General features: G+C 65.5%; 41 protein-coding genes and 1 pseudogene. 12 read left to right on the top strand and 30 right to left on the bottom strand.

The annotated features are described in order from the left end of the window. Positions 1-108: 108 nt before the first annotated feature. The 16 genes and pseudogenes from J7367_RS11125 to J7367_RS11055 form a co-directional block, all read right to left on the bottom strand. Positions 109-1,545, bottom strand: a complete 1,437-nt coding sequence (locus J7367_RS11125) for an aldehyde dehydrogenase family protein (protein ID WP_057662045.1) — start codon at positions 1,543-1,545, stop codon at positions 109-111. Positions 1,546-1,647: 102 nt separating this feature from the next. Continuing rightward, entirely contained in the window at positions 1,648-2,790 is a 1,143-nt protein-coding gene (locus J7367_RS11120) for an MFS transporter (protein WP_057662087.1), read from the bottom strand. Between the two features lie 78 nt (positions 2,791-2,868). Continuing rightward, on the bottom strand, positions 2,869-3,510 hold the full coding sequence (locus J7367_RS11115; protein ID WP_057662048.1) for a hypothetical protein: 642 nt from the start codon (positions 3,508-3,510) through the stop codon (positions 2,869-2,871). Between the two features lie 4 nt (positions 3,511-3,514). Then, the gene (locus tag J7367_RS11110) at positions 3,515-4,963 is read right to left on the bottom strand and encodes an aminotransferase class III-fold pyridoxal phosphate-dependent enzyme (RefSeq protein WP_057662051.1); all 1,449 of its coding nucleotides are present in this window, start codon (positions 4,961-4,963) and stop codon (positions 3,515-3,517) included. A gap of 11 nt (positions 4,964-4,974) precedes the next feature. Beyond that, positions 4,975-5,643 carry a class II aldolase/adducin family protein gene (locus J7367_RS11105; protein ID WP_057662055.1) on the bottom strand — a complete coding sequence of 223 codons (669 nt, stop codon included), beginning with the start codon at positions 5,641-5,643 and terminating at the stop codon, positions 4,975-4,977. Continuing rightward, entirely contained in the window at positions 5,630-7,276 is a 1,647-nt protein-coding gene (locus J7367_RS11100) for an FGGY-family carbohydrate kinase (RefSeq protein ID WP_057662058.1), read from the bottom strand. The genes J7367_RS11105 and J7367_RS11100 overlap by 14 nt, the downstream gene beginning before the upstream one ends. Then, a complete protein-coding gene (locus tag J7367_RS11095) occupies positions 7,276-8,193 on the bottom strand; it encodes a TorF family putative porin (RefSeq protein ID WP_022560398.1) in 918 nt (305 codons plus the stop codon). The genes J7367_RS11100 and J7367_RS11095 overlap by 1 nt, the downstream gene beginning before the upstream one ends. 82 nt (positions 8,194-8,275) lie before the next feature. Continuing rightward, positions 8,276-8,722 carry a DUF2147 domain-containing protein gene (locus tag J7367_RS11090; protein ID WP_057662060.1) on the bottom strand — a complete coding sequence of 149 codons (447 nt, stop codon included), beginning with the start codon at positions 8,720-8,722 and terminating at the stop codon, positions 8,276-8,278. 528 nt (positions 8,723-9,250) lie between these two features. After that, entirely contained in the window at positions 9,251-10,288 is a 1,038-nt protein-coding gene (locus tag J7367_RS11085) for an SMP-30/gluconolactonase/LRE family protein (RefSeq protein WP_057662064.1), read from the bottom strand. Positions 10,289-10,497: 209 nt separating this feature from the next. Continuing rightward, entirely contained in the window at positions 10,498-11,682 is a 1,185-nt protein-coding gene (locus J7367_RS11080; protein ID WP_057662067.1) for an endo-1,4-beta-xylanase, read from the bottom strand. 47 nt (positions 11,683-11,729) lie between these two features. Then, on the bottom strand, positions 11,730-14,501 hold the full coding sequence (galB, locus tag J7367_RS11075) for a beta-galactosidase GalB (RefSeq protein ID WP_057662090.1): 2,772 nt from the start codon (positions 14,499-14,501) through the stop codon (positions 11,730-11,732). A gap of 84 nt (positions 14,502-14,585) precedes the next feature. Then, positions 14,586-16,004: a glucuronate isomerase gene (gene uxaC / locus J7367_RS11070; protein ID WP_057662069.1), complete on the bottom strand. Its 1,419-nt coding sequence runs from the start codon at positions 16,002-16,004 to the stop codon at positions 14,586-14,588. 40 nt (positions 16,005-16,044) lie between these two features. Beyond that, on the bottom strand, positions 16,045-17,025 hold the full coding sequence (locus J7367_RS11065; protein WP_081027876.1) for an endo-1,4-beta-xylanase: 981 nt from the start codon (positions 17,023-17,025) through the stop codon (positions 16,045-16,047). Between the two features lie 133 nt (positions 17,026-17,158). Further along, positions 17,159-17,432: pseudogene (locus tag J7367_RS22280) on the bottom strand (hypothetical protein); the annotation flags it as partial. Positions 17,433-17,527: 95 nt separating this feature from the next. Beyond that, the gene (locus tag J7367_RS11060) at positions 17,528-18,520 is read right to left on the bottom strand and encodes an endo-1,4-beta-xylanase (RefSeq protein WP_057662075.1); all 993 of its coding nucleotides are present in this window, start codon (positions 18,518-18,520) and stop codon (positions 17,528-17,530) included. Positions 18,521-18,529: 9 nt separating this feature from the next. Then, entirely contained in the window at positions 18,530-19,843 is a 1,314-nt protein-coding gene (locus J7367_RS11055; RefSeq protein WP_057662093.1) for an MFS transporter, read from the bottom strand. Positions 19,844-20,291: 448 nt separating this feature from the next. Between J7367_RS11055 and J7367_RS11050 the strand changes: the two genes are divergently transcribed. The 4 genes from J7367_RS11050 (at position 20,292) to J7367_RS11035 (ending at position 26,756) form a co-directional block, all read left to right on the top strand. Continuing rightward, positions 20,292-23,225, top strand: a complete 2,934-nt coding sequence (locus tag J7367_RS11050; RefSeq protein WP_042675522.1) for a TonB-dependent receptor — start codon at positions 20,292-20,294, stop codon at positions 23,223-23,225. 98 nt (positions 23,226-23,323) lie between these two features. Further along, complete coding sequence (locus J7367_RS11045) at positions 23,324-24,811, top strand: MFS transporter (protein ID WP_057662078.1); 1,488 nt, start codon at positions 23,324-23,326, stop codon at positions 24,809-24,811. Between the two features lie 32 nt (positions 24,812-24,843). Further along, positions 24,844-25,878 (top strand): glycoside hydrolase family 43 protein, encoded by a 1,035-nt coding sequence (locus J7367_RS11040; protein ID WP_022560408.1) that lies wholly within the window; start codon positions 24,844-24,846, stop codon positions 25,876-25,878. 344 nt (positions 25,879-26,222) lie between these two features. After that, the gene (locus J7367_RS11035; protein ID WP_007965462.1) at positions 26,223-26,756 is read left to right on the top strand and encodes a lipocalin family protein; all 534 of its coding nucleotides are present in this window, start codon (positions 26,223-26,225) and stop codon (positions 26,754-26,756) included. A 58-nt stretch (positions 26,757-26,814) separates the two neighbouring features. Here the strand turns inward: J7367_RS11035 and J7367_RS11030 are convergent, their stop codons facing one another. The 3 genes from J7367_RS11030 to J7367_RS11020 all read right to left on the bottom strand — a co-directional run bounded on the left by J7367_RS11030 (position 26,815) and on the right by J7367_RS11020 (position 28,389). Then, positions 26,815-27,168, bottom strand: a complete 354-nt coding sequence (locus J7367_RS11030) for a ribonuclease E inhibitor RraB (protein ID WP_057662081.1) — start codon at positions 27,166-27,168, stop codon at positions 26,815-26,817. Between the two features lie 270 nt (positions 27,169-27,438). After that, positions 27,439-27,669: a DUF5076 domain-containing protein gene (locus tag J7367_RS11025; RefSeq protein ID WP_234349406.1), complete on the bottom strand. Its 231-nt coding sequence runs from the start codon at positions 27,667-27,669 to the stop codon at positions 27,439-27,441. Between the two features lie 147 nt (positions 27,670-27,816). Continuing rightward, positions 27,817-28,389, bottom strand: coding sequence for a hypothetical protein (locus J7367_RS11020; RefSeq protein ID WP_014091500.1), 573 nt, complete (start codon positions 28,387-28,389; stop codon positions 27,817-27,819). 152 nt (positions 28,390-28,541) lie between these two features. Between J7367_RS11020 and J7367_RS11015 the strand changes: the two genes are divergently transcribed. Then, positions 28,542-28,745: a YdcH family protein gene (locus J7367_RS11015; RefSeq protein WP_014091501.1), complete on the top strand. Its 204-nt coding sequence runs from the start codon at positions 28,542-28,544 to the stop codon at positions 28,743-28,745. Between the two features lie 296 nt (positions 28,746-29,041). On the opposite strand, the gene J7367_RS11010 is transcribed toward J7367_RS11015, so the two are convergent. The 3 genes from J7367_RS11010 to J7367_RS11000 all read right to left on the bottom strand — a co-directional run bounded on the left by J7367_RS11010 (position 29,042) and on the right by J7367_RS11000 (position 33,852). Beyond that, positions 29,042-30,022, bottom strand: coding sequence for a zinc-binding dehydrogenase (locus J7367_RS11010; RefSeq protein ID WP_057660810.1), 981 nt, complete (start codon positions 30,020-30,022; stop codon positions 29,042-29,044). Between the two features lie 192 nt (positions 30,023-30,214). Beyond that, a complete protein-coding gene (gene plsB / locus J7367_RS11005; RefSeq protein ID WP_057660805.1) occupies positions 30,215-32,881 on the bottom strand; it encodes a glycerol-3-phosphate 1-O-acyltransferase PlsB in 2,667 nt (888 codons plus the stop codon). After that, on the bottom strand, positions 32,881-33,852 hold the full coding sequence (locus J7367_RS11000) for a hypothetical protein (protein ID WP_057660802.1): 972 nt from the start codon (positions 33,850-33,852) through the stop codon (positions 32,881-32,883). The genes plsB and J7367_RS11000 overlap by 1 nt, the downstream gene beginning before the upstream one ends. A gap of 410 nt (positions 33,853-34,262) precedes the next feature. Here J7367_RS11000 and J7367_RS10995 point away from each other — a divergent pair, with 410 nt between their 5' ends. The 4 genes from J7367_RS10995 (at position 34,263) to J7367_RS10980 (ending at position 43,503) form a co-directional block, all read left to right on the top strand. Next, positions 34,263-35,315 carry a LacI family DNA-binding transcriptional regulator gene (locus tag J7367_RS10995; protein WP_022560414.1) on the top strand — a complete coding sequence of 351 codons (1,053 nt, stop codon included), beginning with the start codon at positions 34,263-34,265 and terminating at the stop codon, positions 35,313-35,315. Positions 35,316-35,483: 168 nt separating this feature from the next. After that, a complete protein-coding gene (locus J7367_RS10990) occupies positions 35,484-38,522 on the top strand; it encodes a TonB-dependent receptor (RefSeq protein ID WP_057660800.1) in 3,039 nt (1,012 codons plus the stop codon). 319 nt (positions 38,523-38,841) lie between these two features. After that, positions 38,842-41,877 carry a TonB-dependent receptor gene (locus tag J7367_RS10985; protein WP_057660795.1) on the top strand — a complete coding sequence of 1,012 codons (3,036 nt, stop codon included), beginning with the start codon at positions 38,842-38,844 and terminating at the stop codon, positions 41,875-41,877. A gap of 105 nt (positions 41,878-41,982) precedes the next feature. Continuing rightward, positions 41,983-43,503 (top strand): tryptophan halogenase family protein, encoded by a 1,521-nt coding sequence (locus J7367_RS10980; protein ID WP_057660793.1) that lies wholly within the window; start codon positions 41,983-41,985, stop codon positions 43,501-43,503. A gap of 402 nt (positions 43,504-43,905) precedes the next feature. Here the strand turns inward: J7367_RS10980 and pyrF are convergent, their stop codons facing one another. Beyond that, positions 43,906-44,637, bottom strand: coding sequence for an orotidine-5'-phosphate decarboxylase (pyrF, locus tag J7367_RS10975; RefSeq protein WP_007965313.1), 732 nt, complete (start codon positions 44,635-44,637; stop codon positions 43,906-43,908). Then, the gene (locus J7367_RS10970; RefSeq protein WP_081027693.1) at positions 44,634-45,593 is read right to left on the bottom strand and encodes a 5'-nucleotidase, lipoprotein e(P4) family; all 960 of its coding nucleotides are present in this window, start codon (positions 45,591-45,593) and stop codon (positions 44,634-44,636) included. Before J7367_RS10970 ends, pyrF begins: the two co-directional genes overlap by 4 nt. 201 nt (positions 45,594-45,794) lie before the next feature. Here J7367_RS10970 and J7367_RS10965 point away from each other — a divergent pair, with 201 nt between their 5' ends. Beyond that, a complete protein-coding gene (locus J7367_RS10965; protein ID WP_007965310.1) occupies positions 45,795-46,463 on the top strand; it encodes a DUF480 domain-containing protein in 669 nt (222 codons plus the stop codon). Between the two features lie 278 nt (positions 46,464-46,741). Here J7367_RS10965 and J7367_RS10960 read toward each other — a convergent pair whose 3' ends face one another. The 3 genes from J7367_RS10960 to J7367_RS10950 all read right to left on the bottom strand — a co-directional run bounded on the left by J7367_RS10960 (position 46,742) and on the right by J7367_RS10950 (position 50,640). Next, positions 46,742-47,704 (bottom strand): DUF4272 domain-containing protein, encoded by a 963-nt coding sequence (locus J7367_RS10960; RefSeq protein WP_057660786.1) that lies wholly within the window; start codon positions 47,702-47,704, stop codon positions 46,742-46,744. Between the two features lie 328 nt (positions 47,705-48,032). Further along, positions 48,033-48,587: a GNAT family N-acetyltransferase gene (locus J7367_RS10955; protein WP_057660783.1), complete on the bottom strand. Its 555-nt coding sequence runs from the start codon at positions 48,585-48,587 to the stop codon at positions 48,033-48,035. 76 nt (positions 48,588-48,663) lie between these two features. Next, positions 48,664-50,640, bottom strand: coding sequence for a UvrD-helicase domain-containing protein (locus J7367_RS10950; protein WP_057660781.1), 1,977 nt, complete (start codon positions 50,638-50,640; stop codon positions 48,664-48,666). 205 nt (positions 50,641-50,845) lie between these two features. On the opposite strand from J7367_RS10950, the gene J7367_RS10945 reads away from it, so the two are divergent. Both J7367_RS10945 and J7367_RS10940 read left to right on the top strand, forming a co-directional pair. Further along, positions 50,846-51,475, top strand: coding sequence for a thymidine kinase (locus J7367_RS10945; RefSeq protein ID WP_005917020.1), 630 nt, complete (start codon positions 50,846-50,848; stop codon positions 51,473-51,475). Positions 51,476-51,859: 384 nt separating this feature from the next. After that, positions 51,860-53,104, top strand: coding sequence for a GAF domain-containing sensor histidine kinase (locus J7367_RS10940; RefSeq protein ID WP_007965298.1), 1,245 nt, complete (start codon positions 51,860-51,862; stop codon positions 53,102-53,104). 158 nt (positions 53,105-53,262) lie between these two features. Here J7367_RS10940 and J7367_RS10935 read toward each other — a convergent pair whose 3' ends face one another. The 3 genes from J7367_RS10935 to mutM form a co-directional block, all read right to left on the bottom strand. Further along, on the bottom strand, positions 53,263-54,864 hold the full coding sequence (locus J7367_RS10935) for a glucan biosynthesis protein D (RefSeq protein ID WP_007965295.1): 1,602 nt from the start codon (positions 54,862-54,864) through the stop codon (positions 53,263-53,265). 68 nt (positions 54,865-54,932) lie between these two features. Continuing rightward, positions 54,933-56,048, bottom strand: coding sequence for a DUF4380 domain-containing protein (locus J7367_RS10930; RefSeq protein WP_081027691.1), 1,116 nt, complete (start codon positions 56,046-56,048; stop codon positions 54,933-54,935). Between the two features lie 533 nt (positions 56,049-56,581). After that, a complete protein-coding gene (gene mutM / locus J7367_RS10925) occupies positions 56,582-57,397 on the bottom strand; it encodes a bifunctional DNA-formamidopyrimidine glycosylase/DNA-(apurinic or apyrimidinic site) lyase (protein ID WP_007965291.1) in 816 nt (271 codons plus the stop codon). Positions 57,398-57,671: the final 274 nt, after the last annotated feature.

Genomic DNA, 57,671 nt, shown 5'->3' with positions numbered 1-57,671 from the left:
ATCGTCTGCAGTAGCGCCATGCCACCGCCAAGCCATGCGCGTGCACGGCCGGTGTTTGCCAGAGCCACATCATACGCGCTGCGTCGCGGGCGATCTGTGGCGCGCGCGTCATCGGCGGGCCAGCCAGGCGGTCAATGCGGTGGCCACGCGTTGCTGCCATTCCCGATACGGCGGAAAGAAGGCACGGGCGGTCAGCAGGCGGCCGCCGCGCAATACCGCACGCTCGTGCGAAAACGCCTTGAATCCATGCACGCCATGCGCGCTGCCGATTCCCGACTGGCCAATGCCGCCGAACGGCAAGCCGGTGTGCATGAACTGCTGCAGGCAGTGATTGACCACCACGCTGCCGGAGCTGCTGCGCGCCAGCACGCGGGCGACCTGTGCGGCATCGTTGCTCCACAGATACAGCGCCAATGGCTTGGCGGCGGCGTCGAGCCCGGCGAGCACCGTGTCGAGATGGTCGAAGGTCACCACCGGCAGCACCGGGCCGAAGATTTCTTCCTGCGCGATGCGCGCGTGTTCCGGAACATCGGCCAATACCGTCGGGGCGATGAAACGCTGGCCCACGTCATGCTCGCCGCCGGCCACCAGCTCGGCGCCGGCAGCGCGCGCTTCATCGATCAAGGCCGCCAAGCGCGCCGCATGGCCGACATGGATCATGCGCGCCAGGTCGGGGCTGGCAGCCACTGCCGCGGCGCTGCTGCCGTAGCGCTGCGCCAGCAGTTCACGGCACCGCTGCAGCAGCGCCGTGCGGACCTCGCGATGCACGAACAGCGTATCGGGCGCGATGCAGGTCTGCCCGGCATTGACCAGCTTGCCCCACACCAGCACCTGCGCGGCGCGCTCCAGGTTGGCGCTGCGGTCGACGATGGCCGGCGATTTGCCGCCCAGCTCCAGCGTCACCGAGGCCAGCTGGGCGGCGGCGGCGGCCATGACCTGCCGTCCCACTGCCGGCGAGCCGGTGAAGAACACATGGTCGAACGGGCAGGCCAGCAAGCGCTGCGCGGTCGCCACGCCACCCTGCACCATCGCCACTTCGGAAGGGTCGAATGCCTCGGCCAGCAGCTCGCGCAGCACCGCGTTGACCTGCGGGGTGAATTCGGACGGTTTGAGCATGGCGGTGTTGCCTGCCGCCAGCGCCGAGACCAGCGGCCCGAGCACGGTGGCAACCGGATAATTCCACGGGCCGATGATCAGGCAGCGGCCCTTGGGCTGGTAGCCGATCTGCGCGTGCGTGCCCAGCGTTAGCAAGGTGGGCGACACCTTGCGAGGGCGCATCCAGCGCGGCAGCCCGGCGATGGCGGCGGCGATTTCGTCGACCACCGGCAACAGCTCGCTCAGCTCCACTTCCAGCGCCGGCTTGCCGAAGTCGCCGGCAAATGCGGCATACAGGGCCTGCCGCCGCGCCAGCAGCGCGCTGCGCAACGCGCGCAGGCGCTCGCGCCGCTGCGCGGCGGTGGAGCTGCGCCAGGCCGCGGCCACCGGCTGCTGGGCAGCGAACAATGCCGCGATGCCCTCGGCGCAGACGTCCAGGTCAGCGTGCATGACGCGCGCGCCCCTGCTGCAAGCGCAACCACTGAAAACGACACCGCGGCCGTCGCGCCAGACGCGCCGGCACGTTGCGGCCCATCCCGCACACGCTGTCGATCATCGATCCCCCTTGCTCGGCTGCGCCCCGGTCGGCGGCGCCCGGTGGCGCTGGTCGCGGCCGGCTGCCGCCGCCAGGACGGCCGCCAGCAGTGCGGCGGCCAGACTGAAGACCGGTACCGGGGCCGGATCATCGTGCTGCAGCAGCAGCGAAGCGAGCAAGGGGCCGGCTGCCGATCCCAGCAACTGCACCGCCGGCACCAGCACCGCCATCCGGCCATGCGCGTCGGCATCGAACGCCAGACCCACGTGGAAGGGCATCAGGAACATCCAGACCAGGCCAAAGCCCACGCAGGCAACCGTGAATGCGGCAGTGCCGGCCGGCGCCGCACGCGCCATGGTGGCCGCCACCGCCGCCAGCACCAGGCTGCCGGCCACCAGGGTGCGCGCGTGACCGAGCCGGCGCACCCACCAGATCGCCGCCAGCGCGCCGACGATCTGCATCGCCAGCACCAGCGAGGTGTGCGCCTGCACCGCCCCGGCATCCAGGCCGGCGCGCAGCCCCAACGGTTCCAGGTACGCCCACAGCGCGCCCGTCGCGGCCATCTGCACGAAGGCAATCAGCAAGGGCAACAGGGTTGTCGGCGACCAGCGCACGCGGCTCGCCGGCGCAATGGCGCTCACGGCAGACAACGTCGCCGGCAGCAATGGTGTCAGCAGCGCCGCGCACAGCGTCACCGCCCCCAGCGCCGCGAAGCCGCCTTTCCAGCCGGTCGACGGCAGCACCCACCACGCCAGCAGGTTCGCCAGTGCGATCTGCGCCACCGCCTGGGTCAGCATGAACACCGCGGTGACCCGATCCGGCTTGGCCGCACGCACGATGGTCAGGGTCGCCACCCATAGCAGCAGCCCCTCTGCCAGGCCGGCAGCTGCGCGTACCAGCACGAATGCGGTGTCGCCGACCGCCTGGGTGGTGGCCAGATCCAGCAGCGCCGCCAATAGCGCCGCCAGCACCGCAACCTGACGTTGCCAGCGGTGCGGCAACAACGCATCACCCAGCGCCACGCCCAGGCCGAGCGCGACGATCTCCCCCATCGCCACGATGCCCACGCCGGAGAGCGTGATCAGCTTCTGCTCGACCAATGTTCCCAGCAGGATCGGCTGCACGCCCAGGATGAGCAGGGCGATCGAACCGATCGACAGACCGGACGGCAACCCCTGCGACGCGGGAACGTCCACGGCGGACAATGCGGGTGGATGACTGCTGCGCATGAGATGCCTTCAGTAAGCGGTGCTTTCGGTGGGCAGGGTGCCCTTGGCGAATGCGGCCGCCGCACCCATCTGGTCCTTGCGCAGACGCCCGTTGGCGATGCGACGCACCCACCACGGCAGCTGCCGGGTCGGTCCTCCGGTCGCCGCCGCCAGCACATACGCCTTGGCGCACTTTTCGAACAACGCGATGTTCAGCGCCAGGCGACGCGCACTGGTACCCAGGCACAACGGCCGTCGCGCCACCAGCACGGCGTTGCCGATCCCGCCGGCCAGCGCGGCCGCCGCGTCGGCCGCGCGCGCCGGCGGCGGCATCGGCCCCAGATGCCGCGCCTGTTCGTCGAACACCTGCGGCAACGCGCCACCGACGTCGGCCAGGCAGTGGCCGAACGCACCGGCCGACCAGGCCACCGCTCCCACATCGCCACGCTGCGCATAGACCTGCGCATGCAGGCGCTGCGCCGCCTCCAGCGCGACATCCTCGCGCCAATCCAGCAGCAGCGGCGTTGAGGCAGCGGCGCTGCCGATCCACATCAGCGTTGCGCCCGGGCAACGCACCGACAAGGCCGCGTCATCGTCGCCGAGCAAGTGGGAGGCCTGCAGCCGTTCGCGGGTCTGCAGCCAGGTGTCGCGCAGGGCATCGGTGGCGTTCATCGGCTCAGACCAGTGCGAAGACATCGTCGAAACGGTTCAAGGCCTCGTCGATCACCGCATCGGTGTCGGCCATGCTGGTGTAGATGCGGCTACCGGCCAGGGTGATCAGGCCGTGGGCCGAATACGCCGCGCCCATCTCTTCCATCATGTGCTTGCGCGCCTTGGCGTCGTTGCGCACGCGCCAGAGCTTGTAGAGGTTGCCGGTGTCCAGCAGCAGCACGCCGGAGGTCTGCAAATGCACGATCGAACCCATGTTGTAGACCACGTACGGCAGGCCACGGCGCTGGATGATCGCTTCCAGACCGGCGCGCAGGCGATCGCCCGCGCGGCCGGCGCGGCCGGCGGCGTCGTTGTGCTGCGCTTCCAGCAACGCGTAATAGCCGGCCACGCAGGACAGCGGGTTGGCCGACAGCGTGCCGCCGACAAACGCGCGCCGCGCGGTCGTGCCGATGCCGCCCACCAAGCTCATCATCACCTCGCGGCGGCCACCGATCGCCCCGGCCATCGGGTAGCCGCCGGCCAGGCACTTGCCCAGCACGGTGATGTCCGGTGCAACGCCGAAGTAGCCTTGCGCACCGCCGGGGCCCAGCCGGAAACCGGTGACCACTTCGTCGAAGATCAGCAGCGCACCGAACTCGTCGCACAGCGCGCGCACCTGGCGGTTGTAGTCCGCGTGCACCGGGCGGGTTCCGCTCTCCGGCCCCAGCGGTTCGAGCAGCACCGCGGCGGTCCCGCCACGCAGGCGATTGAATTGCAGCTTGCGGCGCAATGCGTCCAGATCGTTGGGCGGGCATTCCTGGGTCTGCGCGGTCGCCCCACGCGGAATGCCGATCGCTTCCATGCGGCCGGTGCCGGGCAGGCGCAGGCCGTACACCAACTGGTCGCTCCAGCCGTGATACGCACCGCCGATCTTGATGATCCAGCGCTTGCGGGTATACGCGCGCGCCAGGCGCACCGCGCCCATCACCGCCTCGGTCCCCGAACCGAGCAGGCGCACCATCTCCACCGCCGGCATGCTGGCGCAGACCAGCTCGGCCAGTTTGACCTCGTATTCGTGCAGCAATCCGGTCACCGGTCCGCACTGGTCCAGCACCTCGTTGACGCGTGCGCGCAACGCCGGCGGGTTGGAGCCGAGCAAGGTCGGGCCGCCGGCCTGCAGGAAATCGATGTAGCGGTTGTCGTCGACGTCGGTCAGGTAGGCGCCCTCGGCGCTGCGCATCGCCAGCGAGAACGGGTAGTTGAAGGCCAGGTTGTGCTGCACGCCGCCGGGAATCACCCGCTGCGCGGCATCGCCCAGCTGCTTGGAGCCTTGGCAGCGCTGCTCGAAGTAGCGCATCACCTTGTCCATGCCATCGCGCCGGATCGGCCGCATCGGCTGTTTGACCAACGCATCGAAGCGGCGATACAGCTGGTCCACATCGGGCCATTGCGAAATCGCGGAAGTCACGCTCATTGTCGGTGCCATCATGTCTGGGAAAGGGAAGACGCGCCGGACGTGTGCCGGTGAGAATCCAGCGCCGTCAGCACCCGCTGCAGGCCCGCAGCGAGGTCAGGCTGGCGCGCCGCACGCGCCTGGATCTGCGTCTGCAGGTGGCTGCGCGCGACCAGCTCCAACGCCTCGACCACGGTGACGGCCGCCTCTAGGTTGGTGCCGCAACAGACCACGCCGTGATTGCGCAGCAGATAGGCGTTGACGGTGGGCTGCAGCTGCCGGGCCAGCAGGCCGGTGCCCGACGGCATGTAGCCGGCGATCGGAATCCGTGCGCCAAGCAGCCGGCGCAACGCCGGTTGCGTCACCTCCAGCGGCGCGCCCAGCAGGGTGCAGGCGCTGGCGACCGGCTGGTGGGTGTGGATGCTGCAGCCCACGTCCGGGCGCCGCCGCATCACCTGCGCATGCAGGCCGGTTTCGACCGACGGCGTGCGCGTGCCGTCGAGCTGGTGCAGGTCCTTGGTGCGGACGATGCAGATATCCTCGGCCTGCATGCTCAGGTAGTCGATCGCCGAGGGGGTGACGGCGAAACACTCCGCATCGATGCGCAAGGCGACATTGCCGCCGGTGCCGGCCAGATAGCCGCGGCGCGACAGTTCGATGCACAGCGCGACCACGCGCTGGCGTTGTTCATGGGCAAACATGCGCGGCGACCTCCTGGGCGGGAGCGGGCGTGGAGGGATTGAGCCGTCGGTAGATCGGTGCCAACGTGCGCTGCAGGTCCTTGAACACCGCATAGCGGTCGTCGTAGAGCGCGCGCGTGCCCGCATCCGGCTCGTAGACCCGCCGGGGGCGCTGCAGTGCCGCCAGGTCGCCGAAGCCGAGCCGACCCAGGCCGACCCCGGCGATAAAGGCCGCGCCGACCGCATTGGCCTGGATCGGATTGTGCAATTGCCGGATCGGCCGGCCGCTGACATCGGCAATGATCTGGCACCACAGATCCGACTGGGCGCCGCCGCCGACCGCAGCGATCGTGCCTGGGTCGCAGCCAAGCAGGCGTGCAAACGGCTCCATCATCCAGCGCGTGTTGAACGCCACCCCTTCCATCACCGCGCGGATCATGTCCTCGCGGCTATGCATCAACGAGAGATTGATCAGGCCGGCACGCAGGCTCGGGTCTTCCACCGGCGTGCGTTCGCCGAACAGCCAGGGCATGTAGATCAACCCGTTGGATCCTGCGGGCACGCGTGCGGCGATGCGATTGAGCACTTCATAGACGTCCGGGCGCTGCTCGTCGCTGAGCAGCTCGTCGGCATGGAACAGGATGCGGTCGCGCAGAAAGGACAGGTTGGCGCCGGCGGTGGTCTGCAGGGCGATCGCCAGATAGCGCCCTTCCACCGCGCACGGCACCGCGGCGATCGTACTGCGCACGTCGGTCTTCATGCGCGGCACATGCGCGCCCAGCCACGACGAGGTGCCCAGGTACAGGTGCGCGGCGTGATCTTCCACCGCTGCGGCCACCGCCACTGCCGACGTGTCGATCGCGCCGGCCACCACCACGGTCTGCGGCGACAGGCCCAGCGCCCCGGCCACCTGCGGCAGCAGCGGACCCAGCACCGCAGTGGAAGGCAGCAGGTCCGGCAACTTGTCGCGCTCCACCCCGACCATGTCCAGCAGGCCTGCGTCGTAGCGAATATGGTGCGGGTCGCGATTGTCGGTGACCCAGGTGGTCAGCATGGAATCGGGGGTGGCGCAGAACCGCCCGGTCAGGCGCAGGTTCATGTAGTCGAGCACGTTGAGAAACTTGTGCGTGCGCTCATAGCGCACGGGCTGGTGATCGCGCAGATAGGCGATGTGTCCGGCGCAATCCTTGCCGCTGCGCGCAGGCGCACCGCCGCTCAGGCGCAACCATCGCCACAGGCGCAGCGGATCGTAGCCGCGCACATTGAGCCATCGCCCCTGCAGACGCCGGGCGATGGCGGCCTGGCCGCGCATGTCCAGCCACAGCATGGCGCGCCCGAGCGCCTGGCCGTTGTGGTCCACGCAGACGGTGCCTTCGCCCTGGGTCGAGCAACACACGGCCACCACGCGGCGGCGCAGCGCCGCATCGCCCTGCACCACGGCCGCGGCGGTGGCGCAGAACGCGTCCCACCACGCGTGCGGGTCTTGTTCGGCAGCGACGCCCTGCACGTGCAGTTGCACCGGTTCGAACGCCCAGGCGAACACCTTGCCGTCCAGCGTCACCAACGCGCATTTGCAGCCGGAGGTTCCCAGATCCACCGCCAGCACCAGCGGCGCATTGCCGCCGGTGTCGTCTGCGAGCGTTTGCGTGCGCATCAGAACGTGTAGCCGATCGAGAACACCAGCGCATCGCCGTCGGTCTTGCGGATCCGCTCGCCATCCTGCACCCAGTACAACTGATGCGCGTTGGTGTTGGTGGTCAGCCAGTCCAGGTTCCAGTCCAGACCCCAGCGCCGATGGGTGATGCCGATCTGGTAATCGGCGAAGTTGCCTTCGCGAAAGTTGGCCAGTTTCTGGTAGCCGGCATGCAGGCGCAGCGTCGTGGACGGTAGCAGCGAGGGCAGTAACGGCAACTGGGTATTGAGGTCGGCCAACACGGTACCGCGCGAATCCTGTTCGCCGCGCGCGTAGCACTGCAATGCGGCGGTCGGATCGATCGACAAGCGCAGGATCTGCCCGCACACGCCGCCGGTATCGGCACCGCGGTAGGTCTTGGACACCACATACAACACGCGCCCTTCGACGATGCCGTAGCCCAGCTCCATCACCGCGAAATCGCTGTTGTAGTTGGTCGTGCGCACGTCGGTCGGCGTGCCGGTTTCCAGGTCGATGCGATGCGGCGCCATGAAGCGCGCCCCCGGGAATCGCTCGGTGGCCAGGCCCACGCCGGCGTGCCAGCCGTCCGGGTTGCCGAAGCGATACCCGCCCGCCAGGGTGACGCCCAGGCCGTCGCCATTGACGAACTGCTGCTTGCTGACCCCTGCCACTTCCAGCAAGGCGACCAGCCCGCTGGCATGCACGAACTGGGTGCTCCACTTGGCCGAGGGCCGCATCAACGAATCGGAGATGCCGCGCGTGCGCTGTTCGCTCATCAGCTTGAGCTGGTTGTCGAACTGATAGGTGGCCACGCTGCCTTCGCTCACCGGGTCGGCTTGCTGCGCCTGCGCCGGCAGGCAAGCCGCGCCTTGCAGCAACGCACACGCGACAACCGCGCCGACATGGATCTTCGCCATCTGGATTCCCCCGGTGGATGTGAGTGAGAACCGTCGCAAGCGCGGCGGTCGGTGCTGCGCGCGCATGCCGCGCTGGACGCAGCTAGTGGCTGGCGCACACCGGCGCGGACGGCAGGACCTGCACGCGGGTGAACAGCATGTTTTCGCCGAGCACTTCGGCGCCGATGAACGCGCGCAGGGTCAGGCTGTCGCCCTTGCGACGCAGCGTGGCCTTGTAGCGCTTGCCGCTACGCGGATCGAATGCCCAACCGTCGCGCCAGGTGCCGTTGTCGTCGCGCTCCAGGCGCGCGATCTGCACACCGCAGGTGTCCTTCGGCGTACCGGCATCCTTGTCCCACACCACCTTTCCGCACATCGCGCTGGCGGCCTCGGGACACGGTGCAAATGCGATGACGGCGTCCTTGGCCGCAGTCAGCCATAGGCCCTGTACCGGCGAGGGCGCCGCCGCCAGCGCAGGCATCAGCGGCAGCGCCGCTACGACAACGCACGCCAGGGTGCGCAGCAGTCGGGAAACGCAAGCTTCGTTCATTGCCGCAACCCCGCGGGCAACCCGCTCATGACAGTAGTGAAAACTACCGCATAGCGATGATTACCTTTTTGCAACAGGCTCAAGCGTGGCGATTGCCTGGACCGCTGCACGCCCTGGCGCAGCAGGCGCTGGGCGGCGTAAGACGGATGCGGTGCACGCCTGTTTTGACGCGGCGCACCACGGTTGCGGTGGCTGACGACGCGCAGCGAGCCAGGTGGATGGCCTGGCTCGCGGGCGCTGCACCCGGCGGTCGGAGGGCGGGCCCGCGCGCACCTCGCTGCTCGGGAAGGCCCTCAGCGGCGGCGGCGCTACGGGCGAGGACGCGCAGTGCGGGCGCGCGTCATGGCCGCTGTTCTTGTCTGCAACGGCGCGGCCCGTGGCGGCTCGACGACTGACCGAGGCAGTGCGCAGCGCAGCCGATGCAACGGCTGCACGAGGCGATCGGCGCTGCGGTCAGACACGCACGTGGTCAGGCGTGTGCGTGTCCATCGCGATCGCAAGGCGATGAAGCGGCATCGCCGCGATCGTCTAGCGCGCGAACTGCAGGCCCAGCGACTTCACGCGCACGCGCGCCAGCATCGCGTGCGAGGTCATGTACAGCATGTGGCCATCGTTGCCGAAGGCGCAGTTGGAGACGGCCTCGCCGGTGGCGATGCGACCCAACCGTTGGCCGGCGGGATTGAAGACGATCACGCCGCCAGGGCCGGTGGCAAACAGCGTGCCGTCGGCGGCCACGGCCATGCCGTCGGGCAGGCCGGGCACATCCTTGGCAATCAGGTCCGACGCATCGGCAAACACCCGCTTGCCGGTGACGGCGCCCTGCGCATCCAGTGCATAAGCCATCCAGATCGGCCGTTGCGGATCGGAGTTGGAGACGTACAAGGTGCGCGCGTCCGGCGACAGGGCGATGCCGTTGGGAAAGCTCAGGCTGTCGTCCAGCAGATGCACGCTGCCATCGGTGTCCAGGCGATAGACGCCATTGAAGCGCAGCTCCTTGACCGGCGATTTATCCAGCTCCTTCAACCCGTACGGCGGATCGGTGAAGAACACCACGCCATCGCTGCGCCGCACGACATCGTTGGGGCTGTTGAAACGGTGGCCCTCGAAGGTGGTCGCAAGCGGCGTCTTCTTGCGCGTGACCGGATCGAGCCGGGCCAGGATGCGCGTGCCGGAATCGGCCAGCAGCACCGTGCCGTCGGGCTCGGCGTACAGACCATTGGCGCCGGCTTCGCGCAGCGTGGGCAGCTCCGGGCCGGTGTAGCCGGAGGGCGACAGCAAGACCGACAGGCCGGCCTGTTCGGACCAGCGATACAGCTTGTTTTCCGGCACATCCGTGAACAACAGATAGCCTCCGTTGCGCACCCATGCCGGGCCTTCGGACCAGGTGAAGCCTTCGGTGAGCTTCTCGATGCGCGCATCGCTTGCGACCGCTTCACTGAAGCGGCGGTCGAATGTCTGCAGCTGGCCAATGGCCGCAAAACGCGGCGTCGGTGGAGTCTGCTTGGTGCACGCAGCAAGCACCGCCAGCAACGGCACGGCCAACAGCAGATAAGGCGGCAAGCGCATCGGTCAGTCCTGTCTCATGGTCGGGGCATGATGCCATCCTGCGTGTGCAGGCGACTGCCGTAGCGCCGACCAACGCGTCGCGCGCACGCATCTGTGACGTGCACAGCACGCAGGAATGCGGCGTCCGAGCCATCCATGCCGCACGGACATCGGCCGTGCCCGCCTGTTGCCGGGGCGTTGGTTGTCAGCTGCCCTTCGGCCGGCAGCCGCTAGCGTGCAGCGGCCGCGGTGGGCACCGGCAACACCGCATCCAACGCCGGTTTGGCTTGATGATTGCGATCGAACAGCAACGGATAGTTGGTGCGTCCAGGCACCGGGTAATCGTTCTTCCAGGACATGTCATCGCTCACGCCCCACACGCTGACGCGCGCAATCTTGTCGCGCTTGCGCCAGAACAGCGCGAACAATTCGGCATACCGGTCGCGCAATTGCGCCTGCACGTCGGCAGGCAACCCATCCCGATAGGGGTCGAGGAAGCGCTTGAATTCCGGCAGTTGAAACTGCTTGTGCGCCATGCCGGTGCCGATGATCTGGCCTTCCTTGGTGAGCGGCAACACATCGATGTCCAGCTCGGTGATCATCACCTTCACGCCAAGCGCAGCGTACGCATCGATGGCGTCTTCGATATCGCGCAGGCTGGGGTAGTTCAGTCCCCAATGGCCTTGCATGCCCACGCCATCGATGCGGACACCGGCCTGCTGCAACATCTTGACCATGCGCACGATGCCCTCGCGCTTGGCCGGCCGCCATGCATTGAAATCGTTGTAGTAGAGCTGCGCATCCGGTGCATAGCGCTGCGCGAAGGTGAAGGCATTGCGGACCACCGTGTCGCCGTCGCCCACGCGCTGCACCCAGTTGGTCGAACGGTAACTGCCGTCTTCGTCGATGATTTCGTTGAACACATCCCAGGCCTGCACCTTGCCCGTGTAGCGCCCGGCCACCGCTGCGATATGCGCACGCATGCGCTCCAATTGCTGTGCCGGCGTATTGGGCCGACCATCGGCGGTGGTGAAGAACCACTCCGGTGTCTGGTTATGCCAGACCAGGGTGTGACCGACCACGAACTGCCGATTGCGCCGTGCGTAGGCCACGAATGCATCGGCCGCACTGAAATCCTGCACGCCACGACGCGGCGCCACCACTTCGGCCTTCATCACGTTTTCCGCGGTAACCGCATTGAAGTGACAGGCCGCCAGCGCAGCAGCGGCTGCGTCCTTGCCGGAGACGATATCGGCATTGACGGCAGTCCCGAGCAGGAACCCTTGCGCATACGCCTGCTTGAGCGAGCTGCCGGGCGTCCCGCACGCGGCGAAGGCCTGCAGTGTGCACACTGCACTCATCCCGGCGATCAGCAATCCCAGGCGTTTGGTGAGGTTGGCGCGGTTGATGTGCATGTGCAGGTCCGTTGAGAGGCCACAGGTTTCGATTGCACTGGATCGCATCACTGCACCGCCACCTGTGTCTGTGCGGCTTGCAACGTGTCCGATTCCACATGCACGGTGATCGTGCCACGCGCCCCGGCCTTGGCACGCACGATCGCCAGGCACAGCCCATTGAAGGCATGACGCTGCGAAGAGGCGAACGTTTCCAGATTGGTAGGGTCGCCGTTGTCGGTGGCCACCAACTCGCCAGGGCCTTCGATGCGGAAGCGCAGGCGGTCGCCCGCGGTCGGTGCGGGACGTCCGTCGCGATCGAGCAGGCGCACGGTGATGAAGCTCAGGTCTTGTCCGTCGCCGCGGATACTGCCCCGATCCGGCGTCAGCTGCATGCGCGCGGCGCGGCCTGCCGTCTGCACGCGCTCGCTGGCCCACGGCTTGCCATCCTTGTAGGCCTGCACCCGCAATTCGCCCGGTTGGTACACCACCGCGTCCCAGCGTAGCCGGTACTGCAGTGGCGCCTTGCGCTTGCGCCCTTGCGAGACGCCGTTGACGAAGAGCTCGGCCTCGTCGCCGGAGGTGAACACATGCACGGGCGTGACCTGTCCCTCGCGCCCTGGCCAGCTCCAATGCGGCAGCAGATGCGCCACCGGCACTTCCGGACGCCAGCGCGATTGATAGAGCCAGTAACGGTCCTTCGGGAAGCCGGCCAGATCGAAGATGCCCGAGTACGAACTGCGCGAGCTGTAATACGGGGTGGGCTCGCCCAGGTAATCGAAACCGGTCCAGACGAACTCGCCGGCCACGTACGGGTGCCGATCCAACGCAGCGAACACCTTGTCCGCGCTGGAGCCGAAGTCCACCGCATGCAGTTCGTACGCGCTGACCTGATGCGCCACAGAATCGCCGCCACGGCCATCGCGTACCGGTGCGCTGTTGTCGGCAGTGACCGGAAACAGGTACACGCCACGGCTGCTCAGTGCCGAGGCCGTTTCGCTGCTGACAATGGCCGTGTGTGGAAACCGTGCATGAAACCCGGGGTATTGCGGCGGTTTACGGATGCGCTCGGTGCCCTCGAACTCGGCTGCATCACGGATGCCTTCCCCCTGGTAATTGAGACTGACGACATCCAGCGCAGCGGGCAGCGGCATCTCAGGCGAGGCGTAGTTCATCGCCACCGTCGCCGGGCGCGTCGGGTCTTCTGCATGCACGATCGCGCGCAGCGTGCGCGCAATCGCCGCGCCCTGTTCGCCGGTGTATTGCTCGCCAACCTCGTTGCCCACGCTCCACAACATCACCGAGGGATGATTGCGGTCGCGGCGCAGCATCGCGCGCAGATCGGCGGCATGCCACTGCCCAAACACCAGATGAAAATCCAGCGGGGTCTTCTTCATCTCCCAACTGTCGAACACCTCGTCCACCACCAGCAGACCCATGCGGTCGGTCAGGTCGAGCAATTCGGGCGCAGGCGGGTTATGGCTCATGCGAATGGCGTTGGCGCCCATCTGCTGCAGCAATTGCAACTGCCGCTCGGCGGCGCGCCTGTTGAACGCCGCACCGAGCGCGCCCAGGTCATGATGATTGTTCACCCCGCGGATCGGCACGTGCTCGCCATTGACCAATAGGCCCTTGTCGGCGTCGAACACGATGCTGCGAATGCCGAAGCGGGTTTCGTAGCGATCCACCACGTGCCCCTGCTGACCGACTTCGGTGATGGCCACATAGCGATGCGGCTGCTGCGTGGGTGGAGGCCCCCACAGCCGCGGTGCGTCGATCCGGGTGCTGCCTTGCAGCTGCGCCGTGCCGCCGGCAGCGACGGTGATCGGCTGCGCTGGAATGCGTGCGACCGCCTCGCCGCTGGGCTGGTCGCTGGCATCGTCGAGCAGATAGATCGCTGTGCTCACCTGCGCCTGGCCGGCGCTGCGGGCGGCGTTGTCCAAGGTGATGGTCAGCTGCACCTGCGCTGCATCGGCCGAGACGTACGGCGTGGTCAGCTGCGTGCCCCAGTGCGCGATATGCAACGACGCCGTCTTGGTCAGCCACACGTTGCGATACAGCCCGCCGCCCGGATACCAACGCGCCGACTCGGGCGGGTTATCCAGGCGAATGACCAGTTGGTTGCGCTTGCCTGCAATCGCATACGGTGTCAGGTCCACGCGCCAGGAGCTGTACCCGTAAGGCCAGCCGCCGACGAGGTTGCCGTTGAGCCAGACCGTGGCGTACGACATCGCACCATCGAGATCCAGAAACAACGCGCGGCCGCGATCGCTGGCCGGGATGTCCAGGCTCTTGCGATACCAGCCGATGCCCCAGCTCGGCAACCGGCCCATGCCACCGTAGGGCCCGTCTGCCAGGAACGGCCCGGCAATGGCCCAGTCGTGCGGCAGGTCCACGGTTTCCCAGGCGCTGTCGTCGAAGTGCGGCTGCACATACGCCACCGTGCTGCCCGGATTGCCTGGGGGGCGTGTGTGGCGTTGGGCCGGGTCTGCGATCAAGCCGTTGGCGGTCGGCAGGATCCACGGCTTGAGCACGCGCGCGGCCGACGCTTCGGTGAGCTGCGCTTGCTCCGGCTGCGCATCGGCCACCTTGCCATAGCCGCTGCGCACCACCTGTGGCCGTACATCGTAGTCCAGGATTTCATGGTTTGCGGGTGGGTCGCCGCGCTGAAAGCGCCACTGCGCATTGAGCGAAATACGTTCGCGCGAGGCGTCGCTGGCAGCGTGCGGTGCTGCGATGATGGGTAATGCGCTGCAGAGCAAGATAATGGCCGTGCAGGCACGGGCTGCGTCAGCCACGCGCCGTAGTCGCGTGATGTTGTGCATCGCATGTACACGCATCAGTTCACCGACCCTGCCGCTGCTCAGGATGTAGGCATGCGGCGTGCGCACACGTCGGTGCTGCCGCCCTCCGTTTGCGCCACCTCACAGCTTGTACGCTTGCTTGGGTAGGCGGTAGGCCAGGTCGATCGCCACCTCGGTTGCCTCGTCCTCGTCCAGCCGATGCTCGGCAACCAGTTTGGCCAGGAAGGCGCTGTCCACGCGCCGTGCCACATCGTGCCGCGCCGGAATCGAGAGGAATGCGCGGGTATCGTCGTTGAAGCCCACCGTGTTGTAGAAGCCGGCGCTGGCCAGGGTCTGCTCGCGAAAGCGCCACATGCCTTCCGGCGCATCATGGAACCACCACGCCGGGCCGAGCAGCAGCGAGGGATAGTGCCCGGCCAATGGCGCCAGCTCGCGGCTGTAGCTGGTTTCGTCCAGGGTGAACACGATCAGGCGCAAGCGTGCATCGTTGCCATGCCGGTCCAGCAAGGGCTTCAACGCATGCACATAGTCGGTGCGCATCGGAATATCGGCACCCTTGTCGCGTCCGTACCGCTCGAACAGCTGCCGGTTGTGATTGCGGAAGCAGCCCGGATGCAGCTGCATCACCAGGCCGTCGTCCAGGCTCATTGCCGCCATTTCGGTCAGCACCTGCGCGCGAAACAGTTCTGCCTGCTCCGGCGTGGCCGCACCGCGCACCGCCGTATCGAACAGGCGCTGCGCCTCGGCCCGCGACAGATCGGCGGTCGCGGCGCTGGGGTGCCCGTGATCGGTCGAGGTGGCGCCATGCGCGGCAAAGAACGCGCGCCGTTGCCGATGCGCACGCAGGTAGCCATCCCAGGTCAGCACGTCCTCACCGGTGAGCGCGCCAAACTGCTCCAGCGCGCCGGCAAACTGCTCGTGCTCCGGGTCCACGACCGGGTCAGGGCGATACGCCGTCACTACCCGCCCCTGCCAACCGCTGGCGGCAATGGCCGCGTGGTGCTGCAGCCGATCCAGCGGCGATTCGGTGGTGGCGATCACCTCGATATTGAAGCGCTCGAACAGCGCACGCGGCAGGAATGCCGACGTTTGCAGCGCGGCGGTGATGTGGTCGTAATAGTGATCAGCGGTGCCGGCATCGAGGCGGACACGCAAATCGAAAACGTCGTGGAACACATGATTGAGCCACAGCGCCGACGGCGTGCCGCGCAACAACGCGTAGTGCTCGGCAAACACGCGCCATGCCGCCCGCGGGTCGACTGCTGCGCGGGTTCCATCTGCGCGCGGGATGCCCAGGGCATCGAGGTCGATGCCCTGGCTGTACAACATGCGGAATACATAGTGGTCTGGCACCAACAACAGTTCGGTCGCGTAGGCGAACGCTGCATTGGTGGCGAACCAGGCGGGGTCGGTGTGGCCATGCGGGCTGATGATCGGCAGCGTTGCCACCTGTGCGTACAGGCGGCGGGCGATCGCGCGCGTGCCGGGATCGGCCGGCAGCAAACGATCGGGATGCAAGGACAACACGGAAGAACGCATGATCGATATCAGCCCTATGGACAGTGAGGAGGAAGCCTGTTCAGGGCTTGCTGGCAACGTAGCTGCGTAGCCAGGTCAATGCCGGGCGCTCGCTCCCATCGTAATTAATCAGATACGCACCTTCGCTGTCGCGCCACAGACCGTGACGGAAGCCCCACAGGTTCACCCCACGCACGGCCGGGTGCTCCCAGAACAGCGGGAAGATGCGCTGGTAAGCGGCCAACTGCTCTGCATCGGTACGCCCGTCCAGGTCGAACTCGGTGATGTAGATCGGCAGCCCGGTGGTGGCCAGCAGGTCCAGGTTGCCGCGCTGCACCGACACCGATGCATAGGACGTCTCGAAGGAGTGTCCCTGGATGCCGATCGCATCGATCAGGTGTTCTTGCTGCAACAGCTGGATGGTCCGCAGATACTGCTTGGCAGCGGCCGTATCGCCGGTGATGCCGTAGTCGTTGATCATCAGCTTGGTATGCGGGAAATACTTGCGTCCCAGGCGGAATTCCTCAAGCACCCAGTCCACGCCGGTCGCCCCGGTACCGCCCAGCGCCTGCAGATAATTGCCCGAATTGGCGTTACGGTTGTCGGGCTGATTGTGGTTCGGCAGCGTCTCATTGGCCACCTGCATCAGATCGATGTCGGGGTAGCGCTGCGCAATGGCGGCAAACCAGTGCTCGATCGCAGCAAGCTGCTCGTTTGGCGGCAGGGTGCGCACCCACGTCGGCTGCTGTGCACCCCAAAGACCCACGTGGAACTGGAACTGCATATGGTTGCGCTTGGCCAGCTGATAGGCCTCGTCGAGCGGGCCCCAATTCATCTGGCCGCGCACCGCTTCGACGCTGCCCCATTTGCCCGCATTTTCGGGAATAGCGGCATTCCAGTAGTTGGTGAAGCCCTGCGCTTGCTGTGGGCTGTAGGCGCTGCCCAGGGCGCGCTGCTTGCCGGCAGCGATCGGCCCGGCAACAGCGGACGCACAAGCGCCCAGCAACAGCACAAGCGTGAGTGGGTAACGAAGTTTCAACATGTTTGCATCCTCGATAAGTGAGCAAGGCAGTCACGGAAAGGCCAGGTACGCTGACGTGCGCCGGATCGACGCCAACGTGCGCAGACACCTGTGAACCGCGTCTAGGCCGGTTGCTCCACTCGCGCCGGCTGCCCCGTGGCACCAGGCGGTGCACCACCGCCAGCGCCAGCGCCAGCGCCAGCGCCAGCGCCAGGAAGTAGGCCGCACCCGCCGAAAAAAAATATCGGAATGTCGCTGCCGATGGCCTGCAAAACGAAACCAATGAAAAGGGCGATCGCCATGCCGCCGAGGCCGGCGACTGTTGCACCTGCATGACAGGCAGGCGAGTCGGACAGCGGCGTCAAAAGACACGCCCAACAGCCTTGTCGCGCGGCGGTGGTCAGCCCGATCAGCACGACGACCAGCCACGTAGTGCATGCAGCCCGCGCGCCAACGTGAGGCCATCGGCACGAGGCCGGGACACCACGCAGACCTCTGTGGGCGCGGCGCGCATCGGCCATTGTCATGGTGCAGGTGTCCCGGGATGGGCCGCAACGTAATCGCGCAGCCACGTGAGCGCGGGACGTTCGGTGCCGTCGGCGCGGATCAGATACGCCGCTTCCTTGCTGCGCCACAAGCCGGGCCGAAAGCCCCACAAGGTGATGCCATGCACTGCCGGGTGTTCCCAGAACAGCGGGAACACCCGCTTGTAGTCGGCCAGCTGCTGCGCATCGGTCGGCCCGTCCAGATCGAACTCGGTGATGTAGATCGGCAGGCCGGTGGCGGCCAATGCATCCAGATTGTCGCGATGCACCGACATCGCCACCTCCGGCGTGGTCTCGAAGGCATGCTCCTGCACGCCGATGGCATCGACCAGGTTTTCACCCTGCAGCAGCCGCACGATCTGCAAATACTTCTGCGTCGCCTGCGCGCTATTGGTGATGCTGTAGTCGTTGATCATCAACTTGGTGTGCGGAAAATGCTGGCGCGCAAGCCGAAACGATTGCAGCACCCATTCCCAGCCGCTGTCGCCACTGCCTCCCAACGCCTGCAGATAATTGCCGCCGCCGGTATCGGCCTTGCTGGGCGGATCGTTGAGGGGCTCGTTCACCACCTCCAGCAGCGCGATATCCGGGTAGCGCTGCGCAACGGCGGCAAACCATTGCTCGATCTCGCGGCGCTGCTCGGCCGGCGGCAAGGTCTTGATCCACTCCGGCTGCTGGTTGCGCCACACCATGACATGCATCTGGAATGGCATCTGATTGGCCTGCGCGAACCGGTATGCCGCATCCAGCGTGCTCCAGTCCATCTGGTCGCGCACGGCCTCCACACTGCCCCATTTGCCGCCGTTTTCCGGGGTGAGCTTGTTCCAGTACTGCGCAAACCCCGGTGCCTGCTGCGCGCCGTACGCACTTCCGAGGAACTTGGACGCGGTCGCTGCCAGCGGTGCCGCGTGTGCTGGCGCAGCCATGCCCGCCGCCATCAACAGCCCCAGTGTTACTGCGCGCATGTGCATAAGCTCACCTCAGGATGATGTCGGCGCTGGATCGGCAGGCAACTGCGCCGGCTCCAGCCGCGGCACCAGCGTGTGCACGACGGCCAATGCCAGCAGGTAGGCAGAGCCTGCCATCAGGAACACCGGCACATAGCTGCCGGTGGCTTGCAACAGGAAGCCGATGAAGGTGGCGATCAACATGCCGCCCACCGCACCGGCAAAGCCGCGGATGCCCACCACGGTGGCGACCGCGTGGCGCGGAAACATGTCCGAAGGCAGCGTAAACAGGTTCGCCGACCAGCCCTGATGCGCGGCGGTCGCCAACCCGATCAGCGCAACCGCCAGCCACAGGTTGTCGGCGCGTGCGGCAAAGACGATGGGTACCACCGAAACCGCGCAGATCAGCATCGCGCTCTTGCGTGCGCGATTGACGCTCCAGCCACGCGCGATGAAACGCCCGGCCACCCAACCACCGGCAATGCTGCCGATATCGGCCAGCACGAAGATCACGATCAGGGGCACGCCCAACTGCAGCAGGCTCAAGCCATATTCGGCATGCAGGAACTTCGGCAGCCAGAACAGGAAGAACCACCAGATCGGGTCGGTGATGAACTTGCCCAGCACAAACGCCCAGGCTTGCCGATGCCGCAGCACCTGTAACCACGACAGCCGGCGTTGCACCGGCTCATGCGCATCGCTGCGGATATGCGCCAGTTCTGCGGCAGACAACCGGGGTTGTTGCTCGGGTGGGTGATAGCTGAACCACCACACCGCCAACCAGGTTGCACTGAGCACGCCGGTGAACAGGAACGCCGCCTGCCAGCCCCAGGCTGTGGCAATCAACGGCACCAGCAACGGGGCGACAATGGCCCCGATATTGGAGCCGGAGTTGAAGATGCCGGTGGCCAGCGCACGCTCACGGCGCGGGAACCATTCGGCCACCGTCTTGAGCGCTGCAGGAAAATTGCCCGATTCGCCAAGGCCCAGGAAAAACCGCGCAATCGCAAACCCCACCACGCTGGTGGCCAGGGCATGCCCCATCGCCGCCAGGCTCCACAGGCCGATCGCCAGCGCATAGCCGAGTCGCGTGCCGAAGCGGTCGATCACCGCACCGCTGCACAGCAGACCCAGCGCATATGCCGCCTGGAATGCGGTGACGATATAGCCGTACTGGATTTCGTTCCAACCGATCTGCGTCTGCAGGAATGGCGCCAGCACGCCCAGTACCTGGCGGTCCACGTAGTTGATGGTGGTGGCGGCCAGCAGCAAGGCGCAAACCCGCCAGCGCACGCGGCCGAGCCTTGCCGATGCAGCTTCCGGCGCTGCGGTGGGCACGTTGCTCATGCGCGTGGCCCGTGCAACCGCGCCAGCGCGCTGGCGGCCTGGCTGATGTGGTGCATGCATGCATCCATCAGGCCGGCCGGGCCCGTCGCTGCCGTGTTCTTCGGTTCGATTCATCGACCACTGCACCTGCACGAAGGTGGCCTCGCGCCACGGATGATAGCGCTACCATTACCACGGCATCGCGATAAATCCATCGCGCAGTGCAGCACTGCGCCACCGTACGCAAGCGAGTCTTGCACGATGGCGTGGGTTGGCTGGCGGCCTGCCGGCGCTCCACGCATCTATGCTGCCCTGCAGCGTGATGTTCCGAATTTGGTAGCGCTAACATCCTGAGCACTGATCGTCCGTCTCCCCCATCGCACCATCGTCGCGCCGCGCAACGGCAGCGGCACTCCCTGCGCAGGGGCGATGCGTGGGACATCTGCTACCTGTTAGGGAAGGGATTACGGTGAAGAACAGCTACGCACGAACCGCGTTGTCCTGCGCGTTGGGATCCATCCTGCTGGGCATGTCCAGCACCGCCGCCTGGGCACAGTCCGCCGATGCCCAGAGCACGGCGCAAACCCCGCCAACCACTGCCGGCAATAACGATGCGGTGACCCAGCTGGACACTGTCACCGTCTCCGGCTACCGACGCAGCATCCAGTTCTCCACCGACGCCAAGCGCGATTCGGTCGGCTTTGCCGACACGGTGTTTGCCGAAGATATCGGCAAGTTTCCGGACATGAATATCGCCGAGTCGCTCAACCGTATTCCCGGCGTGCAGCTGGCGCGCGACGTCAATGGCGAAGGTCTCAATATCGCCATCCGCGGCCTGGGCACTAGCTTCACCAAGACCACGCTCAACGGCGCCAGCATTGCCACTGCCTCGATCGGCCTGAATGCGCAGAACCAGAACCGCGAAGTCGATCTGAACCTGTTCCCCACCGAATTCTTCACCCAGCTCACGGTGAGCAAGACACCCACCGCGAGCATGCTCGAAGGCGGCGTTTCCGGTGTGGTGGACATGCGCAGCGCGCGGCCGTTCGATCGCCCCGGCGTGCACTTCACCTATCAGGCGCAGGCCGACTGGAACAGCACCAGCGAAAAAACCACCCCACGCGGCGCCTTCATGGGCAGCTGGACCAATGAAGCAGGCACTTTCGGCGCCTTGTTTGGGGTGGCTTCGGTGCGCAGCAAACTTGGCGTGCGCGGTTTCGAGAGCGTGGGCTGGACCAATCCCGGCCTCACCTACACCCAGTGCGGCCTCGCGCCGCCGGCAGGTACGCCGGCCACCAACCAACCGGCGGCGTGCAACGTCAATGGCGGCGGCAACTGGCGCATTCCCGACACGGTGCCCGCCACTGCCGGCAGCGGCCTCACCACCGGCGAAACCATCGACGCCGCCTGGCTGCTGGCGCGCAACCCGGGCCTGAGCATCGACCAGATCAGCGATGCGCTGATCCCGCGTCTGGGCCGCAGCGTCTACATGAGCGGCGATCGCGACCGCGATGCGTCGGTGATGTCGCTGGAATGGCGCCCGTCCGACAACATGCATTTTTATCTGGACACGCTGTACTCCGAAGCCGAGCGCACCACCGAGCGGATCAGCATGAATCTGATCGGCCGCAACGGCAACATGATCCCGCTCGGCATGCAGGTGGATCAGAACAACGTGGTGACCAGCGCCACCTTCGCCAATGCGCAATATTTCTTGGAAGCGCGCCCGTACCATGAAAACGTCAAGTTCTGGAGCGTCAATCCTGGTGCGGAACTGCTGTTTGGCGCCGAGCAGGACATCAAGCTCAATGTGCAGGCCAATGCCACCCGTAGCTGGCTAGCGCGCGAATCGCCCAGCATCCTGGTCACCTCGCCGTTCACCACCGTGGATTACCGCAACGAAGGCGGCGACCGCCCCAGCATCACCAGCCCGCTCGATCTCAACGACCCCAATCTGGGCTGGGGCTGGACGGGTGGCCGGGTCAATATCCAGAACGAAAAGCGCCAGACCGAAACGCGCGGCGCGCGCGCCGATCTGCAGTTCGGCGAGGACAAGCGCAACGTCAAGATCGGCGCGTCCTACGACATGGCCGAGCGCACCATCCGCGGTTTCGATAACAGCACCGCCTGGGAACAGGTGGTGTGCCGCGGCAACGGCGGCAACGTGTGCAATGGCGGCGCCGGCTCGGCAATCCCGAACTCGGCCCTGGCCAGTTATCTGAAACCCGGCCCAGACGGCTTCATCACGGCCGACTTCTCCCGCTTCCTGGCCGACACCAACTACTACGCGCTGCGCGATGCCGCACCGGAGAGCAACTCGGCCAACACCGGCGCTTCGACCGGCGGCATCCGCGAAAAAAATCTGGGCTTCTACATCGAGACCAACGCCGAAGCCGACGTCTGGAACCGCACCATGCGCTTCAACGCCGGTGTGCGCTATGTGACCACCGACCAGACCATTACCGGCCCGGTCACCATCAATGGTGTCCGCAGCGTGCAGGTGCTGGATTCGGATTACAAGGAAACCCTGCCCTCGTTCAACGTGGCGTGGGACGTGGCCGACAAGGTGGTCGTGCGCCTGTCCAGCTCGCGCACGCTGACCCGCCCCGATCCCAGCGCGATGCTGCCAAACACCAATTTCAGCGACCCTTCCGCGCAGACCGCCACGCAGGGCAATCCGAACCTCAAGCCGTATCTATCGACCAATGTGGACTTCGGCGGCGAGTGGTACACCGGCGGCGAAGGCTATGTGGGCCTGACCCTGTTCAACAAGCGCATCACCGGCTTCACCGTCAACGGCATCCGCCGCATCCCGTTCAACGACCTGGGCGTGAACTACGACACCCTGTTGCCGATCCAGCAGGCCGGCCTGGCCCAGCGCGGCGGCCCCAATGCGGCCACCGTGGATGTGCAGACGCAGGTCAATGCCGATGGTGTGCTCAATATCCGCGGCACCGAGGCCATCTGGGTCCAGCCGCTGGACAAGCTGTTCGATGGCCTGGGCTTCAGCCTCAACTACACCCACGTCAACCAGCAGTCCGAAGGCGAAGGCGTGCCGGCGGTGGCCGTCGGTGTCGCGCCCAACCTCTGGAACGGCACCGTCTACTGGGAAAAGGATGCAGCCTCGATCCGCCTGTCCTACACCTGGAACGACGACATGGTGATCTCCGGCGCCAACCAGAACGGCATCCCCTATGCCCGCCTCAATGCCGACGCGCGCGGCCAGCTCGATATGTCGGCGAGCTACGCACTGGATTGGCTGCCGTCCAAGCCGCAGATCACGCTCAACGTCACCAATATCACCAACGAACCGTTGCGCACGACCTTCGCCTGGCCCAACGCCACCTACGACCTGTATGAGCCCGGGCGCACCGTCATGCTCGGCATCCGCGGTACCTTTTGAGTGTTGTCGTCATCGGTCGCCGTTCCTCCCAGCGGCGACCGGTGGCGCAATGCGCGCCGCGGCGTTTTCCGCAGCATCCTTCGAGTCCGCCCCACCTCATGAACGATCGGTCACAGCAGCTCTCCTTGCGCGAAAAGATCGGCTACAGCCTGGGCGACCTGGCCGCCAATCTGATCTTCCAGACGCTGGTCACTTTCCTGGCGTTCTTCTACACCGATGTGTTCCGCATTCCTGCAAGCGTGGCAGCGACGCTGATCTTTGTGGTCGGCATGCTGGGCGCATTCGTGTTTACGCCGGTCATCGGTATCCTGGCCGATCGCACTCACACCCGCTGGGGCAAGTTCCGCCCGTGGATCCTGTGGACGGCGCTGCCCTTCGGGGCGTTGTCGCTGGCCGCCTTCAATACGCCCACGCTCGGCGAGCAGGGCAAGATCGCCTACGCGTTTGCCACCTACACCTTGCTGATGCTGGTGTACGTGGCCAACAACCTGCCGTATTCGGCCTTGAGCGGCGTGCTCACCGGCAGCATGGAGCAGCGCAACAGCTTGTCGGCGTATCGCTTTCTGGCGGTGACCTTTGCGCAGTTCATCATCCAGGTGCTGTTGCTGCCGTTGGTCTTGATCCTGGGCAATGGCGACAAGGCGCAGGGCTTTCGCAACACCATGGCGCTGTTCGCTGCGATCGGCACGCTGTGCTTTTTGATCACCTTTTTCACCACGCGCGAGCGGGTGCTGCCGATCAGCGAACAACGCAACAGCGTGCGCCAGGACCTGACCGATCTGGTCCGCAACAAACCCTGGCTGGTGATGCTGGCGCTCACCATCCTGGTCTTCATCAATCTGGCGATGAAGGGTGGGATGTACATCTACTACTTCAAGTACTACCTCGACGCGAATGCGTTGACGCAGTTTCTCGATCACGCCGGCTTCAACCGCTTCATCGCCGGCATCAACAGCGTACTGACTGGCGCCGGCATGAGCGCGTTGCAGTGGCCACAAGATGCACCGACTTCCGCATTTAGCGTCTTCAGCGCCGGCGGCATCCTGGCGATGATCGTGGGCATCGGCTTTTCCAAACGCCTGGCCGACCGCCATGGCAAGCGCAATGTGTTCGGCGGCGCGCTGCTGATCTCCACGCTGTTCCTGCTGGCGTTCTATCTGTACCCACCCAATGCGATCGGTTGGGTGTTCGCCTCCTACGTCCTGCATGGGTACTTCTACGGCATCACCATTCCGTTGCTGTGGGCGATGATCGCCGATGTGGCCGATTACTCGGAGTGGAAGAACCACCGCCGCGCCACCGCGATCATCTTCTCGGCGATGTTGTGCGGCTTGAAGATCGGCCTGAGCGTAGGCGGTGCATTGGTCGCCGGCGTCCTGGCGTTGTATGGCTATGACGCAGCATTGCCTCAGCAAAGCGCGGCCGTCACCAACGGCATCCGTCTGGCCATCAGCGTGTACGCCTCGCTCCCGTTTCTGCTCGGCACCGCACTGCTGGCGCTGTACGAGATCGACAAAGCGCTGGAAGCCCGCATCGAACACGAACTGGGCGTGCGCCGACACACCGTCCCGCTCGCCACCGTCTGACCTCCCCTCCCACTTCATGCACAGGTACGCGCATGTCCGATGAACTGCAAGCCGCTAATCTGCAGGCGCTGGCGCGCACCGCCATTTCCGCACCGCTGGTGACCCATCTCTACACCGCCGACCCGTCCGCACATGTATTCGACGGTGCGTTGTATATCTATCCCTCGCACGACCTCGATGCCGGCGTGGCCTTCAGCGACGACGGCTCGCATTTCGACATGGCGGACTACCACGTGCTGCGCATGGCGCACCCGGGTGCAGCGGTGGAAGACCTCGGGCAAGTGCTGCACGTGCGCGATGTGCCCTGGGCGCAGCGGCAGATGTGGGCACCGGATGCGGCACAACGCAACGGCAAGACCTATCTGTACTTTCCCGCAAAACGCGCCGATGGCATGTTCCAGATCGGCGTGGCGGTGGGCGATCGCCCCGAAGGCCCGTTCGTCGCCGAGCCGCAGCCCATCGCCGGGACGTACTCGATCGACCCGGCCGTGCTTGCCGCCGACGACGGCGCGCATTACCTCTACTTCGGCGGCATCTGGGGCGGCCAGCTGCAGCACTACCGCGACAATGCCTATGCGCAAACGCATCAGGAACCGGTGGGCGACGCACCCGCACTCGGCCCACGCGTGGCGCGCCTGCACGAGCACATGACCGAACTGGCCGAACCCAGCCGCGAAGTCGTCATCCTCGACGAGCACGGCACCCCACTGCGCGCAGACGACCACGCCCGCCGTTTCTTCGAAGGCCCCTGGGTCCACCAACACGCCGGCCGGTACTACCTGTCGTATTCCACCGGCGACACCCACCAGATTTGCTACGCCACCAGCGACTCACCCTACGGCCCGTTTATCTATCGAGGCGTGCTGCTCGCACCGGTGGTCGGCTGGACCACGCATCACTCCATTTGTCTGTTCCAGGAGCAGTGGTATCTGTTCTATCACGACAGCGTGCTCTCGGGCGGTCAGACGCATCTGCGCAGCATCAAGATGGCGCCGCTGGCGCATGCTGCAGATGGAACGATCGCGACGATTTATCCGTATGGGGAAGATGCGGTGTCGCCTTGGTGAGTGCTGTTGGGTAACCGGCTGCCGCGACTCCAACCAGTCGTCATGACTCGACCGCCGTGGCTGAACGACACGTCCCGTCACCGCTGCGCTTCCAGGGCGCGTCGTGAGCCTCGTTGCGGCTGATCGTCGACCCGGCGCTCACCGCGCGGTGAGCGCGCGTTTGCTGGCATGCGCAAGGCGTCGGCGCGGCTCTTGAACGCCGCCATGACGTACCGAGCGTTACCGTCGTCCCACTGGCGAGAGGGCCAGCGTGCGCCCAGTCCGGAACTGCATCGCATGGGGTCGCATCCGGACGCACTGCAATGCCGTAGGCCTGTCTACGGATTCTTCAGGTGGAGGTTGCCATGCGAGGTGGTTCGATGCTGTTGTTGCTGACCTTAGCGGTCTATGGGAGTGCGAGTGGGAGCGAGTCGCGTGCCGCCCTGCCCCGTGCAGATAGCGTCGATGTACCGCGCTTCATGGGCGACTGGTACGTCATCGCGCATATTCCGACCCGCCCGGAACGCAATGCCTACGACGCGGTGGAGAGCTACGCGCTGCGACCGGATGGTCGCATCCAGACCACCTTCACGTATCGCAAGGGCAGCTTCCAGGCGCCGCTCAAGTCGATGCATCCGATCGGCCAGGTGGCGAAGCAGGGCAATGGCGCGCTCTGGCGCATGCAGTTCTTCTGGCCGTTCAAGGCCGAGTACGTGATCGCCTGGCGGGATGCGGAGTATGCGCAGACCATCGTGGCGCGCAGCAAGCGCGATTACGTCTGGTACATGGCGCGTACCCCACAGGTCTCCGATGCCGACTATCAGCAGGCCGTTCAACGCATTGCCGCAATGGGCTACGACGTCTCACAGCTACGACGTGTGCCGCAGTCGGCGCGCTGATGCAAAAGCGCCCATGGGGAATCTGCACGCCGTGCAGTCCTCGAGCCGGCCGAGCGCCTCAGGCGTCGTTCGCGTCCACAGAAAGTTCCCATCCATCGTTCAAGCCGCCCAAGGGCTTGGCCTCGGTTGCCAAGTCGTCCTCGAATGCCGAAATCGCCTTGTACGACGGCGCCATGGTCGGATAGACCGTCACATCCATGGGAAACGCCGTATTTTCCGGGTAATGACAGCAGCGAACTTTCTGCTCGAAGCGAAGCATCTTCACCGAGAACTCAAGCGCCGATTCCTTGCTGGGGAAGACGACTGAAAAAGCGATTTCCCGCGGCTTTGAAAGGTCGACACCTTGCTGTGCGATATGCCAGAGCGTGTCGCCGTTATCGTCTTTGGGATACAGAATCAGATCTCGCTGCATGATGCTCTCATCAAGTGTTGGTCGGGAAGGCCTGTGACGCCAGGATCTTCGCCGTCGGGCGAGAAAGCCAGCGTCGATGGTTCCAAAAGGCGCCACGGCGATGCGTCCCTGCCCGGCTCCCTGCTGACCGAGTCATCGCAATCAGGAGAAGCTCGCCCGTGGAGAGGAGGCACGCGATTACGCAACAAGGGTCTTGAACGGCGCCGCTAGTGCTCGACTGGCAGCGCTCCCTCTCGCCGGCCGCTCGGATCGGCAACGCGTCGCAGGAAGTCATCCAGCATCCGCGAGCGACATCGCGCAACCGGCATGCCATCGCGCTGCGCGACGCGAGGCGTGCTCGAACAGATCCGCGAGCAGTTCGCCGAAGTTCTCTGCACCGCCGCCCAGCTCGCGATTGATGCTCACCTGCAGCTGTTCATTCGCTGCCCACAGACGCAGCAGTTCGAAGGCCTCCGGATCGGCCAGTGCGCCGGGCGGGACAATCAATTCTCCATCGTGCATGTCTTCGCTCGTCGGGGGCGAACGTTCACGCGGTGTGGTCGCCGCCTCGCATTCGCCGGCGCGCGCACGCGCGACATCAGTGATCAGTCGCAGTGGGGCGATAACAGATGCCGGCTCAGGCAGGCGCCTGCTGCTCCACCGAGTGCCTCAAGGCACCCAGATCAAATTCATCACCTGCGGATCGGCGGTCACCTTGACCAGCTTGCCGCTGGGGCCGAACTGCACCTGGTACTCGGAGAAGCTGTCGCGCCAGTAGCGCCACAGCGAGGCGTCCAGGTTGGGGTTTTCGCTGCTGATCGGATAGCCGACCGCCATCAGCACCTGTTCGCGGGTCATGCCGCCGGTGAGCTTGCCATCGGCGATGGCCTGGCGAATCTTGGGCGGAAAGGTGGCGAGCTTGAGCTTGGGGTCGGCGGTGACCACATAGCGGGCGGCGAAGGTGGTGTTGTCCAGGTCGCGGCTGTAATCGTTGCCGATGGACTGCTTTTCGCCGGCGATCTTGAGGTTGACGCGGTTACGGCCGAAGCCGGTGACGCTGACCGGGGTGCCGACCGGGAGCATGCGTTTGCCGTCTTCGGCGTAGTTGCTGTCGCTGATCCAGCTGCCGTCGGTGCGCAGGTTGCAGCACAAAAAGCCGTCGTACTTGGCGACATCGGCGGCGCTGGCCAGGTTGGCGGCGGTCAACAGGCCCAGGGCCAGCAGGGACGAATGCAGACGCATCGAAAGACTCCTTTCTCGACGGCCGTGGCCGCGCGGCAATGATGGACGAGGCGCGCCGCCGTTTCCCCGCGGCGCGCGGGCATTGTCGCAGCCCCGGGCCGCTTGGCAAGCGCGGGTGACGCGTGCAGCCCGGGGTTGTGTATGCTCGGGGGGTGGACACCCTGTCAACCGCCGAGATCGTCGAGCAGATCGCCGAGTTGCGACGCGCCCACCGCGCGTTGGACGAGGAGATTCAGCGCGTGCCCGCCAATCCGGAAGACGAGCTGCAGATGAAGCGCCTGAAGAAGCGCAAGCTGCAGATCAAGGACAACATCATCCGGCTGGAGATGGAGCTGGTTCCCGACGAGCCGGCATAGCACGCGCCTGCGGTTGGGTTTGCTTTTTGTGGTGCGCGGGCACTCGTTGCGGCGGCGCGGTCCACGCATGGCCGGCGCGGCGCTCCCTCATCCGCCCGACCCTTCCGCGGCATGCGGGGGAAGGGAGTGAGTTGGCGGCATTCGAGCAGCTGGCGTCCTCGATCCCGTAGGAGCGCGCCCGAGCGCGACGGGCCTTCCCGGGAAGGCTTCGTCGCGCTCGGGCGCGCTCCTCCACTAAGTTGACCGTCTGGCTTTCGACGATGCCGCGTGTGATTGTGTCCGTCGGCTGCGGGGGCTCAGCCTGCGCGCAACAGGATCTTGCCGCGACGCCCCGGTTCGGCGCTGGCGGCGGCTGCCTTGGCGGCGTCCTGCAGGTCGTACACCGCTTCCACCGGCAGGGCCAGGCTGCCATCCAGGGCCGCCTTGAGCAGTTCGCCGATCATGCGGCGCTTGTCCTCGGACTTGGTGGCGGCCATGACCTTGCTGCCCCAGAAACCGCGCACCGTGGCCTGCTTGAAGATCACATCGCCACTGGCGATCTCCAGCGGTTCGCCGGTCATCGAGCCGAACGAAATCAACTCGCCGCCTTCGGCAAGCAAGCCCATCAGCTCGCCTGCCGCCTTGCCGGCAACCGAGTCGATCGCGCGCACGATCGGCGCATCGCCGGCCAGCGCGCGCACGCGGTCCTGCCAACCGTCTTGCGCAGTCGACACCGCATTGCCGATGCCCAATGCCTTGAGTTCGTCCACGCCGGCATCGCGACGCACCAGATTGATCACGTTGATGCCGCGTGCCGCCGCGAGCATGGCGACGGTCTTGCCAACCGCGCCGTTGGCCGTGTTTTGCACAATCCAGTCGCCTTTCTGGACATGCAGGAACTCGATCAGCATCAACGCGCTCAGCGGCATGGCGATGAGCTGGCAGCCACGGTCGTCATCCAGTGCACCGGGCAGTGGGACCACGCCGGTCGCCTCGGCCAGAAAGTAGTCGGCCCAGCTCTCGTGCACGCCGGCAGCGACGACGCGCTGGCCGACCTGCAGGTCCTGGACGCCTTCGCCCAGCGCATCGATCACGCCAGACCCTTCGCTGCCGCCGATCGCCGGCAACGTGGGCTTGTAGCCGTAGTTGCCGCGCACCGTCCACAGGTCATGGTTGTGGATGGGCGAACGCCGCATCGCGATGCGGACCTGGCCCTTGCCGGGTTGCGGTGTGGGCCGCTCGCCAAGTTCGAGCACCTTGGCCGGGTCGCCGAACCGGGTGTGGATGGCTGCGCGCATGCAAGTCTCCTGCCGGCGACGCCCGTGGTGCAACGCAGCCGATCACAGTGAAGGGTGCTGCGATGCTAACGGGAGCGCTGCAAGCGCCCGATGAAACGAACGGAACCGCTGCGTGAAGGCGGCAGGCGTCTCGCCAACACCCCGCCACGCGCCCAACGCCTCCCACAGGGCTTGAAGGCGTTCGCCAACGGCTTACTGCGGTGGCACGACCACGTCCGGCTTGGCCGCTGCCGGGCTGACGCGTTCGATGGTGTGGCGCAGTTCGCGGCCCAGAATGAACTTGGCGTCCTTGGCCCAGGCATCCAGGCGCTCGTCGAACATCAGCTTGCTGTTCTCGTCCGGCCACACCAGGCGCAACTCGCGCAGTTTCTGGATGAAGCCGCGGAACAGCGTCTTGTCGAAGAACTCCGGCGCGGCCGGTGCGTACAGCAGGCTCAGACGCTGCGCGGCCTGTTGGCACAGGCTTTCCAGTTCGCCGGCACCGAGCACGCCGGGGCCGTTCTTCACCAGCACCGAAATGGCGATGTAGTAGCGCTCGAAGGCCTGTTGCAGCGAGTGGCCGATCGCACGCAGGCGGAACACTTCGTCGGTCTGCCCGGTGTTGCGTGCCAGGATCCCGCCGTCGTCGTCGGTGACGTTGAGCAGCAGGCCTTCGCGCACGAACATGTCGATGGTCTGTTCGATGCGTTCGGCAAAGCGGTCTTCGCTCCACGGCAGGAACAACTCGGCCTGCAGGAACGGATACACCGTGCGACCCAGGCGCAACAGACCGGCGCGGCTCATGCGGCGGTTGTTCTGGAAACAGCACGCCACCCACGAGGAGGCCGTGAACAAATGCAGCACGTTGTTGCGGAAGTAGCTCAGCAGCACCGCCGTATCGCCGCTGACGCTGAGCACATCGCCCAGCGGATGCGACACGCGCGTGAGCACGTTGATCTCTTCGGCGTGGGTGATGATGCGCGCGGGCGTATGCGGGGTGACGGTGACGCGGTCCGAGTAGGGCATTTCGGCCAGCAGCTTCTTGCACAGCTCGATCTGCGCGATCAGATCGGCCTCGCCCATCGCGTGCTTGGGCGTGGACAGCAAGGCCAGCGCCAGCAGGTTGATCGGATTGACGTCGGCGGCGCAGTTGATGCGGGTCTGGATCTGCGTCGACAGCATGTCCACCGCGGGCGCCAGCCAGGTGGGTTTTTCGTCTTCCGGCAGCGGCTGGCCGTCCCAGTCGGGCGCGTGCTTGGCCAGCACGTCGTTGAGCGCGATCGGCTCGCCGAAGTTCACCACCACCTGGCCGTAGTTCTGCTTGAGCACCTTGGGAATGGACCACAGCAGGCCCCAGATGGATTCCTTCTCCTTGGGCCGGCCGGTGAGCTCGTCCAGGTAGCTGTTGCCTTCCATCAACTTTTCGTAGCCGATGTACACCGGCTGGAACAGCACCGGCTTGCGCGGCTGGCGCAGATACGCGCGCAGGGTCATCGCGATCATGCCGCCCTTGGGCTGCAGCAAACGCCCGGTGCGCGAACGCCCGCCTTCGACGAAGTATTCGATGGAATAGCCGCCGGCCACCAGCTGGGCGACGTATTCGCTGAGCACGGCCGAATACAGCGCATTGCCCTTGATCGAGCGACGGATGAAGAACGCGCCGCCCTTGCGCAGCAGCGTGCCGACCACCGGCAGGTTGAGGTTGATGCCGGCCACGATGTGCGGCGGCACGATGCCGCGTTCGTAGAGCAGGTAGCTCAGCAGCAGGTAGTCCATGTGGCTGCGGTGGCTGGGCACGTACACCACTTCGTGTCCGGGTGCGGCCTGTTTAAGCTTGTCCAGGTGATGCACCAGCACGCCGGCGTAGATGCGGTTCCACACATGGGTCAGCAGGAAGCTGGCCGAGCGCACCACCGGGCTGGAATAGTCGGCGGCGATTTCCCACGCATAGGCATGCGCCTTGCGCCAGGCATCGACCGGCTTGGAATTGTCGCGCTTGGCCTGGATGGCGATGGCCTCGCGTACCGACTCGGCGGCCAGCACCTGGTCCACCAGCAAGCGGCGGGTAGACAAGTCCGGGCCGATCACCGCTTCGCGGATGCGCCGGAAGTGCGTGCGCAACACGCGCTGCAACTTGCGCAAGGTGCGCTCGGGCGGCAGCCCTTCGGCCATGGTCTGGCGCAGCGAAATCGGCGGAGCGAAGCGCACGATGGTGGTGCGGCCGTTGAGCAAGACCGACAGCAGGCGCCGGAAGCGGCCAACCAGCGCCCAGTTTTCGGAGAACAGCACCGCAAACCAGCCGCTCTGCTTGTCCGGCGCGCGGCCGACGAAGATCGACACCGGCACCAGATGCACGTCCAGGTCGGCGCGCACGCGGTGCGCCTGCAGCAGCTTGGCCAGCGAATCGGAATGGGTCTTGCCGCCGCGCTGCTCGGGAATCAGCGAATTGCTGCTGCTGCGCCGTGAGAGCGCCAGGTAGGCGCGCTTGCGCTCCAGCGGGTCGCCCGGCAACGGCACCAGCGGCGACGGCAGGCCGACTTCGCGACAGGCCTTGTCCAAAATCAGCGCGTTGGACATGCCGTAGTCTTCCAGCACGTACACGACCGGGCGGCCGTCGTCGTAGCGACCGGGCTGGTCCGGCTCGATGGTCAGGCTCAGCCAGGGGTCTGCCAGACGGCCGAGCAGGCGCGCCCACCAGGGGCGCTTGGCGCTGCGCGCAGCGGCAACGCCGGGGGCGATCGATGGCGCAACCGCTGGCGGTACCGGCTCGGCGAGCGGCAATGCCGCCGTCGTGGCGCCGGTGTCGGCTGCGGCAGTGCTGGGCGGGCTGGGCTGGCCGTCCGGAAACGGCAGGGGATTCTGTTCTGGCATCACGGTCATTATCGCCCAGCCGGGCGGTGCCCGGTGTCGGCAGGCTTCGCCGGCGCGGCCGCTGCGGTGTCGGGCGCTGCAGTGGCGCTGGGTAGGGGCGCGGGCTGGGCATCGAGCAGCGCCTGTACTTCGTTCTGGGTCTGCAGCTGGTACCAGTGGCCATCGCGCTTGATCAGCGCAACGTTCAGATCGATATCGTGGGCGGCCAGCGGATAGCGCAGCCGTACCTGGGCGGTGTCGGCATCCTGCTTGATCAACCCGGTCCGCAGCGCGTCCAGGCTGCTGTCGATCGACAGGTCGTAGCGCTCCAGCACCTTCTTGCAGGTTTCCCAGAACGGCCCGAGCCGGCGCAGGCTTTCTTCCATGCCCAGCCGCTGCAGGTCGGCATCGGAGGTGATGCCGGTGGCGCGCGCGGCGGTCGTCAGGTCGGCGATGCTGGCCTTGGCGCGGGGGCGATCGGCCAGCGGCGCGGTGGCAGCCCACGCGCTCAAGGCGTCGACCAACTGCACGTAATGGGCGCGCTGCTCGGGCTGGTAGTCGTTGCGGCTACGCAGGTATTGCACGCCGAACTGGCCCAGCGATTGCGCGGCCTGGGCGATGCCCTGCGCCTGGCCGGCCAGCTGCGCATCGAAGGCCTGCTGCAGGCGGCGTTCGGCATTGGGCGCCGACAACGACCCGAGCAGCGCGCCGACTTCATTGGGCAGCGGCAGTTCGGTCAGCGGCCAGCGGCTTGCACCGCCGCGCCACGCCGCCTCCAGCTGGGTGTATTGCGCAGGCGTTACCCGGATGCGCGCGTATGCCACCAGATCGTTGCGCCGCAGCGGCAGGGTCATCGCCTGCATCGCCGCGGCCGGCTCGGCCTTGGCGCCGGGCAGTGCCGGCGCGGTCTGGTTGCGCTGGCAGCCGCTCACGCACAGCGCGGCCAGCAGCAGCCACGCAGCGGAGTGGAACCGCCCTGCGCGGGCGGTAGGTAGCGACATGCGCACGATGTTCCCCCTGATCGATCGGCGCATCTTGCTGTCTGGATGCATTGGCGGCAAGGCGGGCCTGAACCGTGCGCCAGGGTATGGTGCGCAGATGTTACGTTTTCGTAGTTCCTGGCATGTTGTCGACCAGTGTCCGACATTGGCTGCCGATGTCTTATTCGGACAAACTTGTCCAGCGAGCGGGCTGCAGCCCTTGCGCCACTTGCGTTTGACCTCATGCTGCGGCGCATCATGTAAGCGATTGCAGTTCCTGCTAGCGTGCGCTGCATCTCGCTTGGGGGTCACCATCAGATGGGGCTGATGTCATGCATGTGCCTGTCCGACACGGGCGCTCGGTGCCAGCAGGCCGTGCGCCTTACCCCGGCGCGCGGCGCCACGTGCGTTGACCTGGAGAACGCCACAGCATGAGTCGGCCACGGTCCGAAGGCGGCAGCGTCACCATCAAGGACGTTGCGCGCGAAGCGCAGGTGTCGGTGGCGACGGTCTCGCGCACCATGAACGGGCATCAGCACGTGGCCGAGTCGGTGCGCGAGCGTGTCCTGCAGGTGGCGCGTGCGCTCAATTACATCCCGCACCACGCCGCGCGCAGCCTCAGCAGCCGGCGCACCCACACCATCGGGGTGGTGCTGCCGGACCTGCATGGCGAATTCTTTTCCGAATTGATCCGCGGCATCGATCAGGTGGCGCGCGACCAGGGCTACCACCTGCTGGTGTCCAGCTCGCACGGCGACCCGCAGGCGCAGCGCCGGGCACTGGAGCGCCTGCCCGGGCGCGTGGACGGGGTGGTGGTGATGTCGCCGTCGCTGGGCGATTCGGGCGTGCATGAAGACGCGCTGCCCGGCGGCCTGCCGGCGGTGCTGCTCAATTGCGCGGGTAGCGCGAGCCAGCGCCCGGTGCTCAATGTGGACAACTACGGCGGCGCGCGGGTCATGACCCGGCATCTGCGCGACAGTGGCCACCGCCGCATCGCCTTCATCGCCGGGCCGGACGACAACTTCGATGCGCATGAGCGCCTGCGCGGGTATCGCGACGAACTGGCGCTGGACCCGGCCGTGCAGCCGTGGGTCTTGTCCGGCAACTTCGACGAAGAATCCGGTTACCGCGCCGGCCAGGCGTTGGCCCGGGACACGCGGCCCGACGCGGTGTTCGCCGCCAACGACATGATGGCCTTGGGCTGCCTGTTCGCGCTCGGCCATGCCGGGCTCAAGGTGCCGCAGGACATTGCGCTAGCCGGATTCGACGACGTGCCGATGGCGCGCTACGTGCTGCCTGCGCTGACCACGATGCGGGTGGATATCGCCGGCCTGGGCGCGCGCGCACTGCAGTTGTTGCTGGGCCAGCAATTGGTCGATGCGCCTGCACCGCCTGCCGAAGCCGCACCGCCGGCATTTTCGCAGATGGTTCCGGAGCTGATCGTGCGTGCCTCCAGCGCCGCCCGTAGCACACCCGGACATTGACAACGATGCGCCACATCGCATCTTCACGAATTATTTACGCTTTCTTATGTTTTTTATAACTCTATCGTTGCCGCTACCGCTGCTCGATCGTCCTTGGAAATAACGCGTCACCCTGCGCCACGCCGACCACGCTGCCGGTACGCGCCTGATCCCTGGGAGGGGGAAGTCATGAAGACCTACCGTACCGTCTCCACCCTGCCGGCGCGTCGCCTGCTGTGCTGCGCCCTGGCCGCGTCGTTGCTGGCTGCCAGCCCGGCCATGGCGCAGTCCAGTAACGCCACCCTGCGCGGGCAAGTGGCCGCGTCCCAGGCTGGCACTACCGTGACCGCCACCAACGTCGCCACGGGCACGACGCGACGCGTGGCGACCGGGCCGGACGGCAGTTATGCCCTGGTTGGCCTGCCGCCGGGCACCTACAAGGTGGATGCCGGCCCGGGCACCGAGAAGACGGTGACCTTGTCGGTGGCCTCGTCGGTGAGCCTGAATCTGGGCAGTGGCGGCGAGACGACCACGCCCGCCGATGGCACCGCCACCACCCTGGACACGGTCAAGGTCACCGCCACCTCGCTGCAGGAGGTCAAGACCTCTGAAGTGGGCACCAATGTGTCGCTCAAGCAGATCAACACGGTGCCGCAGCTGACGCGCAACTTCCTGGAGTTCGCCGACACCGTGCCCGGCATGCAGTTCGAGACCGACCCGAACGGCAACAGCCGCATCCGCGGTGGCGCGCAGGCCAGCTCGGCGGTCAACGTCTACATCGACGGCGTGGGCCAGAAGAGCTATCTGTTCGGCGGCGTCTCCGGCCAGGAGCAGAGCGCGGGCAACCCGTTTCCGCAGCTGGCGATCGGCGAGTACAAGGTCATTACGTCCAACTACAAGGCCGAGTTCGACCAGGTGGGGTCGGCGGCGATCGTGGCCTCCACCAAGTCTGGCGGCAATGAGTTCCACGGCGAGATCTTCGGGCGCACCACCAACACCGATTTCCGCGCGCGTCAGGCCGACGAGCGCGCCGGTGCGCCCAATGCCGACGGTAGCAAGCGCCAGACCCACCAGGACGAATACGGCATGGCCTTCAGCGGGCCGATCGTCAAGGACAAGGCGCATTTCTTCGTCAGCTACGAAGGCAAGGGCTTCGAGGTGTCGGCCAACCCGGTCTCGGTGCCGGACAGCTTCAGCGCATTGAGCGACGACCTGCCGGCCGGCGTGCAGAGCCGCCTGGGTTCGGTCACCCGTCCGTTCAAGGAAGACCTGTACTTCGGCAAGATCGACTGGGACGTTGGCGAGAACGATCGCCTGGAGTTGACCGCCAAGTACCGCGACGAGAAGAGCCGCGACGACGTGGGCGACCGCAACACCGCCATCGCCGGCAAGAACAACCTCAACACCGAAGAGCGCTACGACCTGCGCTGGCAGCATTTCGGCGAACGTTACGTCAACGAGGCGCGTGTCTCCTACGAGGACGTGCTGTTCAACCCCAATGCCTTCACCCTGGGCAACCAGAACATCTATACCCGCGGCGTCGCCGAAGACGATGTGCTGATCCGCGACAACGCCACCAGCGGCCTGGCGATCCAGCGCAAGGGGCAGAAAGGCCCGAGCTTCCAGAACGACCTGACCTTCAACAGCATCGACTGGCACGGCAGCCACGTCATCAAGATGGGCGTGAAGTACAAGGAAGTGGAGCTGACCCAGAGCGAAAACGCGGCGGTCAATCCTTCGTTCTACTATTCGGTGGCCGATGGCCTGGGAACCTCGGCGATTCCGTACCAGGTGAAGTTCAATCTGCCGTTTGCCGGTGCGGCGCCGTCGGTGACAACCAAGAGCAAGCAGCTGGGCCTGTACATCCAGGACGATTGGGACGTCAACGACAAGCTGCAATTGAACCTGGGCGTGCGCTGGGATGGCGAGAAGATTCCTTCGTATCTGGACAACGTGACCCCGCCGGAAGTGGTGGCGGCCTTGAACGGCCCCGGCACCGACCCGACGGTGAGCGCCACCTACGCCGAGCAACTGGCCAAGGGCGGCGTCAACATCAACGACTACATCAGCAACGGCCATAACCGTAAGCAGGACAACAACAACTTCGCGCCGCGCCTGGGCTTCTCCTACGATTTCCGCGGCGACGAATCGCTGGTGTTGTTCGGCGGTGCCGGGCGCAGCTACGACCGCAACCTGTTCGACATACTGGGACTGGAGCAGGTCAAGTCGGCGCTGGCGCAGTACACGCTCCGCTTTGCCGAAGCCGCGCCCGGCTGCACGCCGGCGCCGGGCACCTGCGTCAACTGGAATCCGGCCTACCTCAGCGATCCGGCAAGCCTCGGCAGTCTGGTCAATTCAGGGGTGCGCAACGGTGAAATCGACCTGCTCAACAACGATCTGAAGACGCCTTATTCCGACCAGTATTCGCTGGGCCTGCGCACGCGGCTGGGCGAATGGAACACCTCGGCCACGGTGTCCTACATCCATAGCAAGGACGGTCTGATCCTCACCTTGGGCAACCGCTACCCCAATGGCGATTTCTTCCAGAATGGCGGCCAGCCGTGGAACGAGAATCCGCCGGGCTTCGGTTCGCTGCTGATCGGCAATAACGGCGTGGAAACCAAGACCGGCCAGCTGCTGCTGTCGGCCGACAAGCCCTATACCCAGGAAAGCGGCTGGGGGTTGACTGCGGCCTACACGTTCTCGCGCGCACGCGGTAACCGTGGCAACGATGATCGCTACGGGTTCGATGCGGCCACCATCGCCGACTACCCGTTCCTGGATCTGAACGCAGTGCCGCGCCATCGCCTGGTACTGACCGGCATCTACGATCTGTTCTGGGGCATCAGCGCCTCGGCCAAGCTGACCCTGGCCACGGTGCCGCCGCGCAATGAAGCGGTGTCCTACGACCAGTACGGCGGCCAGCCATCGGACAACATCCGTATCGTCTCGGTGGATGCACCGGGCGGCAAGTTCATCGCCGGCGGCGACATCTTCGGCACGCGGCAGCTGGATTTGTCGCTGTCCAAGGATATGCATGTCACCGAGGCGTTGACCGTGCAGGTGCGCGGGGATCTGATCAATGCGCTCAACTTCCGCAACTACGACCAGTACGCCATCGACTGGGGCCAGAACGGCGTCTACAACCCGCGCGCCAGCATCAATCAGTACGGCGCGCTGTCCACCTCGCCGCGGACGCTGTTCCTGAGCGCACGCATCATCTGGTAAGTCGCTAGCAACCCCGCCAGCGATGCCAGCACAGGGAGGCCGCCTGTGCTGGCCTCCGCGCACGGCACGCATCCTGGTGCATCGTTGGTCTTGCATTGCCCGGTGATTGCCGAGGCGCTGCATCGGCCACGCACCGCCACTGCTTCACCCATCTCGACCCGTGCCTGAAGGAGCAAGCACCCGTCACCGCAGACCCTTGTTGTTCTTGCAGCCCTCGCGGCTGTCGTTGCCTGTTGTCCCTGTGTTCCACACCAAAGCACCAACCCAACGCGCCAGTCACTGCACTGCGTCGCGCTTTACCCCTGGGAGGGGGAAAGTCATGAAGAATCACCGCACCGTCTCCACCCTGCCGGCGCGCAGCCTGTTGTGCTGCGCCCTGGCCGCCTCGTTGTTCGCCACCACACCGGCCATGGCCCAGTCCAGCAACGCCACGTTGCGTGGCCAGGTCGCTTCCGCGCAGAACGGCAGCGAAGTCGTCGTCACCAACATCGCCACCGGCTCGGTGCGGCGCGCGCCGGTCAATGCGAACGGCAACTACACCATCGTCGGGCTGCAGCCGGGCACCTACAAGGTCGAATCCAACGGCATCAGCCGCACGGTGACCCTGTCGGTGGCCTCCAGCGCCACCGTCGATCTGGGCACCGAGACGGCCGCTGCGCCCGCAGGCGATGCGACCACGCTGGATACGGTGACGGTCAGCGCGCCGATGATCCGCGACGTCAAGACCTCGGAGGTGGGCAACACCATCAGCGCGCGTCAGATCCAGCAATTGCCACAGGCCACGCGTAACTTCCTGGAGTTTGCCGATACCGTGCCGGGCATGGTGTTTCAGGTCGATGGCAACGGCAACACCAAGCTGCGCGGCGGTGCGTCCAATGCCAGTGCCGGCAATCTGTACATCGATGGCGTGGGCCAGAAGAGCTACGTGCGTAGCGGTGGCGTCGCCGGTCAAAGCGATACGCAGGGCAACCCGTTCCCGCAGCTGGCGATCGGCGAATACAAGGTCATTACCTCCAACTACAAGGCCGAGTACGGCCAGATCAGTGGCGCGGCGATTACCGCGGCCACCAAGTCGGGCACCAACGAGTTCCACGGCGAAGCGTTCTATCGCTATACCGATCAGGATCTACGCGACAAGCGGCCCGACGAAGAAGCCAACGGCAAGATCGATTCGCAGACCAAGGAATACGGTTTCGCGCTCGGCGGGCCGATCATCCAGGACCGCATGCATTTCTTCGTTGCCTACGAAGGCAAGGAAAACGTGGCGCCCAAGAGCGTGCAGCCGAGTTCCGAGGCGGCGGCGTTCGTCAGCCAGCTGCCGGCCAACCTGGCCAGCCAGTATGGCCCGGCCAATATGCCGTTCGAAGAAGACCTGTTGTTCGGCAAGATCGACTTCGAGCCCACCGATCGCGATCGCATCGAGCTGAGCACGATCTACCGCGACGAGACCCAGACCGCCAACGTCGGCGGTACCAACACGCTCGCGCAGGCCACCGACAAGATCAACAAGGACAAGCGCACCAACCTGCGTTGGCAGCACAGTGCCGACAACTGGTTCAACGAGGTCATCGTCGGCACCGAAAATTCGGAGAACAACCCGACCCCGCGCACCCTGGGCAACGGCATCGTCTACACCTATTTCCAGCCGCGTTCCGGTTCCACCGATATCGATGAGCGCACGTTCCTCACCACCGGTTCGGCTGGCGGCAAGAACGCGCAGCGCAAGAGCCAGAAAGGCTGGTTCATCCAGAACGATCTGACCTTCACCAGCTTCCAGTGGCATGGCGAACACACCATCAAGATGGGTGTGAACTACAAGGACATCGAGCTCACCTCGCAGGATGCGGCGGCGTTGAATCCGCAGTTCAGCTATCGCGTCAGCAATGGCAGCATTGACGCCACACCATACCGCGTGGACTTCATCGCGCCCTACACCACGCCAGGGCAGCGCGCCACGGTGGTCTCCCCGTCCAAGCAGTACGGAATCTATCTGCAGGACGACTGGGCCGCCACCGACAAGTTGATGATCAACATCGGCGTGCGCTGGGATTACGAAGACACTCCGGCCTACACCAACTTCGTCACCTCCCAGGCCTTCGTCGACGCGCTGTATGCCAACGATGCAGAAAATCCTGGCCAGCCTTGGGCCAATCGTCTGCTGCCCAGCGGCATCAATGTGGCCGACTACATCAGCACCGGCAACAACCGCAAGAACTTCAAGGATGCCTGGGCGCCGCGCTTCGGTTTCTCGTATGACATCTTCGGCGACGAAGCCGCCATCGTGCATGGCGGTGCCGCGCGCTCCTACGATCGCAACCTGTTCGAACAGTTGGCGCTGGAAACCAGCAAGGCGGCGCTGTCGCCGGTGGCGGTGTATTTAGAAAATCCGGCCACCGGCACCTGCTATCGCGCCGATCGCACCTGCGTGGCGTTCGACCCGCGCTATCTCAACGGCATCGATCAGCTCAACACCATTCCCGGTGTCGCCGGCAGCGCCGAGCTCTTCATGTTCAACAACAAGCTCAAGACGCCGTACAGCGACCAGTACAGCATCGGCATCACCAACCAGGTGGGCGACTGGCTGACCGATGTGACCTTCCAGCGCATCCTCAGCTACGACGGGTTCGCGATGGGTCTGATCAACCGCTATCCGGATGGCTCCTACTTTCAGAATGGCAACGTGCCGTGGGGCGAGCCGGTGCCGGGCTACCAGAACACCATCCTGGGCAGCAACGGCCTGGAGCAGCGCAACAGCCAGGTGCTGTTGTCGGCCGACAAGCCGTACACCAAGGAGTCCGGTTGGGGCCTGACCTTGTCCTACACCCACACCAGCGCGCGCCAGAACCGCAACATCGATGAGCCTTACGGTTTCGACAAGGCCACCATCCGCGGCTATCCGTTCGTCAAATCCGATGCCGTGGCCGCGCATCGCTTCGTCGCTTCCGGCTCGATCGACGGCCCATGGGGCGTGACCTTCGGTGCCAAGCTGGTATTGGCCACGCCCGAGCCGATCAACACGATCGCCTGTTTCGGCTTCACCGATCCCGATGGCGCGACGTGCCAGCAGGTCGGCGTCACCCCGCCGGGCAGCGGCAAGTTCCTGGTCGGCGGCGATATCTGGGGCTACCGCACGGTGGACTTCCAGGCCACCAAGGAGTTCACCGTGGCCGGCGACTTCAAGCTCAATGCACGTGTGAACCTGCTCAACGCATTCAACTTCAAGAACTACAGCGCGTACGCCTACAACGGCTTCGGTAGCAATGGTCAGTTCGCTCCGGACATCGCCATCAACACCAGCGGCGAGATCAACTACGTGCCACGCAGCGTCGTACTGGAGATCGGCGCCAAGTTCTGATGCGTGCCTTGCCACATGCGCCGGGACGGGCGTGTGGTCTGTCGAACGGGGCCAACTGGCCCCGTTCGTGTGTCCGTCCGCTGTCTTGCTCAGGAATGCATCGACATGATTCCCGCTCCACTTCGCAACATCGTCATTGTCGGCGGCGGCACCGCCGGCTGGATGGCGGCCGCCGCGTTTGCGCGCGTGCTTGGGCCCACCTTCAAGGTGCAGCTGATCGAGTCCGAACAGCTGGGCACCGTCGGTGTGGGCGAAGCCACCGTGCCGCACATCAAGGCCTTCAATAACCTGCTCGGCATCGATGAGGCCGAGTTCGTGCGCCAGACCCAGGGCAGCTTCAAACTCGGTATCGAGTTCGTCGATTGGCAACGCCCCGGCAGTACGTACATGCATGGCTTCGGCACCCAGATCGGGCACCCGCTGGGGCTATTGCCGTTCCACCAATACTGGATCAAGCAACACGCGCGCGGTAAAGCGCAGCCGCTGGGGGCGTACACGCTCAACACCGTAGCGGCCACGCGCGGCAAATTCATGACCTCCGCCGGCGATGTGCCGGCCAACTCGCCGCTGGCCAACATCGCTTACGCATACCACTTCGATGCCACGCAGTACGCGCACTTTTTGCGCCGGTATTCGCAGCAGCGTGGCGTTAGCCGCATCGAAGGGCTGGTCGAGCAGGTGCAGCTGCATCCGGAAAGCGGCCATGTGCAATCGCTGCAGCTGGCTTCCGGGCAGGTGGTGCATGGCGACTTGTTCATCGACTGCTCCGGCTTCGGTGGGCTGCTGATCGAGCAAGCGCTGCACACCGGCTATCACGATTTCACCCATTGGCTGCCGTGCGATCGCGCGCTGGCGGTGCCCTGCGAAAAAGTGGGCCCACCGACGCCGTACACGCGCTCCACCGCGCGCGCAGCCGGCTGGCAGTGGCGCATTCCGCTGCAGCACCGCACCGGCAACGGCTATGTGTATTGCAGCGCACACATCAGCGACGACGAAGCTGCCGCCACGCTGCTGGCCAACCTGGACGGCAAGCCGCTGGCCGACCCGCGCCCGCTGCGCTTCACCACCGGGCGGCGCAAGCAGTGCTGGAACCGCAATGTCGTCGCGCTGGGGCTGGCCAGCGGATTTCTGGAGCCACTGGAATCGACCAGCATCCATCTGATCCAGTCCGGCATTTCCAAGTTGCTGGAGCTGTTTCCGCGCGAGGGCATCAGCCCGGTGCTGGTGCAGCGCTACAACGACCGGCTGGCATTCGAGTTCGACCGCATCCGCGACTTTCTGCTGCTGCACTACCACGCCACCGAACGCGACGACAGCGCGTTCTGGTGGCATTGCCGCCACATGCCGATCACCCCCGAGTTGCAGGCCACGCTGGACCTGTTCCGCGACAGCGGGCGCTTCTATCGCAACGCCGAAGAGATGTTCGCCGAGATCAGCTGGGTGCAGGTACTGGTGGGCCAGGGCATCCTGCCGCAGGGGTATCACCCGCTGGTGGACCAGGTGCCCGACCGCGACGCCGAAGGCTTCCTGGCCAGCGTGGCGCAAACCATCTCGCATTGCGTGGATGTGATGCCGAGCCACCAGCAATTCATCGACCGCTATTGCAAGGCAGCGACGTTGCCGTAACTGCCTTTTTGCACTGCGCTTGTACTGATGGTGGCGGGGCAGTTACGGATGGCCGATCACGGATGCACAGATCAAGCATGCACTAACGGCGCAGTCCGCTCGGACGTCCAGGCGATGCATGCTCGCCTGGTGCCGCCAATAACCCGCCATTCGCTGCCATCACGCGACCAGCCATTGCCGTCGGTGGCCGCGACATGCAACGTGACGGCCAAAAAAAAAGGATCGGGCACAAGGCGCGATCCCTTCGAAAACCGGGACAAGCCCGGTGGACAATGAGTGACACAGCTTCCGATTGACATCGGACGCCGGGATGTTAACGAGTCTTTCACGTTAAAGCAATGCTTTAATTGTCGCTGTCTAAGCCATTGATTTGTTTGCGAGCTAACAACTGTTATAGCGAGATTAGTCTCCGTTCTGCGTCAGTGCCGCGCGGATCTCCGCCTGGATGGCGGTAGCCGCCGCTGCAGGGTCGCTCGCCAGGCGGATCGGGCGGCCAACGACGATCGCGTCGGCGCCATCGGTCAATGCCTGCGCCACGCCGACCGTGCGTTGCTGGTCGTCGCCGACCGGGCCGCCAGGGCGGATGCCGGGGCAGACGATCGAGAAGCCCGGACCGGTGGCACGGCGGATCGGGCCGGCTTCCTGCCCGGAAGCGATCACGCCATCGATCCCGGCGGCCTGCGCAGCCAGCGCACGTTCCACCACCACGTCCACCGTTTCGCGGTCGATGCCCATTGCCGCCAGGTCCGGGCGGCCCATCGACGTCAGCACCGTGACCGCCAGCAGGCGCATGTCGCCGTGGTTGGCCTCGGCGGCAGCCTGCAGCATGCCCGCGTGCCAGCCGTGCACGGTGCAATAGCTCACCGGCCACTGCGCCAGGCGGCGAATCGTGCCGGCCACGGTGGCAGGAATGTCGAAGAACTTGAGGTCCACGAACACGCGCTTGTCGCGCCTGGCCAGCGCATCGAGCACGTGGAAGTACTCGCCCGATGCCAGCAGCTCCATACCGATCTTGTAAAACGACACCGAATCGCCGAGCCGGTCCACCCAGGCGATTGCTTCGTCGTGACTGGGCACATCCAGCGCGAAGATCAGCCGCTCATGCGCGGCCAGCGGCAATGGCGCGCGGCTCATCGGGCCACCTCCAGCGCAGCGCGCTTGGCGTCGTGGCGCGTTTGCCAGGGTTGCGCGTAGTCGTTATTGAACTGCGCCGGCTCCCAGCCGCCGTAGCTGGGGTTGGGCAGCATCCACCACCGTTCGCCGAACCAGTCGTGATACTGCTGCAGCAGCGCGCCACGCGCTTGGCTGGTGTTGGCGGTGACTTGCACGAAGTCACCTAGCTGGTCACCGAACTGCATCAGCACGCGGTACTTCTGTCCGGCCAGCTGGCGGCGGCAGTTCTTTTCGCTGCCGTTCTGCTCACAGCCCTGCACCACCGTGCCCAGGCCGAGAAACACGCTGTCGTCGGCCACCGGCAGGCCCACGCTGCGCAGGTTGGCCAAGGTGGCGTCCTTCAGGTGCACGGCGCGGTTGGAGATGTAGATCAGGGTGATGCCGCGCGCATTGGCGGCCTTGGCGAAATCCACCACGCCGGGGATGGCGGTGGCTTTCTTCTCGGCCACCCACTGGTCCCAACTCAGCTCGTCGTATTCCTTGCCATCGCGCAGCAGGCGCGCCTGGTACGGCGAGTTGTCCAGCACGGTCTCGTCCACGTCCAGCACCACGGCCGGCTTCAGTCCGGTGGCGGCGTTGCCGCGTTCTTCCGGCACCAGCGCATCCCAGTTGGGCTGCTTGAGCGCGTCATCGAGCTTGTCGGCAGCGGCGCGGTAGGTCTGCTCGGCCACGGCGCGGTATTCCTCCGAGCGCTGCATCCACAGCACTGCGTTGAGGTTGTCGTCGCCAGCCGGTGCGGTGGTGGTCGACGTCGCGGCCTTGCTGACCGCAACGCTGGCGTCGGCATTGGCAGTTGCGGTGGCTTTCTGCGCGTGCGGGGCTGGCTGCGTGTCGGCGGGCTTGCAGGCGCTCAGGACCAGCGCGGTGCAAGCGATGAGGGACAACGGTGCGTAAAGCGAGGGGCGCATGGCATCCACCGGGACAGGATCGGCAATAAAGCGTGCGATTTTAGCCGGTTCGCGTCGCATCGCTCGCGGATGTACGGACCCGTTGCCGGCGCGCGACGCTGACATGCGCGATACCGTCGATGCCGTCGGCCAGCTTGCATGGCGTCGCAGCGGAAGAACGCCGGCAGCGGATCGGCATATCCTTGTGCGCTGATTGCCCCGGAGTCACCCATGACAGAGACCTCGCCCCCGCCCGTCCTCGACACCGCCCAGGCCCGCGTGCTCGGCTGTTTGATCGAAAAAGAGGCCACCACGCCAGACGCGTACCCCCTCACCGTCAATGCCGCACAGGTGGCCGCCAACCAGAAGACCGCGCGCGAGCCGGTGTTGAATCTGCAGACTGGCGTGGTGCACCACGCGCTGCGCCAGCTGGAAACCCTGGGCCTGGTGCGCCAGCAGTTTTCTTCGCGTGCCGAGCGTTACGAACACCGCCTGGGCAGCGTGCTGGATCTGACCCGCCAGCAAGTCGCACTGATCGGCCTGCTGTTGTTGCGCGGCGCGCAGACGCTGGGCGAGCTATATGCACGTAGCGAGCGGCTGGCGCGTTTCAACGACGCCGACGACGTGCGCCATCACCTGGAGCGGCTGATCCAGCGTGGCCTGGCCGCACAACTGCCGCGCACCAGCGGTCAGCGCGAAGATCGCTACGCGCATCTGCTCAGCGGCGAACTGGATGTGGAGGCGCTGCAGGCCGCCGCCGCGCGAGCGGCACCGAGCGCGCGCAGCGGCGGCGACACCAGCGAGCTGGAAGCGCGCATGCAGGCACTGGAAGCGACGGTCGTCGAACTGCAGGAAGCGCTCGCGGCGGTACAGGCGCGGCTGGACGCAGCTGGCGCCTGATCTATCGGCAGCACCCGCCGACGGCTGCAATGACAGTGCGACAGGTGTGCTGCAGCATCGGCGCCTGTTGCCTTTAATGATACGGCCGTCGCCGGATCACAAAACACGCACCACCGCACGCAGAGGCATGCGGCATCGCCCGCCAGATCCACCTTGCCCTTGTCGCCCGGCTGCACCGTGTCAGTCTGTGCACGTGCCGGATGGATGCACGGCAAGTCCCCCCGCGTCCGTGCAACCGCACTGCCCGCGCTCGAACGCCGGGTTGGGGCACGCCAGCTTCAGGTCGGCGTCTCCACCTCGTCCCACTCGGCATCTTCAAAGTGCAGTAGCCAATTGAGCGCGTAATGTCGCTCATACACCACGCCCGGCACGATGCCGGCGGGTAGCGGCTGACCGGATCGGCCGGCCTGGCGGACCGCCCAGTGCAGGCGCAGGTGGCGGTCCAGCGTGTCGAGCAACTCGGGGAGCGGGCGTCGTGCCAGCGTCGTGCGCTCGGCGGCTTGCGCGTTGTCCAGCGCGCGCTGTGCGGCCAGGGCTTCGTAGCGCCAGCCGAAGTTGGCCAGCGCCTGCGCATCCGGTGCTGCCTGGGCGAAGAAGGCGCGCTCCTGCGGCGACAGCGCCGCGGCCACGCCGGGAAGGCGCGTCTCCACCTCGTCCAGCGACGGCGGCGTATCGCCTGTTGCCAGGATCTCCGCACGCAGCGCCACCGCAAACAACGCCAGCATGCGTCGACTGACGACTGCCGCATCGCGCACGCGTGCTTCGGCCTCGCCGGGCACCGGCGGCAGGCTGGGCGGCACGCGGATGCCTTGCGCGGTCAGCAGGGAAGATTGCTGCGCGCGCCGCTGCAACGCATCGGGCGGATACGGCACCTGCGCATCGTCGTCGATCGCCGGCTCGCCCTGGCTGATCAGCACCCGCCCGTGCGGGTCGCGCACGCTGCCATCGGCCAGGAAACACACCGCATTGGCCTGCTCGGCCCACTGCGCCAGCGCGCCGAAGTCCGCATCATCGACCTGGAAGCTGAAGTGCTGCCGCACCCGCTGCACATGCCGCATCAGGTGATAGCGCGATTGCGTCATCTGCCCATCGCCGGCCTGATTCACGTAGCCGACGAAGCCATGCAAGTGATCGACCAATGCCGGATCGGCATGGTCGCGGTGCTGCACGGCAGCCTGCGGCAGAAAGTCCGGCCACAGCGGCGTGCGCAGCGTGGAATAGGCATTGACCAACAGTGACATGCAAGCATCCTTCGGAGAGCGACCAACTACCCGATCATGCGTCCGCGCGGTGGTGCGCTGTGTCGACCAGAGCCGATGCAGGCGCAGCCTCAGCAACAAAAGCCGCTGGCGAAACGTGCCAAGTCCTGGTCCGGAGCATGGACGGCGCGCAGGGCGCGGAGCGTGGATGCGGACGCGCCAGTGCCCAGCCATGGCCGCGCCCGCCCGACGGCAAGCACCGTCGTTGCAGGCGCCCCGTTCCAAGCACGCCCTGCGCATCGACGCTGCAGCTACCTACGCAAGACTACCGGTCGCGCTGCCCGTTGAATCGGTGCGTCAAGCCTGCTGCTCAACCCGCCTTGCCCACAGGCCCAAGATCGATCCCGTAATACAGCACTGGCGCGGTCTCCGGGCTCAATACACGCAGGCCCTGCTGCTGCAGTCCGAGCTTTTCCAGCGCACGGATCGATTCGGCATTGTCCGGCGAGACGATCGCGCACAGCTGCGACAAGCCCAGCACGTCGCGCGCATAGTCCAGCACCGCGCGGCCGGCTTCGGTGACATAGCCCTTGCCGCGATATGCAGGCAACAGCGCAAAACCAATGTGCGGCACCGGCAAGGTCTCGCGACACAACAAGCCCAGCGTGCCGATAAACGCGGCGTCCTCGCGCGTCTCCACCGCCCAATGCGCAAACCCATACCGCGCGTGATGTGCCTGCGCCCATTCGCACAGATGCGCGCGCGCCTGCTCGCGCGTGCGGATGCCGCGGTCGTTGATACCGGCGATAAAGCCAGGGTCGTTGACCAGCTCCAACATCGCATCGGCATCGCGCTCGGGGTCGAGCGTGCGCAAGCGTAGTCGCGGGGTTTGGATCACAACGGTCACGGCACACTCCGGCATCATGAAAAACCAGACTGCCGTGCCGGCGCGTCACTGGCAAGCGATGAGCGGCAGTGCGCGTGCTACGGCGCACTGCGCGTCAGTCGAACAATGCCTGGATGGCGGCCAATCCCGCACTGGCGCGTTCTTTCTTGCGCTCGGCGTCGGCCACCGGGTCGGCGCCATCGCGCTGCAGTTCTTCGGCTGGAATCTCATCGAAAAACCGGCTCGGCTTCAGTCGCACATGCTCACCGAACTTGCGCGTCAGCTTGCTGTGACTCATCCACAACTGCTCCTTGGCACGGGTGATGCCCACGTACAGCAGGCGGCGCTCTTCCTGCAGATTGCCTTCTTCCAGGCTCACTTCGTGCGGCAGTACGCCGTCCTCGCAGCCGACGATGAAGACATAGCGAAATTCCAGTCCCTTGGACGCATGCATGGTCATCATGCGCACCTGGTTGCCGCCATCGTCCTTGTCGTTGCGCGACAGCAATGCCAACTGCGCAGCCAGATCGCTGGCGCTTGCACCGCGCGGACCACCTTCGAACCACTCGGCCAGTTCGTCCAGATTGCGCTTGCGCCGCTGGAAACCGGTCTCGTCTTTGGATTGATTGCGCAGATCGTTGAGCAAACCGGACTTGTCGGCCAGCAGGCGCACCAGCTCGCCGGCCGGCATGCTGGACGAGTGCTCGCGCATGTCGCGCAGGATGTCGGTAAACGCACTCAAACCATTGGCCGCGCGCGGCGGCAAATGCTGCAGGGCGCCCATCGACTCGGCTGCGCGCGACATCGGCACCGACTTGGCGCTGGCAAGCTCGGCCAGACGCGCCAGCGAGGTCGCGCCGACTTCGCGCTTGGGCGATTGCACGGCACGCAAGAACGCCGCGTCGTCGTCCGGATTGACGATCAACCGCAGCCACGACAGCAGATCCTTGACTTCCTGCCGCTCCAGAAACGCGGTACCACCGGGGAGGTGATATGGCACGCGCAGCAGCTGCAGCGCTTTTTCCAGCGGCCGCGACTGAAAATTGCCGCGGAACAGAATGCAGAAATCGTTCCACGGCACCTGCTTGGCGGTGCCCAGGAACGAGATCTCCGCAGCGACCTTTTCGGCCTCGTGCTCGCTGTCGCGGCATTCCCACACGCGGATGCGCTCGCCGTCGGCCTGGTCGCTCCACAAGGTCTTCAAGTGTTCGTGCGGGTTATGCGCGATCAACGCGTTGGCCGCGCGCAGCACACGATTGGAGCAGCGGTAGTTCTGTTCCAGCTTGATGATTTCCAGTGCCGGATAGTCGCGCGCCATCTGCTGCAGGTTTTCCGGATTGGCGCCGCGCCAGGCATAGATGCTCTGGTCGTCGTCGCCCACGCAAGTGAAGTTGCCGCGCGGGCCGGCCAGCATCTTCAACAGCCGGTACTGCGCATCGTTGGTGTCCTGGCACTCGTCCACCAGCAGGTAGCCGATGCGCTCGCGCCAGCCCATCACGATGTCTTCGTTGGCTTCCAGGATCTGCACCGGCAGACGGATCAGGTCATCGAAATCCACTGCGTTGAAGGTGGTCAGCCGCGCCTGGTAGCGCTCGTACAAGCTGGCCGCTTCCTTTTCGCGGGTGCTGCGTGCGGCCGCCATCGCCTGTTCCGGCGACAGGCCGGCGTTCTTGGCGCGCGAAATCAGGTTCTTGGTGTCTTCGATCGCATCGGGCTTGGCGCCATGCATCAGGTCCTTGATCTGCGCAGCGGCATCGTCCGAATCGAAGATCGAAAAGCCGCGCTTCAAACCGGCGGCGGCATGCTCGATCTGCAGGAACTTCAGGCCCAGCGCGTGGAAGGTGCAGATGGTCAGGCCGTCGGCACCGTCGCCGCGGATGCGTTTGGCCACACGCTCGCGCATTTCCTTGGCGGATTTGTTGGTGAAGGTGATCGCGGCGATCCGTTTGGCCGGATAGCGGCCGATGGCGATCAGATGCGCGATCTTTTCCACGATCACACGCGTCTTGCCGCTGCCGGCACCGGCCAGCACCAACAAGGGACCTTCGCAGTGCAACACCGCGGCGCTTTGCGGGGGATTGAGACCGTACATAGTGGCTTCCGACAGAGCGCGCCATTGTACCGGGGCTGCTTGCGGCTGGCCGGCACGATGGATTCATGTCTCCAGCACCGCTAGCCCTTGCCTTAGGCCGGGGGCTGCGCTTCCACCCACTCGACGGCGGACATTGGCCCCGCCTGGCCGCGCCAACGCAGCACACAGGTGCCGCATCCTGCCGCCCGGCCGGTAAAATCGCCCGATGGCCAAGCTCTATTTCTACTATTCGGCAATGAATGCCGGCAAGACCACCACCTTGCTGCAATCGGCGCACAACTACCGCGAGCGCGGCATGCGCACGCTGATCCTTACGCCCAAGCTCGACCACCGCGCCGGCAGCGGCGTGGTCGCCTCGCGAATCGGCCTGCGCGCGGACGGGCGTATCTTCGAGCGCGACACCGAGCTGCAACAGCTGGTCGAACGCGACATCCACAACGACGGCGCGTTGCACTGCGTGCTGGTGGATGAAGCGCAATTCCTCAGCCGCGCCCAGGTCTGGCAGTTGAGCGAGGTGGTCGACCGTCTGCGCATTCCGGTGCTGTGTTACGGCTTGCGTACCGATTTTCGCGGCGAGTTGTTCGAGGGCAGCCAGTTCCTGCTGGCCTGGGCCGACGAGCTGGAAGAGATCAAGACCATCTGCCACAGCGGCAGCAAGGCAACCATGACCGTGCGCGTGGATGCGCACGGGCACGCGGTGCAGGACGGCCCGCAGGTGGAGATCGGCGGCAACGAGCGCTATGTGTCGGTCAGCCGGGCCGAGTTCAAGAAGATCATGCGCGGCGAAGGCCGCATCGATCCGCTGCAGATCGCCTTGCCGCTGCCGGTTGCCTAGCGCCGGGGCCGGGTAACGCACCCGCAGCCATCCGCGCCCCCGTGGTGCATCCAGGACGGCAGTACCCCGTGAGCAGCAGCATTCGGGCGCATCCTCGTTTGCGCTGCGCTATCGCGCTGGAAGCAGGGCCTACACATCGCAGTTGGCCGTTCGACAGCCCCAGAGGCCCCACCGCCGCGTTCGTCGACAGCCACCCACGCCCCACCGGCCACGCGCTATACGCTTTGCAGGCGCTGCTAGACCTGTGCGGGCATGCGGTCACGGCGGCATCGCGGGCGCCATCAGACAAGCGTATCGTGGCGTCGGTGAGACAGCGGCGCACCACACAACCGGGCGCAACCGCGGTCCTGTAAACTGGCAATCGTCCACTCTTTGGAGGCACTCATGGATCCACTGCCTCCCGCATTACGCGCCGACATCGCGCGTGTTGGCCGGCTCTCCTCGGTCCCCGACGTATTGAGCGTCCTTACCCGTCTGACCGGGATGGGATTTGCCGCCGTCGCCCGCGTCACCGAAGCGCGCTGGATCACCTGCCAGGTGCACGATGCATTGTCCTTTGGCCTGCGGCCCGGCGACGAGCTGCCGCTGGCCACCACGTTTTGCGACAGCGTACGGGTGCGAGGCAATGCGGTGTGGTTCGGGCATGCATCGGATGACCCGATCTATCGCGATCACCCCTCGCCGCGGCTCTACGGCTTCGAGAGCTACGTCTCGGTGCCGATCAAGTTCGACGACGGCAGCGTGTTCGGCACCTTGTGCGCGCTGGATCCGCAGCCGCGCGTCATGGACGCACCGCTGGTGGAAAAGGTCGAACTGCTCGCACAGTTGCTGGCCGCCCAGATCCAGGCCGAGCAACGCGCCGAAGAAAGCGCGCTGGAATCGCGGCGCGCCCGCAGCGAACTGGGCCGCGTTGGCGCCTCGGCGCGCTTGCGCGAAGAATTCATCGGCATTCTCGGGCACGACCTACGCAACCCATTGCAGTCCATGCATGCGGTAGTGGATATGCTGTCCATCGACCAACTCAACCATCGCTACGGCAGCTCGATCCGCTCGCTGCAACGTAGCCTGCGGCGCATGGAAGAACTGATCGATTTCGCCTGCGATTTCGCTCGCGGCATCGAACTCGATTGGTTGCAGCTGGACTATGGCGACGGGAGCGACCTGCTCGATGCACTCTCCCAGGTCGTGGACGAAACCCGCGCCGCCTATCCCAACCAGGTGCTGTCCACGCATGTGGCCATCGACGAGCCAGTGCACGGCGATGCGATCCGTCTGGCGCAGATGTTCGGCAGCCTGATGATCAACGCCGTCGTGCAAGGGCCGCAAAGTTCGCTGATCAAGGCGGTCGCGGTCACTGAACATGGCCGGTTACGCATCGAAGTCTGCAATCTGGATGGGATCGATCCGCGTCGGCTGGATGTGCTGCATGCTTCCACCCATGTGCATACCGGCGGACGTGCGCTACCGGATGTCGATCTGGGCCTGCATATGGCGGCGCAGATCGCAAAGGCCCATCAGGGCGAATTACGCATCATCAGCGGCAAGGACGGCACCTGCTTCCGCGTGGAGCTGGCCTGCAGTCGTCCGCGCGGACGACTGCACCTGGTCGGCACCTCCTCACCGGCCTGAAAGCGCTACGCAGCGACTATCGTCCGCAAACAGCTTCGCCGACGGGTCGCGCTCCAGCCGCATGCGGCATGCCGCCCACACGTCCTCCGGCGCCGCATTGAGCGGCGCTGGCAACCGGATGCCAGCAACAAGCGCCGCCGGACGCGTTGCTCTGCTCCTCAGTAAATCTTGCGCTCGCTCGGCGGCGGCGGCGTCCACTGGTACAACCAGGTTTCGGTGAGCGGCTTGCCGTTGGCGCGCAGATACAGGCGGATATCGATCTGCTGGGTGCCCTCGTCCGGCGGTACCAGGTCGAACATCGCCCGATAGCCCTTGAGCTCGTGCAGCGGGCGCGCCGACACGATTTCAGTGGTGCCGCGCGACACCTGCAACACCGCCTCCACCTTGGCCTTCGGATCCTTCGCCAGCGCGGCCAGCTCGCCACCGGCAAAATCCACCGCAAAGCGCCAGGAGAAATGGCTGCGTTTTTGCCCGACGATGCCGCCGAGGCCGGTTCGGGTAGCCACGCAATGCGCCAACGGCGAGCTGGCCGGTGGCTGCGCGCCCCAATACAGCCGGTAGCCCATCAGCAGTTCCTGGCCCGGCTGTGGCTTGGCTTGCGGATTCCAGAACGCCACGATGTTGTCGAAGGTCTCGTCCACGGTCGGAATCTCGACCAACTGCACCGAGCCCTTGCCCCAACCACTCTTGGGTTCCACCCACAGGCAGGGGCGCTTTTCGTAGAACACGCCATCGTCCTGGTAATGGTCGAAGTTGCGGTCGCGTTGCAGCAGCCCGAAACCGCGCGGGTTCTCGTCGACGAACATGTTGAAACGCAGATGCGGCGGGTTGCATAAGGGACGCCAGATCCACTCGCCGCCGCCGGTCCACATCGCCAGGCCGTCGGTGTCGTGAATTTCCGGACGCCAATCCCAGTCCATCCGGTTATCGTTTTCGCCGACCTGGTACATGCTGGTGCACGGGCCGATACCCAACCGCTCGATCGCCTTGCGCGGGTACAGTGCGCTGTCGATATCCATCAGCAGCACATCGCCATTGGTGATGGCGAACCGATACGCACCGGCAACGCTGGGCGAATCCAGCAAGCCGTACACCACCACCGTGTCCGAATCGTCGGCCGGCTGCTCCAGGTAATAGGCGATGAAATCCGGAAACTCTTCCGGCCCGCCGGTACCGGTATCGATGGCCAGCCCGCGCGCCGATTGCCCATACTGGCCTTCCTTGCCGACAGCACGGAAGTAGCTTGCGCCCAGGAAGGCCGAAAAGTCGCGGTCGGTGTCCTTGCGTGTATTGAGCCGGAAACCGGCAAAGCCCAGATCCTTCGGCAATTGCTTGCCGCCCAGCCCGCTGCGGCCGTAATCGAATGCCGCCGGGTCGTAGGCCAGTTGCTGTGCCTTGCCATCGACGATGTCGTAAATGTGCACCGGTGTATGGAAATACAGTCCCAGGTGGAAGAACTTGGCCTGGAATTTGCCGCTGCCATTGGCCCACAGCGCGTGGTCCTGCCGGTAGCGGATGGACTGATACTGATCCCAGTTCAGCGCCTCAAGCGGCCCCGGCAACAGCTGCTTGTGGCTCTTGTAAGGCGCGTTCGCCAGCTCGCGCGCCTGCCCCTTCAACCAGGCGTAGTCGAACGGCTGCGGCTGCCCGAGTCGACGCAGACCGACGGCCTTGGCCGCTAGCGCCCATTGCGGCAACGTCGGCAAACCGAGCGCGGCCAATGCGGCAGCAGCATTCTTCAGGAAGTGGCGTCGTTGCATGCGCATCGATCTGGTCAGGGAATGGGCGACATCATAGCCACAGCCCGGCTTTGAGGTGAATGCGCACCTCAGCGAGGCGCAGATGGCGACGGAGAGGGCGCACCGCATGCATTCACCAGCGCGAGCGCTTTGGCGTTGCTGCAAAGGAACTGCCGCTGCGCCTGCTCCTCATCCGGCCCGGTGTAACGCAGCAGCGTCCACTGCTCCTGTGCCTGCATTTGCGCACCTGGCGCAAGCTGCCGATACGGTGCGTGCACCTCCATTTCCAGCAATCCCTGTTCCGGATGCTGGGCTGGCGCATCCAGATACAACTCCACCTGGCCTTGCTCGGGATGGATCGCCGACAGCGGTTGATGTGCGAAGCGAATCACCAAGACCTGCCCGCCCACGAAACCGGCCATCCATCCTGCAGACGGCTGCAGCAATAACTTGCCGCGCTGGATCAATCCATCTGGGCGGGCATCGGCGCGCAGCGCAAGCAGGCCGCGCTCCTGCTGATAACGCGGCGCAATCGTGCCGGGCTCGCGCGGCGGCTGCAGTCGAATATCCGTAGCAGCGGCAACCGGCACGAACACCCGCGTCGTGGCCGCAACCCGCGTGTTGAACCAAAGGTCCCAAGCAATCGGCTGCGCGCGGATATTGCGTGCGCTGGCACCGATTTCTACAGTGTCCGCACGCGCTGCGGAACGTTTGATCTGCTTGCGTAATTGCACCCCGGTCAGCGGGCTGGGCACGCCTTCAAATTCCACCACGTCATGCCGACGCATGCTGACGCGCGTCTGCGCCAGCGACAGATACGGATCCGGCGGCCACACCGCAGCCGCCGCCTGACGCTCGCGATTGAGTTGCTGGTGCAGCCACCACTGACTCTGCGGCCCGACCCACACATCATGGCCAAAATAAGCAATATCCCCGGCAGTGGCCGAGACCTCGGGCGCAGGCTGTTGCTCCACCGCTGCACCGAGCTTCAACACGTTGGGCTGGCCGCGCAGATTGAACGACAGCACGCGCCCGCCAAATGCCGGCGTGACGCTCAGTTCTATGGCGTTGGTCTTCAACTGCAGCCGCTCGACGGCAGCTGCATCGTCCGAAGAGGGCGTCACCGCGCCAGTCGACGTCATCGAGAGCAACGCACATGCACCGGTAAGCACCAGGGGAATGACTAGCTGTCGCGAGCTGGACATACAGCGCTTCCACGTAAGGACTTCACGATTGTGGCCCGCCCCCTGCGTGGACGCCAGAACACCGCTGCTCGCGTCTGCTTGCCGCAACGTTGCTGCAGGCCAGGCGCTTACGCCCGTCCGCGCGATGTCTGCCTGGAGACCTGGGCCACGCATAGCGTTTGGCGACGTTTCAACGGTCTCAAGCAGAAGGGAGCCCCGGTTGAGTCGGCGCATGCGCTCGGACATGCAAACAGGTTGGAGCCGGTGTCCGGAACGAGGCAGCGAACGCGACGACTCATCGAGCCAGGTAGCCGCCTTCCTCGGGCAACTCCAAATGCAATGCGTCGCAAACAGCCAGTGCATGCCGAACCCACGGTGCCCAAGAGAGCCATGTTGATCGTCACAACATTGCGAAGAGCAGGCGCGTGTAAAACGCCAGAACGTGGGCCATGTCCGGCGTTAGCCGAGCCGCATTGTTGTGGCTTCCGCTGGAACGATCTGGAGACTATCGCGACAACGCCAGCGGTCTGACACCGCGTCAGCTTGTATGGCGCTTATCGCTGACAGCTCCCGCACCACACCGTGGCGCGTTGACCGATCGTCGCGTGTTTCAAGACCCGCCCGCACTGTTTGCAGGCCTCGCCCTCGCGCCCATAAACAGAAAGTTCCTGCTCGAAATAGCCGGGCGCACCATCGGGGCTGATGAAGTCGCGCAACGTGGTTCCACCGCGCTGGATGGCATACGCCAGGATGTCTTTTACTGCATCAGCCAGACGCCGATAACGCTCCAGCGAGACCTTCCCCGCCTCGCGCAACGGACTGATTCCCGCCCGATGCAGGCTTTCGGCAGCGTAGATATTTCCAACTCCGACAACCACGGCCTGATCCATCAAAAAGGTTTTGACGGCAGCGCGCCGTCCCTGTGCCAGCGCGTGGAGATAATCGCCAGTAAATGCATCCGATAATGGTTCTGGACCAAGCGCAGCGAGCAAGTCATGGGCTTGCGCGCCGGATTGCCACAACAGGCAGCCAAAGCGACGCGGATCGTTGAAACGCAGCAAGCGCCCGCTTTGCAGACTGATATCCACATGGTCGTGCGCCCGCGGCAACGTGTCGCCAGGCAGCACCCGCAGACTTCCGGACATCCCCAGATGCAACAGCGCGCTGCCGCCGGCATCCGTATCGATCAGCAGGTATTTGGCACGTCGGCGCACGTTGGTAATGGTGGCACCGGGAAGCAGGCGCTCAATCTGCTCGGGAATCGGCCAACGCAGATCGGGCCGACGCAGGATCACGCCATGGATCCGCTGCCCAACCAGATGCGGCGACAGGCCGCGCAACGTCGTTTCGACCTCGGGCAACTCAGGCATCAGTGCATCCAACAAACGCCGGCACACACCGGCAAAGCAGCTAATGGGGTCGAAACACTCAAATGCAATCAACGCGACGCTGCCGGTGCGCCATCGCTGTCGCCTTCCTGCTTTGCCTGCCTAATGTATAAGCCGTATCGCTGAGTCCCCAACGCTGGCTAATTTCAGCAGCTATCTCACTTGCTGCGCTGCTGCAGCACGTTGGTCGCCTACCGCTTCCGGAGTCATAAGGACATTGCCTGCTGGGACATTTCCTCAAATTCGGCGCAAAAAG

The organism is Xanthomonas sp. D-36-1 (genome assembly GCF_017746155.1).
GTDB lineage: Bacteria > Pseudomonadota > Gammaproteobacteria > Xanthomonadales > Xanthomonadaceae > Xanthomonas > Xanthomonas cissicola.
The sequence above is the reverse complement of the archived record's forward strand: the minus strand, read 5'-3'. Positions and strand labels throughout refer to the sequence as shown.

Excerpts from the sequence above, each read along its gene's own strand:
- mutM (WP_007965291.1), bottom strand. The coding sequence starts at position 57,397 with ATGCCTGAGTTGCCCGAGGTCGAAACGACGTTGCGCGGCCTGTCGCCG.
- J7367_RS11030 (WP_057662081.1), bottom strand. The coding sequence starts at position 27,168 with ATGCAGCGAGATCTGATTCTGTATCCCAAAGACGATAACGGCGACACG.
- J7367_RS10960 (WP_057660786.1), bottom strand. The coding sequence starts at position 47,704 with ATGTCACTGTTGGTCAATGCCTATTCCACGCTGCGCACGCCGCTGTGG.
- J7367_RS10990 (WP_057660800.1), top strand. The coding sequence starts at position 35,484 with ATGAAGACCTACCGTACCGTCTCCACCCTGCCGGCGCGTCGCCTGCTG.
- J7367_RS10980 (WP_057660793.1), top strand. The coding sequence starts at position 41,983 with ATGATTCCCGCTCCACTTCGCAACATCGTCATTGTCGGCGGCGGCACC.
- J7367_RS10965 (WP_007965310.1), top strand. The coding sequence starts at position 45,795 with ATGACAGAGACCTCGCCCCCGCCCGTCCTCGACACCGCCCAGGCCCGC.
- J7367_RS11045 (WP_057662078.1), top strand. The coding sequence starts at position 23,324 with ATGAACGATCGGTCACAGCAGCTCTCCTTGCGCGAAAAGATCGGCTAC.
- J7367_RS11090 (WP_057662060.1), bottom strand. The coding sequence starts at position 8,722 with ATGAACGAAGCTTGCGTTTCCCGACTGCTGCGCACCCTGGCGTGCGTT.
- J7367_RS11095 (WP_022560398.1), bottom strand. The coding sequence starts at position 8,193 with ATGGCGAAGATCCATGTCGGCGCGGTTGTCGCGTGTGCGTTGCTGCAA.
- pyrF (WP_007965313.1), bottom strand. The coding sequence starts at position 44,637 with ATGAGCCGCGCGCCATTGCCGCTGGCCGCGCATGAGCGGCTGATCTTC.
- J7367_RS11125 (WP_057662045.1), bottom strand. The coding sequence starts at position 1,545 with ATGCACGCTGACCTGGACGTCTGCGCCGAGGGCATCGCGGCATTGTTC.
- J7367_RS11025 (WP_234349406.1), bottom strand. The coding sequence starts at position 27,669 with ATGCACGATGGAGAATTGATTGTCCCGCCCGGCGCACTGGCCGATCCG.
- J7367_RS11040 (WP_022560408.1), top strand. The coding sequence starts at position 24,844 with ATGTCCGATGAACTGCAAGCCGCTAATCTGCAGGCGCTGGCGCGCACC.
- galB (WP_057662090.1), bottom strand. The coding sequence starts at position 14,501 with ATGCGTGTACATGCGATGCACAACATCACGCGACTACGGCGCGTGGCT.
- J7367_RS10940 (WP_007965298.1), top strand. The coding sequence starts at position 51,860 with ATGGATCCACTGCCTCCCGCATTACGCGCCGACATCGCGCGTGTTGGC.
- J7367_RS11000 (WP_057660802.1), bottom strand. The coding sequence starts at position 33,852 with ATGTCGCTACCTACCGCCCGCGCAGGGCGGTTCCACTCCGCTGCGTGG.
- J7367_RS10985 (WP_057660795.1), top strand. The coding sequence starts at position 38,842 with ATGAAGAATCACCGCACCGTCTCCACCCTGCCGGCGCGCAGCCTGTTG.
- J7367_RS10955 (WP_057660783.1), bottom strand. The coding sequence starts at position 48,587 with ATGATGCCGGAGTGTGCCGTGACCGTTGTGATCCAAACCCCGCGACTA.
- J7367_RS10935 (WP_007965295.1), bottom strand. The coding sequence starts at position 54,864 with ATGCAACGACGCCACTTCCTGAAGAATGCTGCTGCCGCATTGGCCGCG.
- J7367_RS11055 (WP_057662093.1), bottom strand. The coding sequence starts at position 19,843 with ATGAGCAACGTGCCCACCGCAGCGCCGGAAGCTGCATCGGCAAGGCTC.
- J7367_RS11035 (WP_007965462.1), top strand. The coding sequence starts at position 26,223 with ATGCGAGGTGGTTCGATGCTGTTGTTGCTGACCTTAGCGGTCTATGGG.
- J7367_RS11060 (WP_057662075.1), bottom strand. The coding sequence starts at position 18,520 with ATGCACATGCGCGCAGTAACACTGGGGCTGTTGATGGCGGCGGGCATG.
- J7367_RS11105 (WP_057662055.1), bottom strand. The coding sequence starts at position 5,643 with ATGTTTGCCCATGAACAACGCCAGCGCGTGGTCGCGCTGTGCATCGAA.
- J7367_RS10950 (WP_057660781.1), bottom strand. The coding sequence starts at position 50,640 with ATGTACGGTCTCAATCCCCCGCAAAGCGCCGCGGTGTTGCACTGCGAA.
- J7367_RS11100 (WP_057662058.1), bottom strand. The coding sequence starts at position 7,276 with ATGCGCACGCAAACGCTCGCAGACGACACCGGCGGCAATGCGCCGCTG.
- J7367_RS11115 (WP_057662048.1), bottom strand. The coding sequence starts at position 3,510 with ATGAACGCCACCGATGCCCTGCGCGACACCTGGCTGCAGACCCGCGAA.
- J7367_RS11020 (WP_014091500.1), bottom strand. The coding sequence starts at position 28,389 with ATGCGTCTGCATTCGTCCCTGCTGGCCCTGGGCCTGTTGACCGCCGCC.
- J7367_RS11080 (WP_057662067.1), bottom strand. The coding sequence starts at position 11,682 with ATGCACATCAACCGCGCCAACCTCACCAAACGCCTGGGATTGCTGATC.
- J7367_RS11110 (WP_057662051.1), bottom strand. The coding sequence starts at position 4,963 with ATGAGCGTGACTTCCGCGATTTCGCAATGGCCCGATGTGGACCAGCTG.
- uxaC (WP_057662069.1), bottom strand. The coding sequence starts at position 16,004 with ATGCGTTCTTCCGTGTTGTCCTTGCATCCCGATCGTTTGCTGCCGGCC.
- J7367_RS10945 (WP_005917020.1), top strand. The coding sequence starts at position 50,846 with ATGGCCAAGCTCTATTTCTACTATTCGGCAATGAATGCCGGCAAGACC.
- J7367_RS10995 (WP_022560414.1), top strand. The coding sequence starts at position 34,263 with ATGAGTCGGCCACGGTCCGAAGGCGGCAGCGTCACCATCAAGGACGTT.
- plsB (WP_057660805.1), bottom strand. The coding sequence starts at position 32,881 with ATGACCGTGATGCCAGAACAGAATCCCCTGCCGTTTCCGGACGGCCAG.
- J7367_RS10930 (WP_081027691.1), bottom strand. The coding sequence starts at position 56,048 with ATGTCCAGCTCGCGACAGCTAGTCATTCCCCTGGTGCTTACCGGTGCA.
- J7367_RS11065 (WP_081027876.1), bottom strand. The coding sequence starts at position 17,025 with ATGTTGAAACTTCGTTACCCACTCACGCTTGTGCTGTTGCTGGGCGCT.
- J7367_RS11010 (WP_057660810.1), bottom strand. The coding sequence starts at position 30,022 with ATGCGCGCAGCCATCCACACCCGGTTCGGCGACCCGGCCAAGGTGCTC.
- J7367_RS11085 (WP_057662064.1), bottom strand. The coding sequence starts at position 10,288 with ATGCGCTTGCCGCCTTATCTGCTGTTGGCCGTGCCGTTGCTGGCGGTG.